Genomic DNA, 56,181 nt, shown 5'->3' on the forward strand with positions numbered 1-56,181 from the left:
GCATATCGCGGGGTTCTCGACTGGTCCTACACCGTTCGCGGTCAACCTTGCCGGTGCTGTACCATTTGCGATCATGGGCAGTGAAGACGGTCAGTTCGGCTACCGCCTACAAGTCTACACGCAGGCTGACAGCGACATAAAGACGCCTGCCGATATGAAGGGCAAGCGCATCGCGCACACGTCTCCGACGTCCAACTCGGGCAACCAGGCACCGCGCGCCCTGTTCCCCGCACTCGGTGTCGTGCCGGATCAGGATTATGAAGTCATCTATTCCGGATCCCATGACCAGTCGATGCTGGGTGTGGTTGCTGGCGACTATGACGCCGCACCGGTTGCCTCCGAAGTTGTCGATCGCATGGCGGAACGTGGCCTTTACGATCCCACGGAAGTGCGCATTGTCTGGGAAAGCGATCCGTTCCCGACAACCTCCTTCAACTACGCTCACGACCTGGATCCGACCCTCGTTGAAAAGATCAAGGAAGCGTTCTTCAGCTTCGACTTCAAGGGCAACAAACTGGGTGAGGAATTCGAGGGAGTAAGCAAGTTCGTCCCGATCACCTACAAAGATCAGTGGGCTGTCATCCGGCAGATCCAGGCCAGCAACGGTGTTGAATACACGCCGCAAGGTCTTGCCAAGTAAGGGAACTGGCTTTGACGGCCCGCTGTGAGTTTAGCTCCGGCGGGCCGGTTCAATTGGGGTAAAACATGCTAAAGATAACAAGCCTTGTAAAACGTTACGGGGGCGGGGATCCTGTGCTCAAGGATCTGGACCTTGAGGTTCCCGGCGAAGAGGTCGTTTCCGTGATCGGCTCTTCGGGTGCAGGCAAGAGTACGCTGCTTCGCTGCATCAACCGGCTGGTCGAACCGACCTCGGGCAAGGTCTTCCTCAATGGCACCGACTTCACCAGCCTGGGCAAGCGCGACCTGCGCGTCGGCCGCCGCAGGATCGGCATGGTTTTCCAGAGCTTCAATCTGGTCGACCGCCTGACCGTTATGGAAAACGTTCAGAGTGGGCGCCTCGGCTACATTTCGACCTGGGCCGCGCTTTCACGACGTTATCCGAAGGAAGACATCCGCCAGGCTTATGAGCTGATGGAGCGGGTCGGGATCGCCCATTACGCCAACAAGCGCGCGGACGAACTTTCCGGCGGCGAACGCCAGCGTGTCGGCGTGATCCGGGCCCTGATGCAACAACCGGAAATCCTTCTGGCCGACGAACCGACAGCCTCTCTCGACCCGAAGACCTCGGAACAGATCATGACGTTGCTGCGGGACCTCGCACGCGAACTGAAGCTTCCGGTGATCATCAACATTCACAACGTCAATGAAGCCAAGGAATTCAGCGACCGTATAGTCGGCATGCGCTATGGGCGGATCATCTTCGACAATCTGCCGGACGCCCTGACAAAGGACGCGATGCACGAGATCTATGCCGGTGTTCCTCACGAGGATCGGCAGATGGAAGGCGCTGCGGCATGAGTACGGCGAGGGATACCTGGCGCAAGCAGCCCTTCATCGCCAACCCGCTATTGCGCTACGGCCTTTATGTCGCAATAGCGGTCTATATCGTGACCACCTTCGCAACGCTGCCGATCGACTGGGACCGTATGATGCAAGGCCTGAGCCGTGCAGGCCGGATCTTTGGCGGGGCCTTCCCGCCCAGCTTCCAGCGTAGCGAATTGCTCATCGACGGGTTTATGGAAAGCCTGAAGATCGCGATCCTTGCAACTGTCGGCGGCATCTTGCTGTCGATCCCGATCGCCTTCATGGCGGCCAGGAACATCGCGCCGCTCCCGATCTTTTATTTTGGCCGCGCGGTCATCATCATCGCCCGCAGCTTCCATCCGGTGATCGTCGCCATCATCTTCGTGAAGGCGGTCGGTTTCGGTCCATTCGCGGGTGTCCTGACGCTCATCGTCTACTCCATCGGCTTTGTCGCCAAGCTGCTGGCTGAAAAGATCGAGGAAATCGATCCAGGGCCCGTCGAAGCCATGAAGGCAGCAGGTGCACCCTTCCTGTCGACGCTGGTTTATGCGGTATTTCCGCAGATCATGCAGCGACAGATCGGCCTCGGCATCTACCAGCTCGACAGCAATCTGAGAGCCTCCGCGGTTGTCGGTATCGTCGGTGCGGGCGGCATCGGTGCTACGCTGGCCAATGCGTTCGGGCGGTACGACTATGACTTCGCACTAGCCATCACCATGGTTATCGTCGGGGCCATCCTGATTTCCGAAGCCGTCAGCGGTGCCATAAGAAAGCGGATCGCATAATGGAACAGGTACAGCTTCAAGACTGGGCACGCTATACGCCGGCCCAACGGTTTCAGCGCTACGGTTACTTTGCTCTGACCGCTCTCGTCGTCGCCTGGGCACTGGGCAGCGTCAACATCATCTGGGCCTGGGTGTGGGATGCTCCAACCCAGATGGGCGATCTCTTCAGCCGCATGGTTCCGCCGGACCCGACCCATCTCGACCAGATCCTGAGCGCGTTGTGGGAGACGGTGAACCTTGCAACAATCGCAACAGCAATGGCGGTCGTGCTGGCATTGCCCGTGGCCTACATTGCAGCGCAAAACACCACGCCCAATGCGCTGACGCTCTGGCTTGGCCGATTCATTCTGGTCTCCTCGCGATCCGTCAACACCATCATCTGGGCCTTGCTGTTCGTGGCAATCTTCGGCCCCGGTGTTGTCGCCGGTATTGTCGCCATCATGTTCCGCTCCATCGGTTTCCTGGGCAAGCTGCTGGGCGAGGCAATCGAGGAAATCGATCCCAAACCGGTCGAGGCGCTGAAGGCGTGCGGCGCGAGCCATTTCAAGGTCGTGCTCTACGCAATCGTGCCTCAGGTCATGCCAACCTTCTTTGCGGTTGCTATCCTGCGCTGGGATATCAACCTTCGGGAATCGACGGTTCTCGGTCTGGTCGGGGCTGGGGGGATCGGGGTGATCCTGCAAGGGGCCATCGATACCTTCAACTGGCAGGAGGTCTCCACGGTGCTTCTGGCCATCATCGCGCTGGTGGTTGCCGGAGAAGTCGTGTCGTCCTTCCTGAGGCGCAAGATCCTCTGAAGGGGGCCGGAACCGGTCATAGGTTCGAAAAGGCGATTGGACAAGACAACGCTGGTGCGGCCGGGAAAGGTCTCTGCCGCAGCATTTGCCTTGTGGAAACTCTGCTTCATTTCGTCCGAAATCCATCCGAAACGAAGCTGCCTTTCTTGAACTTTTGTTCGTTTCAGGGATGATCAAGGAAAGAGACTGCACCAACCGCTGATTTGCCGCCTCCGCTCGGCTGACGAAGACACGTGTCACGCCCGGAACCTCGCACCGTATTTATAAGGTATCGGCGGGCGGCCTTCATACCATTAAGGCCCGGCCTATGACTGAATCGCTTAAGGGACTTGTCGCCGCGCTTCTCGCATTTGCCCTGTTTTCCACGCATGACGCCATCATCAAGGAACTCGGCGCAAGCTATCCGGTCTTTCAGATCATCTTCTTCACGATGCTGTTCGCCTTCGTGCCGATGTCCATGATGATGCTGGCGGACAAGGCGGTCGACAATTTCCGGCCAAGGCATCCCTTGCTGGTGCTGTCGCGGGCAGGCCTTGCCATCATCGCCATGTCTTGCGGGTTCTACGCCTTCACGGCGCTGCCGCTGGCAGAGGTCTACGCCTTGCTCTTTGCCATGCCGTTGCTGATCACCGCTTTGTCCGTGCCGCTGCTCGGCGAAACCGTACGGGCACAGCGCTGGGCTGCAGTGATTGTCGGTCTGGTTGGCGTTTTAATCGTTTTACGTCCCGGGGTGACCGAACTGACCCTCGGCCATGCCGCGGCTTTGACAGCCGCCTTTGCCAATTCGCTCTCCACAATTCTGGTGCGCAAACTTGGCGGCAAGGAACGTCCGGCGGTGTTGATCCTCTATCCGATGATTCTGTCCATGATGGCCATGTCCATGACGTTGCCGGCGTTTTATGTGCCGGTGAAGCTTGTCGACCTCGGCCTGATGGCGGCCATCGGCTTTCTGTCGGTCTGTGCCCAGTTCCTGACGATTACCGCCTACAAGGCCGCGCCGGCCGCCGTGGTGGCACCGCTGCAATACAGCCAGATCCTCTGGGCGAGCCTGTTCGGTGTGCTGTTCTTTTCCGAAACGCCGGACTTCTACGTCGGCCTCGGCTCTGCGGTCATCATCGCCTCGGGCATTTTTGTTGTCTGGCGCGAGAGCCGCGAGAATGTCTCCATGCAGACCCCGGTCCTGAAAACCGCCAATCCGCGGTTCGATACGGGCCCACAGCCGAAGTAGGGGGCGAGGAGTGACTGGCTCCCAACTGGCGATTATCCGGATTTCCCACAACACGAAAGCCTCATCCTGAGGAAGCGCGTGAGTGCTGTCTCGAAGGATGGGCCACTTGCTCCTGAGTATGCCGCCCATCCTTCGAGACGCGCAGAAATGCGCTCCTCAGGATGAGGTCGTCGGGGAGGCGGGGCGAAGGAAGCCTTGGCACCTAGCGGATGAGCGAGGTACTGGCACCGAGGCCAAACATTCCTCAATCAAGTCGTTTCTTGAAGCGGAAGGCGGCGACGATCATGCCGAGAACGAAGAACCCGCACATCCAGAGCACATCGCGGTGCAGCTCCATTAGCCCGGCATCCCGCAGCACGAAGCCACGGATCATGCGCATGAAATGCGTCGCCGGAAATGCCTCGGCAATATACTGCGCGATCACCGGCATGCCCTCGTAGGGAAACATGAAACCGGACAGCAGGATGGACGGCAGCAGGACGAAGACGGTCATCTGCGTTGCCTGCAACTGGCTCTGGGCAATGGTCGACAGCACAAGACCCAGAGACAGGCTGGCGCCGATGAAGAGCAGAGTGCCGACGAAGAGATCGGCGATCCTGGCGCCGAAGGGCACGTTGAACAACAGGTGGCCAAGCCCCAGGATGATCACGGTCTGCACCAGGCCGATGAAGATATAGGGAATGATCTTGCCGATCATCAGCTCGATCGGCCGCACCGGCGTGTTGATCAGCATTTCCATGTTGCCGCGTTCGCGTTCGCGCACGATGGCGGCTGAGGTGAACATGATCATGGTCATGGTCAGGATGATGCCGACAAGGCCGGGCACGATGTTGATGGCGGTACGCTGTTCCGGGTTGAAGAACAGGGCCACCTCGAAGGTGGGCGTCGACCGGTTCGGTGCCTGCCGGTTCAACTCGGCCAGAGGCATGTTGCGCAGGGACTTGATGGCCCCTGCGATCATGGTGTCGGAGCCGTCGACGATCCATTGGGCGACGGGCCGGCTGGTTTCCTCATCCGTGGACGGCGGGGTGCCGAGGTTGGCGGCAGGCGAGCGGGCGACCCTTTGGGATAGATCGGCAGGCAGAATGAAGGCAGCGCGCACGCGCGCGGCCTTGATGGCCGTTTCCGCTTCTTCGATGCTTGTCAGCCGTTCGGTCACCCTGACCACACGCGTGGCTTCCACCATCTGGATCAGGATGCGGCTCAGCCCGGTCTGGCTGTGATCGACAACAGCAACCGGAATATCGCGAATGTTGGTGTTGATCGCGTAGCCGAACAGGATGAGCTGGATCAAAGGAATCATGATGACCATGCCGAATGTCATCCGGTCACGGCGCAACTGGCTGAGTTCCTTGAGGAAGATGGCGGATATGCGGGAGAGTGATCTCATCATTGGCGGCCTTCTCCCGTCGCGGTCACGAAGACATCTTCCAGGGTCGGGCGCACCTTTTCGATCAGGCTCGCGCCGTTGGTTTCGTCCTTGTTCTTCAGAAACGCTTCCGGATCGGCAATATCCTCGCGCACCAGCACCCGGAGGCGGGCACCGAGCTGGGCGGCGGTAATGATGCCCTTCGTTCCCAGCAACCGACGGCGGATCTCGCGCAGGTTGGGGCCTTCGATTTCCACGACATTGGCGCCCATTGCGGCCATCAGGTCCTTGGGCGTTCCGTCAGCACGCTTCTGGCCTGCTTCCATGATCGCAATCTTGTGGCAGCGTTCCGCTTCATCCATGAAATGGGTGGTCACGACTATGGAGGTGCCACCGTCGACCAGGTCGAACAACTGCTCCCAGAAGTGGCGGCGCGATTCCGGGTCCACGGCGGAGGTCGGTTCGTCCAGAAACAGAAGCTGCGGCTCGTGAAGAACAGCGGTCGCCAGGGCAAGGCGCTGTCGCTGGCCGCCGGACATCTTGCCTGCAAAGCGGTTGCCGAGGTCAGTCAGTTCGTAGCGCTCCATAACCTCGGCGATCCGCTGTTTCTTTCGCTTCGACGGCAGGCCGTAGATCGTCGCCATGAAGGTCAGGTTCTCCAGAACCGTCAGGTCACCGTAGAGCGAAAAGGCCTGGGTCATGTAGCCGATCTTGTACTTCAGGGTCTCCGCATCCTTGGGGACGGAGAGCCCGAGCACTTCAACGGTTCCTTCCGTTGGTGTCAGAAGCCCGGTGAGCATCCGCATGGCGGTGGTCTTGCCGCTGCCGTTGGGGCCGAGAAAGCCGTAGATCATGCCGCGTTCAATGGTCAGGTCCAGTCCGTCAACCGCCCGGAACCCCTTGAAGCTCTTCACCAGGCCCTTGGCCCGGATGACGATGTCGCTACCACTTGAGCTCACGGCAGGACGACCTGGGCCGGTACACCGTTTGGCAGATCTTTGGCGCTGTCGGGCAATTGCACCTCGGCGACATACATCAGCCTGGCCCGTTCGGACTGGTTGAGGGCGTAGTAGGGCGTGAAGGAAGCTTCGGAGCTGATCCAGCGCACCGTGCCTTCAACCGGTTTGTCGAGGCCGTCTATCCGCACCTCCAGCTTGTCACCCTGTTTGACCTTGATCCGGTGCGGTTCGGGCACATAAACGCGGGCATAGGGCGCATCGCCGGCCAGCATCACCACAACCGGGCTGCCGGCGGTCACCCTTTCTCCAAGGTTCCAGGGAAGGTTATCGAGAGTGCCGTCTCGCGAGGCGGTGATGGTGAGGTCCGACAGGATCTTTTCCTGCGTGGCAAGACTGGCCTGCGCGGCTTCAAGTTCGGCCTTGGCTATGTCGAGGTCTTCCGGTCTTGTCCCCGCCACAAGCTCCTTCAATTGTTCCTGCGCACTTTTCAAGCTCGCGTCGGCTGCATCGCGCGCAGCCTTGGCGCTGTCGAGCTGTGCCTGGCTGGTGGTTCCGCGTCCAGTCAGGTCGTCGTAGCGTCCGAACGAGGCCTGCGCGTCCTCCAGTTCCGCCTTCGCACCGGCAACAGCGGCGCGGGCCTTGGCGATTTCCTCTTCGCGCGCTCCGTTTTCAAGCTTCACGAGATTGGCTTTGGCTTTCTGCACCTCCGCCTTTGCCTGGGCCACGATTGCCTGCTGTTCTGCCGGGTCCAGCTGAGCCAGCACGGTTCCCTTCTTGACGAATGTTCCTTGGGCAACGGGCAGCTCGACCAGAACCTCGTTGGCGGTCGCCGTCAGGGCGACCCGGTCGCGCTCCAGATTACCAAGGGCAACATTCTCCTCTTCGCCGTAACAGCCGGCAACAAACAGGCACAGGCTGGCTGCGAGAAAGGCGTGAGCACGGGCTGTCAACATGAATTCCTCTCAGTGGATCAACGGCATGCAGCAAGAGGGGCATTGCCTTAGGCTATGCGGCCACGCCCTTACGTCACCATAAACTGCTTCAAACGCGTGTGCCACGGCTGGCTGAGATAGAGCCGAGGGGCTCATCGTCACGTCAGGGTCCCGGATGAACTGCCGGTTCGCATGGCAGAGAAATGCGGCCTGGTTGTCTTCCACTGAAACCGAAAAAGGCTGCGATTTGACACGCAGCCTCCCAGGTAATGGCAATGATCCGCCGGGGTCAGCTCGCCCGTTTGAACACGTTGTACCAGCGCTTCTTGGGAACGGAGATTGCACGTTCCAGAATTTCCGCTGCGTAAAGCGAAGCGTTTTCCCGCGCCTTGCGGACACCTGACACCACGGTTGTGTCTAGGCCGGAGAGACCACCGCCGAATTCGAAGAGGTCGCGGAACGCGGCACGCTCCACAATCGGGGTCATCAGCACGTCGATGTTCTGGGCCGAAAGGAAATCCTGCACCGCTTTCATCGCGCGGGTCGTCACGGCGGCGTTGGTCCGGGTCAGAACCACACAATGCTTGATGTCGTGACGGACGATTTTTTCAAGCTTCTTGATCAGCGTCAGGATCTTAGCGCCCCCGCGTGCGTCCATGGAAGATCCCTGGATCGGTACCACCACCAGATCGGACACCGACAGCGCATTGGCGACAATCAGGTTTTCCGTTCCCTCAAGATCCACGATAACGTAGTCGGAGGTCTCGGCAGCAAGCGTGATCTGCTCGGTAATGGAGGCCGGCGAGATTTCGCTGATCACGTTGATGCCCGGGCTCTTGCGTGGCAGCTCGTACCACTTCGAGATCCATTTCTGCGGGTCTGCATCGAAGATGGTGACGCGTTTTCCCCGTGCCGCGACTTCTGTCGCCAGCAGCAGGGCCGCCGTGGTTTTTCCGGCGCCGCCCTTTGCGTTTGCGAAGGAAATGACTGGCATCTGGGTTCTCCTGACCTTGCCGAGCGTTGTCTGGAGCAACTTGCGTCTGCGAGTGCGTGCACACAGCAGCTCCAACACCTTTAAGCGATCTGTCAGCGGGTTTCAGTGTGTTCCGGTTTCAATCCGCTCGTGTCGCCGATGACCTTTTGCAGGCTTATCTGTCTGGCAGTCTTGGATTTTTATGGTTACCAAATCCTTAAATTCGCATTTTGCAGCTGACTTATTCAACGCGCGTTAGGATTTGTGGATAAAGACGCGTGAAATGCATTGGCACAATTTGCAGGGATCCCGGGACAGCCCTCGTTGCGTCAGTACCGGGAGCTGTCGAAGCGGTCTTGATCGTTCGGCATCGTCCTGGCCGTCCGCGCTTTGGGACGGCATGAAAGCCCGCTCGTTTTTGAACGGCCACCGATTGCATGCGCCCTGGGTGCCGCGTAGGTTGTCGATGCGGAAAGGGGGCCCTGAATCGGTTGCCTGCCGCTGGTTGACCGGTCTCATGGTGTTCCAGGCACTTGCCTGCGGTGAATTGCACGCCAGATGCTTTGGGACCAGACCTGTATTTTCGATCCGCGCCTCGAAGGACGCCATATGCTGCATCGATTTTTCAACTCCCGCCCGGCCTGCTTGATCCGGAAACTTCTGCTTTGCGGGATGTTGGCGTATGTGTGGACGGCAGGTTTCGCCCAGGCCGAGGCTCTGAAGCCTTACAAGGACAGGCTGTTCCGATACAAGAAGGTCAGCGAAACGCTCTACGATGGCGACTTCATCGTCGTCGAATACTCCAAGCAGCGGGACCTGCGTGACCGCGACGAGGTCGATGAGCGCAGGGTTTACGGAAATTACGTTTCTTACAAACCCAAGCGTGGCCGGGGCAGCGGAGAACTGAAAGCCAATGGCCGGGTTGTCGAGTTCATGGGCACCGGCAAATGGAAGGGCGGCGCCAAAGCCATCGTGATCTACATTCACGGGCAGGGCGGAAACCGCTTTCAGGGCATGAACGACGTCTCCTTCGGCGGCAATTTCAACCGCGTGCAGAACCTGATGGTCAGAAACGGCGGTGCCTATCTGACGGTCGACATAAAGAATTTCGACAAGCGCGGCACGGCGGATGTGGCAGCCTTGATCCAGTATCAAAAGCAATTGTCGCCCCAGGCCAAGGTCGTGGTTGCCTGCGGCTCCATGGGGGGCATCATCTGCTGGAACCTGGTGAAGAACGCCAATTACGCCAGCATGCTCTCCGGCATCCTGTTGCTCGGCTCGCCAAAAGACCCCAATTTCCTGTCTTCAGGGGCGCTCGGACGCAATGTGCCGATCTACATGGGGCAGGGGACGCTGGATCAGGTCTACAACTGGGAAGACCAGGCGAACTTCTTCAAGCAGATCAAGACCAAGGCACCGAATTACCCGATCAAATTCACCCTGTTCGACACCGGCACCCACGGCACCCCCATCCGCATGACGGACTGGCGCCTGATACTCAACTGGATGCTGGGGTAGGCGAGGCCTCAGTGCTGTTCAGGACCGATAGTGGTTCGGGAGAAACGATCAGTCGCGTGCCAGATGATACTTGAAGTGCTTTTCTGATTGCCCTTACGTAACTTTTGGCTTCAAACTCCCCTTGAGACACGAACGCCCGTGATCTGGAAAGAGGCTGAAAACCGCCGTCGGCGTGTCAGCCGCGATCCTTGAGATGGAGCTGTGTATCAGGGGGAAATATCATGTCGGAGTATTTTGATCTCGGCCACTATTCGCGTGTGGTGACGGCCGTACCGGCTGCGCAAGTCTGGTTTGACCGCGGTCTGATCTGGCTTTTTGCCTATAATCACGAAGAGGCGATTGTCTGTTTCGAGAAGGCGGTGGCGGCCGACCCGGCATGTGCGTTGGCTCACTGGGGCATCGCTTACGGTATCGGTCCGAATTACAACAAGGCCTGGGAAATCTTCACGCCGGAGGAAAAGGGGCCCGCGCTGGCGCGTGCTCACGCCGCGCTTGCCACTGCAAGGGCGCTGAAAGAGGCCAAGCCGGTGGAGCGAGCGCTGATCGAGGCTCTGGCGTCGCGATATCCCACAGATCCGGAAATCGAAGACTATCAGCCCTTCAACGATGGCTTCGCGGAAGCGATGAAACCCGTTTACGAAGCCAACAGGGATGATCTGGATGTCGCGTGCTTCTATGCAGAGGCCTTGATGAACCGCACCCCCTGGCAATTGTGGGACTTTCACACGGGCGTGCCGAACCCGGAAGCTTCAACAACCGAGGCGGTCGCCGTTCTGGAACAAGCTTTTGACCGGACACCGGCTGCGTGGGACCATCCGGGGCTCCTGCACATGTACATTCACCTGATGGAAATGTCGCCACACCCTGAAAGGGCGTTGCGCCATGGCGACCGGTTGAAGGATCTGGTGCCGGATGCGGGCCATCTGGTGCATATGGGAACGCATATCGATGTTCTTTGCGGCGACTACCAGAATGTGCTGTATCGCAACCTCGCCGCAGCCAAGGTTGACGACAAGTTCAAGGCTTATGCAGGCCCGGCAAATTTCTATGCGCTGTACCGGATCCACAATCTGCATTTCGCGTTTTACGGCGCAATGTTTCTTGGCAGGAAAGCCGCCGCGGTGGAGGCCGTCGAGCGGCTGCGCGACGAGGTGCCCGACGAAGTCGTTCGGTCATACCCGGATGTCTTCGAAACGTTCGTTGCCGCCGCACCGCATGTCTTCATCCGGTTCGGAATGTGGTCGGAGATCCTTGAGCTTGAGCAGCCCGCGGACAAGGAACTTTATGTCACGACCAACGCGCTGATCTATTACGCAAAGGCCATCGCTCTGGCCAATCTCGGCCGTCATGAGGAGGCCCTGGCTGCCATGGCCGATTTCACGGCGGCCTACGCGGAAGTGCCGGACACTCGCATGCTCTTCAACAACACCGCACGGGACGTGCTTGCGGTTGCCGAGGAAATGATGAAGGGCGAAGTTGCCTTCAAGGCTGGACGGCAGGAAGAAGGCCTTGCTCATCTGCGCAACGCCGTCGATCTGGACGACGGTCTTCAATACGAGGAGCCATGGTCCTGGCCACAGCCGACCCGCCATGCGTTGGGTGCACTCCTGATGGAAGCCGGCGAGTATGAGGAAGCTGAAGCAGTCTACCGTGCAGACCTTGGCCTGGACGGTAAATTGCCGCGTCCAAGCCAGCATCCGCGAAATGTGTGGGCGTTGCACGGATTGCATGAATGTCTTGTCCGGCGTTCGGAGAAGGTCGAGCTGCCCCATGTGAAGCTGCTGCTTGATCAGGCGATCGCACGTGCCGACATCCCCATTCGCGCAAGTTGCCTCTGCCGCGCCAAGGCGGCGTGAGCTGGACCAAGCGCTGATCCAGTGCTTTCCGGTCGCGGGAGAAAAGCGTCAGCTTGAGGGCTTACAGGGGCGCTACCACAGACGGCTTCACCTTCAGCAGGCCCTCGGCCAGATGATCGAACACGACGCGGATCCTGCGGCTGGTGTGGAGCTCGCGATGGGTTACCAGCCAGATCGGGAAGGAAATCGGTTCGATATCGGCGAAAGCTGGAACGATCTCGGGAAAACGTGCTGCGATTTCATCGGCCATGATGGCGAGACCGAGGCCCTGACGAACAAATTCCCAGGCGACAACCCCGTTGGGAGACCCAAGGCGGATATTGGCTTCGGTCACCTTCAACCCGAAGGCGCGCAGGTAGCCGACAAGTTCCTCGTTGTTGTCGAATCCGATGAAATCGAGATCAGAGGCGTCTTCTCTCGTCAACGGGCGGCCGAATTGCTCGACAAGCGATCTGGCTCCGAAGACGCGGGCCGGGGCGGACCGCAGCTTGCGGGCATAAAGATCAGGATGGTCCGGTTCCACATGACGAATGGCGATATCGGCCTCGCGTCGGCGCAGGTCGCTCAGGCTGTTGGTGCACAGCACCTTCACTTCCACACCCGGTGCCTTCTCGCGCAATTCACGCAAAATGCCGGGCAGAACATGAGCTGCCATGAGATCGGTTGTCGAAACGGTGACCAGCCCTTCCACCTGCTGCGACTTGCCGGATGCTGCAAGAGAAACCCTGCTGGCGGCATCCCCCATGGCGCGCACGTGATCGGCCAGTTCGATGCCCGCTTCTGTCAGGATGAGGCTCTTGGAAACCCGCTGAAACAGCGTCACGCCAAGCGTCTCTTCAAGTGCGGCCACTTGCCGGCTGAGCGTTGGCTGGGTGAGCCCGAGAGCACGGGCCGCTGCCGACAGGGAGCCTTCCTCCGCCGTCACGAGAAAGGCACGGGCCTGGTTCCAGTCGAATGTGATGGTCTGCCAGTTCATGCAAATACGTATATCAACTAGCCAGATTTCGGCAATTCTCATTCATTTCTGAAGGGCGTACATTTCTTTTCGAAAGGAGACGCCAATGAGCCCGTCATCTTTGATGATCCAATTGGCAAATATGGTTCTTTCGGTTCTGGAGTTTCTGGCTTCACCCACTGGCGGCCGCGATATCGGCCGTGACATTCTTCATGACCTCGGCCTGCGCGGCGGCCGCAAGAAGAAGAAATAGCGGGTTTCAGAAGCTTCGGACAGCCGGTGTTTCGAAGCTTCTTCGAGGCAGGTGAACATGTGTGCCGGCTGTCATCTTCGCAGTCGGTTCCGAAGTTCGTCGGCCGTTTGCATCTCCGCTAATCTGTTAGAAATGGAACATCGACCATGGCGACAACATGGACCAAGGACGTGCCGTCTTCCGCCGGCTTCTGGAGCAAGATTGCGACCAAATATGCCGCGTCTCCCATCCGCAATCAGGACGCCTATGAAAAGACGCTGGAGCGGACCAGGGCACATCTGGGGCCACAGGATGGCGTGTTGGAACTTGGCTGCGGCACCGGGACAACCGCACTCCTTCTGGCTGGAAGTGTAAGGTCCTACCTCGCCACGGATTTTGCCAGCGGCATGATCGAGATCGCGGAGGCAAAACTGCAAGATGGGCCGGATGCGAAGGATGCTCCACAAGGCTTGAGGTTTGCAGTTGCCGATGTCTTCAGTGACAGGGTCGAGCCGGGCGAAACAGGCTACGATGCCATCCTTGCCTTCAATTTCCTGCATCTGGTGGAAAATGCCGAAGATACCCTGTCGCGCATCCACCAGCTCCTGAAACCGGGCGGTCTCTACATCTCCAAAACCGCTTGCCTGAAAAGACGGGCCTGGCTGTTCGCTCCCCTCATCAAGGTGATGCAACTTGTCGGCAAGGCGCCGTTTGTCCGTATCCTTTCCTTCGAAACGCTGGAAGACAGTATCCGGTCTGCCGGTTTCGAAATCATCGAGACTGGAACCTATCCCGCTCCCTTCAGCCGGTTCGTCGTCGCACGGAAACTCTGAAGCGGGAGAACGCTCGAAAAGAGTTTCAGGTGTTGATTTTAATCGATTGAATTGGCGGGCGGCGGCAACTTGCGGAGCGGGAGTGCCAGTGCTAGGTGTGATTTACCTCGTCACGAAATCTCCCTTGAAAGCTGAAAATGCTCGTCCGCGACCGCGCCTTTTTCGCGTCCATGTTCCTCACGGTCCTGGCCGATCAGATTCTGCTCTTTCTTGTGCCGCTGGTTATTTTCCAGATCACCGGTGATGTTGGCTGGTCCGGCCTGGCCTTCTTTTTTGAAACCTTGCCGCGCTACCTGACCTTTCCCGTCGCGGGCATATTGAGCGACCGGTTTTCGCCCATCCTGCTGCTGCGCATCAGCCGCATACTGCGGGCTGTGGCCTGCGTCTCCGGCATTGCCGGTCAGCTTGCGTTCGGTGGCGTCTGGTGGCTGATCGGGCTTTCCGCCGTGGTCGGCGTTTTCACGACGCAAGGCATGCTAGCGCTGGAAATGGTGCTGGTGCGTGCCTTTTCCGATCAACGGTTTGAGAAGGTGGCAAGTTATGGCCAGCTCGCTTCGCAAATGGGCGTCGTGCTGGGGCCGCTCGTGGCGGCCTACCTGATGGCGTTCTGGCCCTGGCAGGCGGTGGTCGTGCTGGCAACGGTCCTGTTCGTTCTGGCCGACCTTGCCTTCCACTTCTGGCCGGGACAGGCGCGCATGGAAGCGGCCCCCGCCACACGCGTGTCCCGTCATCCGGTCGCGGACCTCAGACATGCGCTCATGCTGGTCTGGACACTGCCCGGTCTGACGCGCGCAATCCTGCAGGCGGCCGGGGTCAATCTGATCATCGGGGCCACGCTGGCAACGGCAGCTGCCATGATGACCGGGTTTTTCAGCCAGAGCGAGCAGGTCTACGCCTGGCTCCAGGTCGGTGGAGCGCTTGCGACGCTCGCCGTGCTGACCTTGACGGCTCACGTTGCGCTCGGCCTGAAGACGCTTGGTGGCACGGCCTACGGCTTGATTTGCGCCGGGGCCGTGCTGACGGGCCTCGGGGCTCATCCGCTGATCTATGCGGCTGGTTTCCTGCTGATTGCCGGGTTCGACAAGATGTTCAACATCTATGTGCGCACCCTTCGCAAGGAGATCATACCGCCGGAGGAATTCGGCAAGACAACCGGCGTAATCATCTGCCTCAACAATCTGTCACAGCCGCTGGCAGGTCTGATCGTTGCCCTGTTCGCAGCCGGAGATGACGCGAGAGCCGTTCTGCTTGGCCTTGCCGCCGCCATGGCGTTACTGGGGGGGATGACGTTTCGGCGCGCCGCTACGCAGTCGTGAGACTTTTTGAGGTGCGGGCTGGCGACAGATCAACTGATGGCCGGCTGCTCCCGTAGAGCCGTCAATCCTTCGGCTGACCGCCTGACGATCTCCGCGATTTCCGCGAGCTGGCCCGCCAAAGGGCTTCTTCGCCGCCAGACCATGCCGATGGTCCGGGTCGGTTCGGGGGCTTCAAACCGTGAAATGGCCACCGATGCGGAGCGGGTTTCCACGGGAACGGCCATTTCCGGGATCAAGGTCACGCCCATGCCCGCGCTCACCATCTGAACAAGCGTCGAAAGTGAACTTGCGTCGAGTACTTCGCGCGGCGGGCCGGATTGCAGATTGCAGAAGGAGAGGGCCTGATCACGGAAGCAATGGCCTTCCTCCAGCAACAGAAGGCGCATTTCGCGCAGGCTGTCGGCGTTCGGCAGCGGCGCATTTGCCTCGCGCGCCGAACGCACGAGGACGAAGCGCTCGCTGAAAAGGGCGGTCTCGGCGAGGGTGGCTTCGGAAACCGGCAAAGCCACGATTGCCGTGTCGAGGCGGCCATCGTCCAATTCGTCGATCAGCTTTGGCGTGACGGTCTCGCGCACATGAATGTCCAGCTCCGGATAGCTTTTGGTCAGGGCGCCGACGACGCTCGGCAGGAGATAGGGCGCGATCGTCGGAATGACGCCGATCCGAAGCCGCCCCACAAGCCTGTCGCGCGATGCCCTGGCAAGGTCGCCCAATTCCTCGGCCGACCGCAGGATGTCGCGGGCACGGTCGGCGGCGATCTCTCCAAAATGCGTCAGCCGGATTTGACGGCCCCCGCGTTCGAACAAGGTGGCGCCGAGCACTTCCTCCATTTCCTTGATCTGCATGGACAGCGCGGGCTGCGAAATGGCGCAGGCTTCGGCTGCCTTGCCGAAGTGACCGTGACGGGCAAGCGCCTCGAAATAGCGCAGCTGTTTGAGGGTAATATTGATCATAAGGTGAGCTTATCGAACTTATCAGAAAATTCAACTTCCTCTGATAGATTGGCTTTGCTAGCGTCAGGGGGCTCAACAGGATCTGGCGGCAAGCAAACACCCCCCTTGCTCCGCCGGACTTCTGCCGAGCGCGAAAATTTTGGGAGATTTGAGGAAACCGATCTGTCCCGGGCTCGTTAGAGTCTGCGGACATCACGGGCGTCTCACGCCGCCCGAATAATCGAACGTTTCAGATGACAGTGGAGAGAGTTATGGACGCTAAGGTGGAAAAGACAGGCGGTTGTCCTGTAATGCACGGCGGCAATACGTCGATGGACAAGCCGGTGACGAAATGGTGGCCGAATGCGTTGAACCTCGACATCCTGCACCAGCGCGGTGCACGCACCAACCCGATGGACCCCGATTTCGACTATCGTGAAGCGGTCAAGGGTCTGGATCACGAAGCAGTCAAGGCCGATGTCCGCGCACTCCTGACCGACAGCCAGGACTGGTGGCCGGCTGACTGGGGTCACTACGGCGGACTGATGATCCGTCTGGCATGGCATTCCGCCGGCTCCTACCGCATGCAGGACGGCCGCGGTGGCGCGGGCTCCGGTAACATCCGCTTTGCCCCGTTGAACTCCTGGCCGGACAATGCCAGCCTCGACAAGGCGCGCCGTCTGTTGTGGCCGGTGAAGAAGAAATACGGCAACGCGCTGTCCTGGGCCGACCTGATCGTTCTGGCCGGCAGCATGGCTTACGAATCCATGGGTTTGAAAATCTTCGGCTTCGGTTTCGGCCGTGAAGATATCTGGGGCCCGGAAACCGATGTCTACTGGGGTTCTGAGAAGGAATGGCTCGCGCCGGTCGAGAACCGTTTCGAGAACGCCGACGATGCGACCTCCCTGGAGAACCCGCTTGCGGCGATCCACATGGGGCTGATCTACGTCAACCCGGAAGGCGTCAACGGGCAGCCGGATCCGGTCAGGACCGCAGCCCATGTGCGTGAGACCTTCAAGCGCATGGCGATGAACGACGAGGAAACCGCAGCATTGACCTGTGGCGGTCACACCGTCGGCAAGGCCCATGGTAACCACACTGCTGAAGGTATCGGCGTTGAGCCGGAAGCTGCTGACGTTGAGTCTCAGGGTTTAGGCTGGTCAAATCCGGATCAGAACGGCAAGGCCGCCAACGCCTTCACCTCCGGCATCGAAGGTGCATGGACGCAATTCCCGATCCAGTTCGACATGGGCTACTTCGACTACCTGTTCAACTACGACTGGGAACTGCGCAAGTCCCCGGCGGGTGCATGGCAGTGGGAACCGGTCAACATGCCGGAAGACAAGAAGCCGGTTGATGCCTCCAACCCGTCGGTTCGCCGCAATCCGATGATGACCGACGCGGACATGGGCATGAAGATGGACCCTGTCTACAACGAGATCTGCCGGAAGTTCATGGCTGATGAAGCCTATTTCCGCGATTGCTTTGCTCGCGCCTGGTTCAAGCTGACCCACCGCGACATGGGCCCGAAGGTCAACTACCTCGGCCCGGATGTTCCGGCTGAAGACCTGATCTGGCAGGACCCGATCCCGGCAGGCTCCACCTCCTACGATGTGGACGCCGTGAAAGCCAAGATTGCCGACAGTGGTCTGTCCGCTGCAGAGATGATTGCAACCGCATGGGACAGCGCCCGGACCTTCCGAGGGTCCGACAAGCGCGGCGGCGCCAACGGCGCGCGTATCCGTCTTGCCCCGCAGAAGGACTGGGAAGGCAATGAGCCGGACCGTCTGGAAAAGGTTCTGGCCAAGCTCGAGCCGATTGCAAAAGAGACCGGCGCATCCATCGCCGATGTCATCGTTCTGGCCGGGAACGTCGGTCTGGAACAGGCCATCAAGGCAGGTGGCTTCAACGTCTCTGTTCCTTTCGCTCCGGGCCGCGGCGATGCGACCGACGAGCAGACGGATGGGGAGTCCTTTGACGTTCTTGAGCCGCTCGCAGACGGCTTCCGCAACTGGCAGAAGAAAAAATATGCTGTCAGCCCGGAAGAGATGATGCTCGACCGTGCGCAGCTGCTGGGTCTGACCGCGTCTGAAATGACTGTCCTGGTGGGCGGCCTGCGCGTGCTGGGAACCAACCATGGCGGCACCAAGCATGGTGTCTTCACCGATCGTGAAGGCGCTCTGACCACGGACTTCTTCGTGAACCTGACCGACATGGACAACAGCTGGCATCCGGCTGCCGACGGCACCTACGAAGTGCGTGACCGGCAGTTGGGCACGTTGAAGTGGACCGCAACCAGCGCGGACCTCGTCTTCGGCTCCAATTCCATTCTGCGGGCTTATGCGGAAGTCTACGCTCAGGACGACAACAGCGAGAAGTTCGTGAAGGACTTTGTTGCAGCCTGGACCAAGGTGATGAACGCAGACCGGTTCGATCTGCGCTAACAAAGGCCAAGGCACTTCAGAACATTTGGCGGCGCCCCGGGTTTTCCGGGGCGCCGTTTTCTTTTTCGGTCCTTCGTCCAGGGTTCTTTTTTGCGTCGCAGCAGAAGAATTGCATCCGCAGTAACCCCTACAACCTTGAAAAGGTCATTGTTCCGTCACAAGGTTTATGTTGCACTGCGAAGCAGTTTCAGGTTGCGCTTGAAACAGCGAAGTGTGGTGACCGGCCTGTTTTCTTCAATCCTGCCGGTTCTGAGTTTCGGGAATAGTGCGCACATGTTTGATTTGACGGGTCACAAGGCCCTGGTTGTCGGCGTCGCCAACGAACAGTCCATCGCGTATGGCTGCGCAAAGGCGTTCCGCGCGCAGGGGGCCGATCTGGCGATCACTTATCTGAATGAGCGCGCCGAAGCCTACGTGAGGCCACTTGCCGAACAGCTGAATGCCGAAATCATCGCACCCCTGGACGTGAGCGACGCGGAGCAGATGGAGGCGCTGTTTGCCGAGATCGAAGCCCGGTGGGGCCGTCTCGATACATTGCTCCATTCCATTGCCTTTTCCAAAAAGGAAGACCTGCATGGCCGCGTGATCGACTGTTCGTCGGATGGTTTTTCACTGGCCATGGATGTGTCGGTCCACTCTTTCCTGCGGCTGATCAGGAGAGCCGAGCCTCTGATGCCTCATGGTGGAACCTGCATGACGGTCTCCTTCATGGGCGCGCAGAGGGTGGTTGAAAATTACGGCGTCATGGGGCCGGTCAAGGCTGCGCTGGAAGCGGCAACCCGCTATGCGGCAGCCGAACTCGGTCCGAAGGGGATCTCGGTTCATGCGCTGTCGCCCGGTCCTCTCAAGACCCGGGCCGCATCCGGCATTGCCGAATTCGACGCGCTGCTGAACGACGCGGCAGAACGCGCGCCCACACATCATCTGGCCACGATCGACGATGTCGGGGCCTACGCCGCCTTTCTTGCCAGCCGGGAGGCTTTCAACGTCACCGGCACCGTGCATCCGATTGACGGTGGCTACAGCATTCTTTGATAGGAGGTCCTGATGAAGGACATTTTTGACGCGCTCGAAAAAGGCCAGAACGAATTTCTGGAGTCGCTGCACGATGCGACCGCATGGGGGCCTTCGGAGCGGTTTACGGCTCTGCAGGCGCAGGCGACGGAACTGTCTAACCTGGCGGAGTTGATGGGCAGGGGGCTGAGCAAGCACCTGACCAGGATTTCCGACGATCACAAGAGCCGTTGGCAGGAGAGCGTCTCCGAGTTCGGAAAAGCCATGAAGGCCTTGGGGGGCGCGCAGGAAACCGGCTCTCTTTTCAAGGCATGGGAGGAATACTGGCAGGACGCCGCCCAGCGCACGGTTCTCACCATGGATACGCTGCGCCAGCGCGGCGATAACTTCATGGATCACGAAGAAGCCGGATGTCCGCCTGTTCTGATTTATGATTATGAGTTGGTGCTGGACGGGGCCGATCTGCCTCGCCCCAGCTGCTACATGCTGCTGAAAATCATCCCGCCTGCGGATCTGCCCTGCCGGGATCCCAAGCCCTGGAAACGGCCCTACATCATCATCGATCCGCGCGCGGGGCATGGCGCGGGTATCGGCGGCTTCAAGCCTGACAGCCAGGTGGGTGTCGCCCTGCATGACGGGCACCCGGTTTACTTCGTGGCCTTCAAACGCATGCCGGAAAAGGGCCAGACGCTGGCAGACGTGACCCATGCCGAAGCGGCCTTCGTCCGCAAGGTCATGGAACTGCACCCGGAGGCGCCAAATCCGGTGGTCACCGGCAATTGCCAGGGCGGCTGGGCAACCATGCTGCTGGCCGCAACAAACCCGGACCTGACCGGGCCGGTCATCCTCAACGGCGCACCTGTGTCCACATGGTCCGGCCGTGTTGGCGAAAACCCGATGCGCTATAACGCCGGAGTTCTGGGTGGCACATGGAACGCCATGTATTATTCCGACCTCGGCCACGGCATCTTCGATGGTGCCGACATCGTGCAGAATTTCGAGCTGCTCAATCCGGCCCGGAACTACTTTGGCAAGTATTACGATCTTTACGCCAAGGTCGACACCGAGCCGAAGCGCTTCCTGGAGTTCGAACGCTGGTGGGGCGGGTATTTCCTGCTCAACGAAGCGGAGATGAAATGGATTGTCGAGCAACTCTTCGTCGGCAACCGTCTTTCCAAGAACGAGGCGCAGCTTGAGCCCGGCCGCAACGTCGACATCAAGCACATTCGGGCGCCGATCATCGTGTTCGCCAGTTACGGCGATAACATCACCCCGCCGCAACAGGCGCTCAACTGGATCATCGACACCTACACGGACGAGCGGGAAATCGCCATTCGCGGGCAGCGGATCATCTACATGATCCATGAACAGGTAGGGCACCTCGGTATTTTCGTGTCCTCGAAGATCGCCAAAAAGGAGCACACGGAAGTCACCTCGACGCTGAAGACAATCGAGGCGCTGGCGCCGGGGCTCTATGAAATGACCATCGATGACTATGAAGGCCCGCTGCTTGAACGGGAATTCACCGTCAGCTTCCACGAGCGCAAGATGGAAGACCTGACGAAGATCGATGACGGTCGGGACGATGAAATTCCCTTCGCTGCCGTCTCCCGTGCCTCGGAACAGCAAGCGGAATTCTACGATGTGTGCGTGCGTCCCTTCGTCCAGGCTTTCGTGACAGAGCAGAGTGCGGACCTGCGCCGCAAGAGCCACCCGCTCAGAATGCAGCGCGCGCTCTTCTCCAGCCTCAATCCGGCTCTCGGCTGGTTGCCGGGCATTGCCGAGAGGGCCAGAAACGAAAGGTCACCGGCATCTGCGGGCAATCCGTTTGTGGAGTTGGAAAAGGTCAATGCTGCCCTGATCGAGCAATCCATGGATCTCTATCGGGATCTTCGGGACACCGCCTATGAAAACCTGTTCTATTCGATCTGGGGAACACCCTACATGCGCTGGTTCGGCCGCAGCAAGCAACCGGGCCGGACATTGAAGCGCAAGGACGAACTGCGCAGCCTGCCGCCGGTTCAAGCGGCCCTGATGCATATCGAGGAAGGTGGTTTCTGCGAAGCGGTCATCCGGATGCTGATCCTGCTCGCCGACAGCCGGGGCAATGTCCGCCGCGACCGTCTGGAAAGGTCTGCCCGTGTTCTGACGCAGGATGAGCCGTTCAAGTCGCTGACAGCGGACGAACGCAGTTTCATTCTTCAGGAACAAACGATGATCGTCGAATTTGCACCGGAACTGGCCATCGAAACCTTGCCCAAGTTGCTGAAAAGCCCGGAAGAACGAGCACTCGCCGCAAAGGTTGTGCGCTTCGTCCCCGGCGCGATAGACGAAATGACACCGCATACGCTGGAAATCCTGCAACAGTTCCACGAGGTGCTGGGTTTGCCGCAGGTGTCGGAAGATATCTTGGAAGATCCGCTGGCGGTGCCGGATGTGCCGGTCGAGCCCGGCAAGGAAGACGCAAGGGCTGCCCTGAAAGAGGCGGAGAGCAAGACCCCATCGCAGGCCTCACCAGCAAGGGCAGCCTCCGCTGAGGTGATCCCCAGCAAATCCTCTCCTCGCAAGCCTGCAACACGCAAGCCTGCAACACGCAAGGCGCCTGCGCGCAAGACAGCCGCTTCACGCAAGCCCCGCAGCACTGCGAAGAAACCGCAAGAACCTGCTGAATGAGAAGAGGGGGCGTCCGGGCCTCTCGGACGCCCCCCAACAGAGCCCCCCTGGAATTGTTTTTGGAGTTTGGCTCTGATCTGAAACGATGCTTCGCTTGGCAGGCGAAGGCGGTCCGTCACGGTTGTCCGCCGAATTCCAACCGCCGATTTCGTCCGGTGAGCATAGCAAGATCGGGCCTGCTCACAAGCGTCGGAGCGCTGCCTGCGCCTCAGATTTCGACAGGAAATTTTCGAACGCTGTTTTCATTGGATTTTTGCTACGCTTAGGCGCGGGAGCAAAGCCTGAACTTTCTATTCGCTTCCCGAATGCCTACTTCTGGTCTGAAACACATTGTCTCGTAGTCCGGATGTCCGGCTGATACCGGCGCTTTCCTGTCCGGTATGTTCGGCGCCTCCGGCAAGAGACGTCTTTGCTGCGACGAGACAATGAAAAGACAACTGGCGGAGCCGCATGTTCGACTGGGCCTATAAGAAGCGCTTGAAGGACGACCTGGAACTTTGGGTCGAGAGGGGCTGGGTGAGCTCCGCCGGCGCAATGGCCATATTGAAGGAGCAGGATCAGGACGACGGCCGGTCGCGCCTGCCCATGGCCCTTGCCGGAATAGGCATGGTCTGTGTGGCCCTGGCGCTGCTCGCATTCATTGCGGCAAACTGGGGCGCGATCCCCAAGTCAGTGAAACTTGTCGGCATTGCGCTGCTTGTCGTGGCAAGCAACGGTCTGGCTGCCTTTGCCGCTTCAAGAGGGCGCAAGGGCATTGCCGATCTTGCAACAGGTTTTGCGACATTGGTCTTCCTCGGAGGCATGGCGCTGATCGGACAGATCTTTCACCTGCCGACCGACTGGCCCGGTGGTGCCTTCCTTGTCTGCCTCGGTGCGCTGGCCGCTGCCTGGCTGACAGGTTCGAAGACATCGCTGATCGTCGCGGCAGGTGCTGCCATCACCTGGCAGGTCACGCGCTCCGATTTCGGAGCGGCGCCGCTCATGGAAGATCTGATAGGGCTTCTCCTCCTGGCAGCGGTGTTCGCCCATCCGGTCGTTCATCCAGCACGGATTTCGCGCTGGGCAGCAATTTCGTTGCTCTGGGTGACCTATGGCCGCTGGTTCGGTGAAACTGCGGATCTGCTGAATTCCGGCGACGACATCGTCGTCGCCATGTTCCTGGCTGGAACAGGCGGAATGGCAGCGGCGATGATGTTTATCGATCCCGTTGCCGATCTCTTCGTGAAGTGGTCCAGCGATCAGCCGATGCGCCGTCATGGGCATTGGCTGATGGCAAGATCGCTTCAGGATGTCGGCATTCTTGTTCTGTCCGTGCTGATCGTTCTGGCTCTGGTCCTCGTTCCCGAGGTTTCGGACGACCCAGACTTGAAAGCCCTTGCGACCCTGCCGGCTCTGGTGCCGCTGGCTGTTGCCATGGTTCTGCTGGTGACCGGTTTGCTGCTCTCTTACAAGACCGCCAAATCGGGCGCGCTATTCGGAGCAACCGGTCTCGCACTGGGGGCTGTGCTGATGCCGCTCCTGACGGCAAACATCCTCCTGCTGGCGGCGTTCGTTCTGGCGGCGCTGATCGGCCTTTGCGCGCTGGGCACCTGGTACAACAACAGGTTCTGGATGCTTTGCGCCTATCTGGGCCTGACTGCGGTCGCACTCTGGCTTCTCCAGGTCACCATCGGCAGTCTTTTGGGGCAGTCGCTGTTCTTCCTTGTCGCAGGTCTCGTGCTGCTCGGGATGGCGCTCTGGCTGGCGCGCCTGATGCGGCGGAGCGGTCGAGCGCCGGTTCAGGAAAACGCCACGGAGGAGATGCAGGGATGAGCTCGTCAGCCGCAACATCTTCCTCACAATCGCAGTCCCGCAAACAATGGTTGCGCTGGGCGCTTCTCGCGCTCATCCAGCTAAGCCTCCTATCGATCCCGTTGTTCGACAGGCTCAGCGTTCAACACAGCGGAACCGCTGTACCGCTTGCCGTGGTGCCGGTCGATCCGAGAGATCTCTTGCGGGGCGACTATGTGGTGATCAATCTGGCAATCGGCACCATCTCCAGGATGGTGCCAGGGGCTGACAAGTTCCGGTCGGGAGATCGTGTCTTTGTCGGTCTGAAGTCCGAAGGATCAGGTGCCGCCGTACCGGTTCTCATTGCGCGGGAAAGAGTAGAGGCCGGCGATCTGGCCATTGCCGGCACCGTTCGCTCCGTGCTCGAGGACGAGATACGGGTCGACTACGGCATCGACGCCTTTTTCCTGCCAGAGGGCGAAGGGCTTGAAATCGAGCGCATGGACCGGTCACGCATCCTGCTGGAAGTTGCTGTTACCGAAGACGGCCGCTCACTGCCGGTGAACCTTCTGGTGGATGGAAAGGCCTTCCGGTCCGATGCGATCTTTTGACGTCTGGCCATTCTGGCGGTATGAGCGCGTCAGCTGAAACCCGTCTGAAAGACCTCCATGTCCGATCCCGCGCTCGATACCCTTCTCTTGCCTCTTGAAACCGGGGCCATAGAGCTTGCCGAAAAGAGCCGCGTCCTGTTCCTGCGCGCCAGGGCTGGGCGTTCGCTGGCAGCGCTTGCGGACGCGGATCTGGTTTGCGAACAGAGCTTTGCACCAGACCGGAACGCGCTGCAAAAGGCTGGGCTGAAGGCCGAAGCGGAAACGCAGGAGGACGGCTTTGACGCTGTTTTCGTTCTGCCCGGTCGTCAGCGGCAGGAAGCAAGAGCACAGCTTGCCCGTGCGGTTTCCAAGACACGTCCCGGCGGCCTCGTTATTGCCTGCGCGCCCAACACCGAAGGTGCGAAGACGCTGGAAAGCGATCTTCAGGATCTTCTGGGCAGCGCTGAAAAAATGACCAAGAACAAGTGCCGCGTCGTCTGGTGTGAATTGTCCGATGGCAGCCAGAACAGTGCACTTCTCGCCGAATGGCAGGCGCTCGATGCGCCGCGGCCCGTGCTGGACGGTGCTTTCGTCAGCCGGCCGGGCATTTTCGCCTGGGACCGGATCGACCCGGCTTCCAGACTTCTGGCCGAGCAACTGCCGGCAACGCTCAAGGGCAGGGGTGCGGATCTTGGAGCGGGCTTCGGGTATCTGACCCGTGCCGTCTTCGAGAAAGCCCCCAAGGTCACGTCGATGGATCTGTACGAAGCGGAAAAGCGTGCGCTGGATCTTGCCGAAAAGAACCTGGCTGCCTTCAAGGGCCTCAGAACGATGAACGGCATCTGGTCGGATGTGACCCAGGGCATCGAAGGGCCTTACGACTTCATCGTTTCCAATCCACCGTTCCACCAGGCCGGCAAGGCTGATCGCGCTGATGTCGGTCAGGGCTTCATCCGCGCCGCTGCCCGCGGACTTCGGCCGGGCGGTGAATTCTTCATGGTGGCCAATCGGCATCTTCCCTACGAGCATACGCTGGGCGAAGTCTTCGCTGACGTGAAACAGCTCGCCGACGAGGGCGGTTACAAGGTAATCCGTGCCGTCAAGGGCAAGGGAGCACGATAAGATGCGTCTTGTGAAACTGCTCGCCAATCTCGGCTATGGCAGCCGGAAGGAAATGCAGGTCGCCATCCGCAACGGTTGGGTCACCGACCGTGAGGGCAACAGGCTGAAGGCCGATGCCAAGACCGCTCACGAGGACATTCTCTTCGACGATGAGCCGCTCGACCCCGCCCATGGTGTGGTCATCCTGATGAACAAGCCGCTTGGCTACACCTGTTCCATCAAGGATCAGGGGCGGCTGGTTTACGATCTGTTGCCGGGCCGGTTCCGCATGCGCAAGCCTGTGCTGTCCACCATTGGCCGGCTCGACAAGGAAACATCCGGCGCGCTGCTGTTTACCGATGACGGAACGTTCCTACACCGCGTCATCTCGCCCAAGTCTGAAGTTCCCAAGGTTTACGAGGTGACGCTCGACCGTCCGATGAAGGGCGACGAAGCGGCGCTGTTCGCCTCCGGCGACATGATGCTGGAAAGCGAGGACAAGCCGCTGAAGCCGGCGGACCTTCAGGTGGTTGACGAGACCCATGCCCGGCTCACCCTGCATGAAGGCCGGTATCATCAGATTCGCCGCATGTTCGCCGCGACGGGCAACCATGTCACCGATCTGACCCGCAGCCACATCGGCGGTCTTGGTCTAGACGGTGTTGAAGAGGGGCAGTGGAAAGTGCTGTCCGAAGAGGAAAAGACGCGCATCTTCGAAGGCGAATGAGGTCACGGACGCGCGTTTTCGTGGACTGCATAAGGAATTCTTGAGTCCGGATTGTCACTCTTAAGATATTTAAAACCAGATACTTACAGGTGATCTGATCGCTGACCGCTGAAAATTCTCTAAAAAAGATTTTTCCTGCTGCATCCAAAATTCGATCTGCCGTGTTCCCGGAATGTGAGGCCAATTCGATGCCTCCTGCCTTTGAAAGACGGAGATCTGAAATGCCCCTTCTTGCACGTACGCTTCTGAGCGCATCCGCCCTTGTTTTGGCCGCTGGCGCTGCTCATGCGACCCCTGCGATCGGTCTTGCCGGTGAAAAGACCCTGGTGGTCATCGACAGCAATTCCGGAAAAATCACCGACACGATGGAAGTCTCCGGTGTCGACAGCCTGCTCGGCATTGATCTGCGGCCTGCAACGGGACAGCTGATTGGTGTCAGCGCCGCACACGAAATTGTCGAGATTGATCCCAAGACCGGCGCGGCAACGGTCATTTCCAAAATGGACAAGATGCTGCCGCTGAAGGACGGGCAGCCGGTCGTCGTCGATTTCAATCCCAAGGCCAACAAACTGCGTTTCATGACCGGGCTGACCAACCACCGCGTCGACATCGAAAGCGGCAAGGTGACCGTCGACGGCAGCCTGGCCTTTGAGGAAAAGGACATGCATGCCGGTGAGGCGCCGAACATCGTTGCTGCCGCCTACATCAATTCCTATGGCCAGCCGGAAACGACGGCGATGTATGACATCGACGCAACCATCGGCGCGGTTATCCGGCAGACGTCGCCGAACGACGGCACGCTTGCGGCTGTCGGCAAGCTGGGTGTTGATCCTGCTGAAACCTACGCTTTCGATGTCGCCACAGATGCGGAAGGCAACAACAAGGCCTGGCTCGCAACCGGCACGTGGTTGCACACCGTTTCGCTGGAAACGGGCAAGGTCACAGGAAGCTGGGAACTGGTTGGTCTGGAATGGCCGCTGCGCGACATCACCTTCATGACGGCGATGTAACGCCTGTCTGAAAACAAGCTAACGGAGCATCTTCAACCCGAACAATAAAGCAAGATGCTCTCGGCCTTGCAGACCCACCCCACCTGGGTCGCAAGGCCATTTGCCGGAGCAGCCTGGACCACCCACCCCGGGCTGCTCCGGTCCTTTTACGGCATATGGTCCGGCAACGCTGTTGATGCGTAGCAGTCAGGAGACCGATGAGATTGAACAAGTGAGATCAACGTGCTGGACATGCCGGAAAGCGCAAGCGAAGTGAACCATGCGGCCCTTCTGTCCGCCTGTGCACGCAAGGACCGGAAGGCCCTGCGGCAAATCCTGGAACTGGAAGGCCCCAAGATGCTGGGCATTGCCAAGCGCATGCTGCGCCGACAGGACCTTGCCGAAGACGCGCTTCAGGATGCGTTGGTTCTGATCTGGCGCAAGGCTTCCCAGTTTGATCCTGCCAAGGGATCCGGTCGTGCCTGGATCTATGCGGTTCTGCGAAACAGGACCTTGAACATGCTCCGGGACGGAGCCCGGGAAACAGCAACCGATGACGACAAGCTGGAACGCCAGATCGATGGCAGCGACCTGAACGACGCCTGGGAAATGCTGGGCCATGACAGCGAGTTGCGCCGGTGTCTTGGGCGGCTGGAAACCGAAAAGCGCAGTGCGGTGCTGATGTCCTATATCTGGGGCTACACCCACGGCGAGATTGCCGGGCGGCTGTCGGCTCCTCTGGGAACCGTAAAGGCGTGGGTGCGCCGTGGTCTGTCATCCCTGCGGGAGTGCATGTCATGAAAACATCCCGCCGAGACCTTGCCGAACTTGCCGACGAATTCGTCATTGGCCTGTGCGATCCGGAAGAACAGCGCGAAGTGGAAGAGCGCCTGATGAAGGAGCCGGAATTGGCCGTTCTCGTGGAACTTGCCCGTCAGCGGTTCGCCGCCTTGGACGCAGCGACGCCCCGTGAAGCCGTGCCCGACAGCCTTTGGCACCGCGTTGAAAAGCGTCTTGATGCCGTGGAAGAGAGCCTTGTCGCGCCCGAGGTGAAAGAGAGCCCTGCCGATGCACCGGTGGATCTTAAGGCCGAGAGAGAAAAACGCAGCAGATCCCTCGTGTGGACCGCGGCAGCCAGCCTCGCGGCAAGTCTGGTTTTGGCCATTGCGCTCGTCTGGAACCTGATGACGACGATCGAACCGCAAGTGATCGCCGTTCTCGTCAACGACGCCGGTCAGCCGGTTGCGATGATCGAGGGGGCCGAGAACAATGCGACCGAGGTCACGCTGCTGGGCGAGACCGATGTTCCGGCAGGCACGATCCTGCAACTCTGGACCAAACCGGACCCGGATGGACCACCCGTTTCTCTCGGCATCTTCGACGAACCGAAACAAACGATCCTGCAAGCTGCAGGTTTGCCGGTGCCGAAGCCTGACCAGCTTTATGAGATCACCTTCGAACAGCCCGGTGGGTCTCCAACCGGCTTGCCCACAGGTCCGATCCTCGGCAAGGGCCTTGCTAGAGAGCCAAGGTGATCTTCGGCCCGTAAGGGGCAGGGGGTGGCATGTGCTGGGGCATAGGCTTTATCGACGAGTGCCCGGTCCCTGACGTGACCTTACAAAAACACCCGGCAAATGGGTTTTGCCGGGTGTCGATTGTTTGCGAAAATTGCAAAGTCAGGATTTGGAAGCCTTTGCCGCAAGGGCGATGGCGATGTAGCTCCAGCCGTTGAGCATCACCGAAATGCCTGCCAGCAGTCCAAGCGCCCAGGCCGCGGAACTCGGCAGCTCCAGCCAGATCATGACGCCCGCAGCAAGGGACACCAGCCCGGCGATCAGCACCCAGACCCAGCCTTCATGCGGCTTCAGTTTGAACGCCAGCAGAATCTGGCTGATACCCTGTGCCACGAAGATCGCCGCGATGACCACTGTCAGCGCGAGCGTTCCCGCCAGCGGGTTCACGTAAATCACGATGCCACCGACCACAGCGATGATGCCGGTGATCAGGTTCCAGAGGAAACTGGCCGTGCCGTGCGTCTTGAAGGCATGGTAGATCTGAACCAGGCCGCCGATGAAAAGCACAGCTGCAATCAGAATCGTGACGGCAACCGAGGTTGCCAAAGGCGCGGCGATCAGGATCACGCCACCTATGACCAGCGCAATGCCAAGCGCCAGAAACCAGCCCCAGTTGTCCTGGATCTTTCTTTTTATGTTCTCTACAGCCTGAACCGTATCTGTCATTTTGACCTCCTCACGCTCCGGTTGCCTTTGCCGACCGTAACCCCTTTGCAAATAAACGCAATATCCTGATCGCAAATTGCGCCCGAGGGGGACATCGGGACTGTGACTTGACTTTTAATGTGTATATGCACACATAGCGCGAATGGAAGAGGATGACTTCTCACTCTGCGTCTTGGACAACGCCCGCAAGGCTGCGCGCGCTGTCAGCCGGCATTACGACAAGCTGGCACGGCAGGTCGACATGACACCCGGCCAGTTTTCCGTGCTTGTGTCGGTCCACAAATACGAAGGCGCGACGACGGCGGAACTGGCGGAGCAACTGTCCATGGAGCGGACAACGCTGGTTCGCAACGTGGCACTTGTTGAGCGCAAGGGACTGGTCGCATCGCAACTCGTCCCTGACGGCCGCAGCAAACAATACCGGCTGACGCCAAAAGGCGTAGACCTGTTGAACAGGATTCTGCCGCTGTGGCGGCGGGCGCAGGCCGACGTGAAGGATCATCTGGGGAGTGATGAGTTTCTGCGCGCCATCAACACCCTGAAACGGCTGTCAGAGCTTTAGCCGGACGGCACGGGCTTCCAATTCGGGCGGACTGGCACACCGCCTCTACACATCTTAACTGCCGGGGCGGGGGCGCTGGCAAAACAATATGAGGTAAGACATGCGGCGTGTGGTCGTAACGGGACTGGGGATCGTTTCCCCGCTGGGCACCGGGGTGGACGCTTTCTGGAACCGGGTGACGAAAGGGGAAAACGGCATCCGCAGGATCACTCACTTCGATGCAGGCGATCTGGCCTGCCAGATCGCGGGCGAGGTTCCCTCCAAGGCAGAAGACGAACACGGCTTTGATGTCGACGCGGTGATGGATCCGCGCGAACAGCGCCGCTCGGATCGGTTCATCCACTTCGCCATGGGGGCGGTTCAGGAAGCGCTTGCCCATGCCGGTTGGGAGCCGAAGTCCGACAAGGACAAGGAACGTACCGGTACGATCATCGCGACTGGGGTCGGCGGGTTTCCGGCCATGACTGCCGGAACGCGGCTGGTGGACGAAAAAGGCCCGCGCCGCGCCTCACCCTTTCTGGTGCCTTCATTCCTGGCGAACCTTGCCGCAGGGCAGGTCTCTATCCGTCACGGCCTCAAAGGTCCGATTGGCGCGCCGGTGACAGCCTGCGCCGCCTCCTTGCAGGCCCTTGGCGATGCCGCCCGCATCATCCGTTCGGGAGAAGCCGACGTGATGGTGGCCGGCGGGTCCGAAGCCTGTATCGACAGGGTGTCTTATGCCGGTTTCTGTGCCGCAAAGGCCATGTCGTCCAAACGCAACGACGATCCCGCCCATGCGTCCAGGCCGTTTGACCAGGACCGCGACGGTTTCATCATGGGGGAGGGCGCCGGCGCGCTGATCCTGGAAGAGTACGACCATGCGAAGGCTCGTGGTGCGACGATCCTGGCCGAGCTGGCCGGTTATGGCACCAGCGCTGACGCCTATCATGTCACCGCGTCTTCGCCGGACGGTGAGGGGGGGCTTCGGGCCATGCGGCAGGCCTTGTCGACGGCCAATCTCTCGGCCGGTGAAATCGGCTACGTCAATGCACACTCCACGTCGACACCTGTCGGCGATGCCGCCGAGATCGCAGCCCTGACAACCCTGTTCGAAAATCGTGGCAAGGACCTGGCGGTGTCGTCATCCAAGTCGATGTTCGGGCACTTGCTGGGAGCCGCTGGTGCCGTAGAAGCGATTGCCTGCGTGAAGGCGCTGATGAGCGGCCTGCTGCCGCCGTCCCGTAATCTGGAAGCTGCCGACGAGGCCATGAGCCGGTTCGAAATGATCCCCGGCAAGGCCATTGCTCGCGACGTCAACCACATCCTCACCAACGGGTTTGGATTCGGCGGTGTGAATGCAAGCGCGGTGTTCTCCAGAGTGTAGGCTTGGTCAAGGGGCATTTTGATACGGAAACCGAACTTGTCGCCTGAGCGGCAAGGCAGGACTTTCGAACATCGGCATGCCCCTGGTCGAATGGACCGCTCGTTTTTTGAGCTTTGAAAAATCCCAAATCCCATATATGAGAAAATTCTCGTTTATGGGATTTGTGGTGATGAACCTTGATAAAGAACTGGCTAGGCGGCTGACCGAGCTGCGCCGGTCCAGAAACTGGCCGCTGGAAGAGCTGGCCGAACGCACCGGCATCAGCCGGGCGACCCTGTCGCGGATCGAGCGCGGCGATACCAGCCCGACAGCAAGTGTGCTTGGCAAGCTTGCCGCCGCATTCGGGCTCTCCATGGCCGAACTCTTCGGCCCGGCTTCCTCAACAGTCGAACGCCTTGTCCCCCGGGAAGCCCAGGCCATCTGGACGGATCCGGAGACAGGTTACACCCGGCGCACGCTGACACCCGCCGCCAGTGGTTACCTCGGGGCGATGATCGAAGGCTGCATTCCTCCCGGTGCCACCGTTGCCTATGCCGCGCCACCGGTGCCGGATCTGGAGCACCAACTTGTGCTTCTGGAGGGCAGTCTGCGGCTTGTCATTGGTCCCGACACTTATGATCTGGACCCCGGCGACGCGCTCCGGTTTCGCCTCAATTCTCCCAACAGCTATCATGCGTCCGGCAAGGTGCCGGCACGCTATTTCCTGACGGTGATCACGCCATGACGCTTCCCGTAACGACTTCAACGCAGCCTCAGCCCTTCGAACCCGAAGCCCCGGTCTTTCTGATGTCTGCGGGCGAAGTTCGCAGGTCCCTTTCTGCTCTGGGGCAACTCCTGAAAGCCTGTGTCGAAGATGGCGCGGGCATCGGCTTTATACTGCCGATGTCACTGGAAAAGGCCGAAGCGTTCTGGACCAGTAAGCTGCCTGCCATCGAGAGCGGCGAGGCCTTTCTGCTCGTTGCCCGTCAGGGCCCGGAGGTTGCCGGAGTCGTGATGCTGGTGAAGGTCGGGGCAGACAATCAGCCCCATCGGGCGGATGTCGCCAAACTGATGGTTCATCCGGACCACCGCCGCAAGGGTTTTGCCAGAAAGCTGATGGCTGCCGTCGATGGGCTCGCCTTGTCGGTGAACCGCTGGATGCTGGTGCTGGATACGGTTACCGGAGACAGGGCGGAAAAGCTTTATCCCACCTGCGGATACCAAAAGGCAGGCGTCATTCCCGATTACGCCTACAACAGCCATGGCCATCTGGACGCAACGACTGTCTTCTACAAGGATTTGCGGTAAGGCGGCGTTTCCGTCTGTGGCGCAAATGCCCGCCGGATGACAGCCTTTGAAAAACAGCAAAGACCCGGGCTCGGTGAGCCCGGGTCTCCTTTTAGGTACTCTCAAGCTGACCGCAGTGACGGCGGATCAGCCGAGGACCTATGTGACAGTCCTGCTTACTCGCTGAACTCCACCGAATTGGGTTTGACACCCATGTTCTCGAGGACGTCCTGAACAGCTTCCATCATGGGCGGCGGTCCGCACAGGTAGAAGTGACGGTCGAGATCCGGCACCAGGTCTTTGATCATGCTGGCATCAACCATGCCATGGTGACTGCCTGCGGTATCTTCATCCGACAGGATGTGCTCCACCTTCAGGCCTTCCATCGCCTCCAGTTCCTGACGATAGATGATGTCGTCCGAGGTCTTGTTGGCGAAGATAAGCTGGTTGCCGTCCAGCTTGCCCTTCTTTTCCAGATCCCGGAAAATCGCAAGGAACGGTGTGATGCCGGCGCCGCCGGCAATGAACACGCCGGGCTCGTCGTAGCGGAATGTCTCGAACGGCTGAGCGATCAGTACGGTGTCGCCTTCCTTCAAATTGTGAAGGCGCTCTGTGACACCGTCACGATCGGGGTAGCCCTTGATGGTGAACTCAAGCGTGCGCTCTTCCGGCAGCGAGGTCATGGTGAAGGGCCGTGTCTCTTCCCGCCAGCCGTCTTCATCGACGGCAATCTCTGTGGCGTCACCGGCCTTGAAGTCGAATCCGTCTGGCTCGACAAGACGGAAGCGTTTCACGTCGTGCGTGACCTGTTCGATTTTGAGAATGGTCGCCTTGTGCATTTGTGCGTCTCCTTCTTGTTCATGGAGGAAACGCGACAAGGGGGCGGTGGGTTCCGTCCGGAACAGACTGCCTCATCATCCGCGCCGGCCGTTCGAGGGCGCATGCGGCAGACGGCCGATCACTCGCTTTCATCTCTCTGAAGCGGCGGTTCGCTTCCGCTTCAGCCCAGGTGAGAACTTGAATCAATTTCTGAAGATGAGCGGCTAACCTGTCTGGCTAGCTTGCCTCGTTCAGCATTTCCAGCTCCAGCCACTGCTCTTCCGCAGAGTCTTTTTCCTCTGTGAGATCAGTGATTTGTTGGGAGATCTTGGCAAACTTGTCAGGGTTCTTCACATAAAGCTGCGGGTCGTTCATTTCCGCCTGAAGCTTTTCGAGACGCGCTTCAAGTTTCTCGATCGTGTCCGGCAGGGTTTTCAGGAGGTGCTGCTGGGTGAAGCTCAGTTTCGATTTTGCCTGAGGCTTCTGCGACGAAACCTCTGTACCGGAAGGTTTTTCCTTCTTTGCCGGTGCGGCCTTGTCGACCTTGCGGGCCGTCACACCTTCGCCCCGCTGGGCCAGCATGTCGGTATAGCCACCGGCGTATTCCCGCCACAGGCCTTCGCCTTCCGAAACGATCACGGACGTCGCCACCCGGTCAAGGAAGTCGCGGTCGTGCGAGACGATCAGTGCGGTGCCGGGATAGTCGGCCAGCAGCTCCTGCAGCAGGTCGAGCGTTTCCAGGTCGAGATCGTTGGTCGGTTCGTCGAGCACCATCAGGTTCGACTTGTTGGCCAATGCGCGGGCGAGCATGGCGCGAGCGCGCTCACCGCCCGACAGCACACCCACCGGCGTGCGCGCCTGTTCCGGCGAAAACAGGAAGTCCTTCATGTAGGACATGACATGTTTGGTCTCGTCGCCGATCACCACGGTATCGCCGCGACCGCCAGTCAGCACGGAAGACAGCGTGTCGTTGAGATTGAGGTTCTCGCGCTTCTGGTCGAGCGTGACCATTTCCAGGTTGGTGCCGAGACGCGTCGTGCCCGTGTCCGGGACCAGCTCGCCGGTCAGCATCTTCAAAAGTGTCGTCTTGCCCGCGCCATTCGGGCCAACAAAGCCTACCCGGTCGCCGCGCTGGATGCGGGTGGAGAAGTCATTGACGATGGCGCGCTCGCCATAAGTCTTGGAGATGCCCTTGGCCTCAATCACCAGTTTGCCCGAGACTTCGGCATCCGCTGCCGCGAGCTTGGCAGTGCCCTGGGGGCCGCGATGCTCGCGCTTCTGCTTGCGCAGGTCCGCCAGCTCGCGCACCCGGCGCATGTTGCGCTTGCGCCGGGCCGTGACGCCGTAGGTCATCCAGTGTTCTTCGCGCTTGATCTTCTGCGCCAGCTTCTGCTGGTCAACCTCTTCCTGCTCGAACACCTCGTCGCGCCAGGCCTCGAAGTGGGCGAACCCCTTGTCGAGCCGACGTGCGACGCCGCGATCGATCCAGACAGTGGTGCGCGACAGGTTCTCCAGGAAGCGACGGTCGTGGGAAATCAGCACCAGAGCGGACTTGAGGCTCTTCAGCTCTTGTTCCAGCCATTCAATGGCGGGAAGGTCCAGGTGGTTGGTCGGTTCGTCGAGCAGCAGGATATCGGGCTCCGGCGCAAGTGTCCGGGCGAGGGCGGCCCTGCGGGCTTCGCCGCCTGAAAGGGACTTTGGATCTTCAGAGCCTGTAAGGCCGAGAACTTCCAGAAGATAGGCGCCGCGATAGGGATCGTCGCCCTCCGTCAACCCCTCGTTGACGTAGTCCAGCGTGGACGCATAGGCGGACAGGTCCGGGTCCTGCGGCAGATAGCGCACGGTGCGCCCGGGCTGGAAGAAACGCTCGCCCTTGTCCATCTCCACCATGCCGGCGGCGATCTTCAACAGGGTCGACTTGCCCGAGCCGTTGCGGCCGACCAGGCACATGCGTTCCCCTTCGGAAACGGAAAGCTCTGCGCCGGTCAGCAGAGGTGTGCCGCCAAAGGTCAGATGAACGTCGCGAAGTGTCAGCAGCGGTGGAGCCATGAGGGTTTTGTTTTCCCGGTCGGAATGTCGGATCGGCGCCCGGTTTACTGGCCACGCGTTTGCCGCGCAAGCGGCCCGGAAAGAACGTCCTGTATTTTTGATCGGGATCAGAGAGATTTCACTGCGAAAATGGGGTATTCTTGCTGGCACGTGGACAGGGGCGACCAACAGGCGCAAGACGTGCGCCGACAGGAGAGAGCATCATGTCTGACCTGAAACCGGCGAACCGTGAACGCAGCAGCAATGTGCGCAAGTGGTTCCTGACCTGTGTCACAGCCGCCGCAATCTGTGCGGCAGGGGCATTCGGCAGCCTGAGCGGTGCAACGTCTGCACAGGCCGACGGCATTTATTTCAATGGCGTTGGCATCGGCTTCGGTTTTGGAAATCGCGGGTATCGCGGCGGTGCTTTCTATGCACCTTATGGTCGCTACGGCCCGCCCTATCGCCCTTACGGCGCCCCTTATTATTACCACCCCTATGACATGAGAGCCTATCCTTACCGGTCACGGGTTTATGTGAACCCACCGCGCTACCGCGGACAGCCGCAGCGTGTCCCCTATACCAAGACCGGTCTGGCTCCGTTTACCCCGGACTGGACCGCCTACTGCGCGCGGAAATTCAAGTCCTTCAACCCCAATACGGGCATGTATCTGGCGCATAGCGGAAAATACCGATTTTGCCGATAGGCACGAAATAATGTTGCGCGTGATGAGGTTGATATATTTGATTGCGCAGTAAAAACGGGAAAAAATATTCCGCCCAAGTTCGAAAATCTGCAAAAACATCGCCTTTTTGTCGCTGTGATTGGAATGTGCCGTTGGGGTACGCTTGATTGCGCGCAAAGGGCGTGGAATCGTGTTCCCTATCGTTCCATTTGTTTCAACTATAACCCAAGAGGGGAGAGCGATATGTTCAAGTCCATGCGCGTAACAGCGCTTGCGGCTGCCTTGATGGCTGCTACATCATTCACTGCGGTTGCAGAGGTGGTTTACCACCGCGGCAACACTGCCGATCCGGAAACCCTGGACCAGCACAAGACCTCCACAACCTACGAAGCCCATATCCTGCGCGATCTCTACGAAGGTCTGGTCGCCTATGGCGCCGACGGCAAGATCATTCCGGGCGTAGCGTCCGAGTGGGAGGTTTCCGACGACGGCAAGACCTACACCTTCACCCTGCGCGACGATGCCAAGTGGTCCAATGGCGATCCGGTCGTTGCCGGTGATTTCGTCTATTCGCTTCAGCGCATCATGAACCCGGAAACGGGCGCGAAATATGCCAACGTCCTGTATCCGATCCTGAATGCGGAAAAGGTCAACAAGGGCGAAGCCAAGCCGGAAGATCTTGGCGTGAAGGCGCTTGACGATCACACGCTCGAGATTTCTCTGGAGTCTCCGACACCGTATTTCATTGATCTTCTGGGCCACCAGACCGGCCTTCCGGTCCATCCGGCCTCTGTCGAGAAATTCGGCTCCGATTTCGTGAAGGCCGAAAACATCGTCACCAACGGCCCCTTCACTCTGGCCGAGTTCGTCCCGAACGCCCATGTGAAAGCGGTCAAGAACCCTTATTTCCATGACGCTGATCAGGTCAAGATCGACACCGTCTTCTTCTATCCGACGGAAGACCGTGGCGCGGCTCTGCGTCGGTTCCAGGCCGGTGAACTGGATACCAACAACGATGCACCGACCGAGCAGGTTGCCTTCATGCGTGAGAACCTGGGCGACCAGTTCCACGTGGCTCCATATCTCGGCACCTACTACTATGCTCTCAACCACGAAGACGAAGTCCTGAAGAACCCGGACGTTCGCCAGGCTCTGTCCATGGCGATCGACCGGGAGTTCTTGGCCGATGAAATCTGGGGCTCCACGATGGTTGCCGGCTATTCCTTCGTGCCGCCGGGCATCGGCAACTATGGTGAGCCGGCCTATGCGGACTACAAGGACATGTCCCAGATCGACCGCGAGGAAAAAGCGATCGAGCTGCTGACGAAAGCCGGGTACGGTCCGGACAATCCGGTCGAACTGACAATCAACTACAACACGTCGGAAAACCACAAGAACACGGCCGTCGCCGTCGCCGACATGTGGAAGCCTCTTGGCGTCAACGTGAAGCTGATCAACACCGATACCAAGACGCATTACGCCATGCTGCGTGACCGTCAGGACTTTGACGTCGCCCGCGCCGGCTGGATCGGCGACTACTCCGACCCGCAGAACTTCCTGTTCATGGTCGAGAGCGACAACGACGGCTTCAACTATGCCCGCTACAACAATCCAGAGTACGACGCGCTCATGGATGAAGCGGCCGTCACGGTGGATCTGGAGAAGCGCGCGGACATCCTGAAGCAGGCCGAAGAGATCTTCATGCGGGATCTGCCGTTCATCCCGATGATGTACTACGGGTCCATGAACCTGGTCTCCGACAAGGTGGCAGGATTTGAGGATAACCTCCTCAACATCCATCCGTCTCGCTGGATGAGCATCTCCGAGTAACCTGGCAACATCGAGACCGGCAGGGATTCCCTGCCGGTTCTTGCAAGGCGGCATCAATCAATCAAGATTGACCGAAAGACCGCCGTTTAACGACAGAGGCAAGGCCCATGCTCCGCTATGTCCTCGGACGATTGCTCGGCGCAATCCCGACGCTATTTCTGATTGTCACGATTTCGTTTTTCCTGATCCGCATTGCTCCGGGGGGACCGTTCGATCTGGAACGCCCGCTGGAAGCAAAGGTGATGGAGAACCTCAACAAGATCTACCATCTCAACGAGCCCCTGTGGAACCAGTACCTGTTGTACCTGCAGAGCGTGGCCCGTCTGGACTTCGGTCCAAGCTTCTATTTCCGTGATTTCACGATCAACGAGTTGTTCGCGGAAAGTCTTCCCATCTCCATCCAGCTGGGCTTGTCCGCGCTGTGCCTGGCGTTGATCGTTGGCGGCATTCTTGGCGTGTCGGCGGCGCTCCGCCAGAACAAGCCGGCGGACTATTCGATTATGGCGGCGGCAACGCTGGGTGTGACGATCCCCAACTTCGTCGTGGCGCCCATCCTGACGCTGCTTCTCGGCGTCTGGCTTGGCTGGTTGCCGGTCGGCGGATGGAACGGCGGGGCTTTCGTCAACCGCGTCCTGCCGGTGGTCACCCTGGCCTTGCCGCAGATCGCCGTTGTGGCGCGTCTCACGCGCGGTTCGATGATCGAAGCTCTTCGGTCCAACCATGTCCGAACGGCTCGTGCCTATGGGCTGACCTCCTACATGATCGTCGTGGTGCACGCGCTCAGAGGGGCGATCCTGCCAGTGGTTTCCTATCTTGGCCCGGCCGCCGCGGCGCTGCTCACCGGGTCGGTCGTGATCGAAACCATCTTTGGTATCCCGGGCATTGGCCGCTACTTCGTGCAAGGCGCTCTAAACCGCGATTACACGCTCGTCATGGGCACGGTTGTTGTCGTTGCCTGCTTTGTCATCCTGTTCAACCTCCTCGTGGATCTGCTCTATGCACTGCTTGATCCGCGTGTGCGCTACGATTGAGGAGGAGACGACTGTGACCCTCACTGCCACATCATCCACCGGAGCGCCTGCAAAGGGGCGTTCCCTTTGGGACGACGCACGCGACCGGTTGCTCGCCAACCGCGCGGCGGTCGCCTCCATCATCGTGCTCGTGACGATCGCCCTGATCTCTGTCTTCGGTCCGATCCTGTCTGCCCACCACTACGACACCGTCTATCGTGACTACGTGAAGGTGCCGGCCAGCCTAGAGGCCTATCCGAAGGCCGAGCAGGTCGAACCCGGTTTCATGTCGTCCGCCAGACGGGCGCGGCTGACGGTGGAGACCTTCGAGCGCGAAGGCGACACGGTTGTCGCGAAGGTGACGTCCAAACGGGATATCGATCCCCGGTCGGTTCTCTATTTCGACCGCAGCGACCTGTTCAAGAACACGGAGCTTTCGGACATGTCGGCCGACAACAAGTCGGCAACCGTCAAGGCCGACATCAACTTCATGCATTTCTACTTCGGCACCGACGCCAATGGCCGCGATATGATGACACGGACCTTCATAGCAGGGCGCGTGTCTTTGACCATCGGCCTTCTGGCAACCGTCGTCGCGATCTCCATCGGCGTTCTTTACGGAGCAACTTCCGGATATCTTGGCGGACGCATTGACCAGATGATGATGCGTGTTGTCGACATCCTCTATTCGCTGCCCTTCATCTTCTTCGTGATCATGCTGGTCGTGTTCTTCGGCCGGAACTTCATCTTGATGTTCATCGCCGTTGGCGCGGTGGAATGGCTCGACATGGCCCGTATCGTGCGCGGTCAGACCCTGACCATCAAGCGGCAGGAATACGTGCAGGCGGCCGAAGCGCTTGGTGTCGCCGACGGCGGTATCGTGCGTCGGCACATCATTCCGAACACGCTCGGTCCCGTCGTGGTCTACATGACACTCCTGGTGCCGAAGGTCATCCTGCTGGAAAGCTTCCTGTCCTTCCTGGGGCTCGGTATTCAGGAGCCGATGACCAGTTGGGGCGTGCTGATTTCCGAAGGTGCACGTAACCTGCAAGGGGCACCCTGGATGCTGGTTTTCCCGTCCATCTTCCTGACATCGACCCTGTTCGCGCTGAACTTCATCGGCGACGGCCTGCGCGATGCCCTGGACCCGAAGGACCGGTAAGGAGAAGACCATGACCAGTGAAACCAAGAAAACGGTCCTCTCCATCAAGGATCTGAAAGTCGACTTCGAAACCGCGACCGGCACCATCAACGCGGTGCAGGGGGTCGATATTCATGTCCAGGCGGGAGAAACCGTCGCCATCGTGGGGGAGAGTGGCTCCGGCAAGAGCCAGACCATGATGGCCGCCATGGGCCTTTTGGCATCCAACGGGCATACGCGCGGCGAGGTAATCTACGAAGGCCGGAATATTCTCGGCTTGCAGGCGGGCAAGCTCAACAAGATCCGCGGCGCCAAGATCACCATGATCTTTCAGGAGCCGATGACCTCGCTAGACCCGCTTTACACCATCGGCCGGCAACTGGCCGAACCTATGGTGGTGCATGGCGGATTGTCCTGGAAGGCGGCCAAGGCAAAGGCTCTGGACCTGTTGAAGCTCGTCAACATTCCCGAGCCGGAACGCAAGATCAATGCCTACCCATACGAGATGTCGGGTGGCCAGCGTCAGCGCGTGATGATCGCCATGTCGCTTGCCAATGATCCTGACGTCCTGATTGCCGACGAACCGACAACCGCGCTCGACGTCACCACACAGGCGCAGATCCTGGATCTTCTGGCGGATCTGCAAAAACGGCTCGGCATGGCGGTTATCTTCATCACCCACGATCTGGGCATCGTCCGGCGCATTGCTGACCGGGTGTACGTCATGAAGACCGGTGAGGTGGTGGAAAGCGGAGAAACCGGGCAGATCTTCAATCAGCCCGCACATGCCTACACCAGAATGCTGCTGGATGCGGAACCGACCGGGCACAAGCTGCCGGTGCCGGACAGCACGCCCGTTCTTCTGGAAGCGCAGAAGGTCTCGGTTGAATTTGAACTCGATTCCGGATTCCTGAAACCGAGCCATGTTCTGCGGGCCGTCGACAACATCAGTTTCTCGCTGCGCAAGGGGCAGACACTGGGCATCGTCGGCGAAAGCGGCTCGGGCAAGTCCACCCTGGGCCGTGCCGTGCTGAACCTTCTGCCGGCAGGTGGCCGGGTGGTTTTCCACGGACAGCAGATCACCGGCAAGAGCCGCGCGGAGATGCGTGCCCTGCGCAAGGACATGCAGCTTATTTTCCAGGATCCATTCGGTTCGCTGTCACCGCGCATGACCGTCGGGCAGATCATTTCCGAAGGGCTGATGGTGCATGAGCCTGCGCTCAACGGCCGCCAGCGCGACGAGCGCGCCTGCCAGGCACTTGAGGAAGTGTCTCTCGACCCAGCGATGCGCAATCGGTATCCACACGAGTTTTCGGGTGGACAGCGTCAGCGCATTGCAATCGCCCGCACAATGGTTCTGAAGCCTGAACTTGTCGTTCTGGACGAGCCGACCTCGGCTCTCGACCGGACAATCCAGAAGCAGGTGGTGGAACTTCTGCGCGATTTGCAGAAAGCTCACGGCTTGACCTATCTGTTCATCAGCCATGACCTTGCGGTGGTGCGCGCGCTCTCCGACACGGTGATGGTCATGCAGCGGGGCAAGGTGGTTGAGGCGGGAACGGTTGATGCGATCTTCGAGGCGCCAAAGTCCGACTATACGAAAGAGCTGATAGGCGCCGCGCTGCTGCCGCAGCAGCAGATGATGGAAACCGCCTGACCGGCGGTTTCCGAACACCAGGAAAGACGATTAGCCAAGTGAACGTTCAATCGAAAGCGATTGAACGTTCACGGACATACGAATATGTCGCTTTCTTCTCAGCGCCCCTGAAGGCCGGGTGCCTGGACGGGCAGAGCTTTGACCTGGTCATGCAATTGCGAGATATCCGCGCCGTAAATGTGGGGGGCCAGGTAGACGGCACTCGACAGGATATGACATCTCAGCGCCTTCACCGTCGCGTCGACATCATGCGCGCCCAATGCTTCGACGATGGTCCTGTGCTGGGTCACATTGCGTTCCGCCCACGACTCTTCGGACCGCGTTACTGAGAACATGACCCGCTGCAGGATCATGAAGGTCCTGATCAGCATTGGCTCCAGGACCGGCATTCGGGCGATTCTGAAAAGTTTCAGGTGCAAGGTGCGGTCGATCTCGGCACAGCCGAACACGTCCCGTTTGGCGTGGCAGGCCTCGAACTGATCATCAAGCTCCAGAAGCTCGCTTAGCTGCTCCGTGGTGACATATTTGACCGCTTCCACGATACCGGTCGTTTCAATATCGATGCGAATCTTCAGCATCAGGCGGGCTTCAAGCGGGCTTGGGTCGGTGACGAAAGTGCCCTGATAGCCGCGGCGCACGACAAGACCGCATTCCTGGAGAAGCATGAGGGCTTCACGGATTGTGCTCTGCGAGCAACCATAGTCCTGGGCCAGGGATTGTTCGGTTATCGGGCTCTCGGAGGTCATTTCGCCGGTAAGGATCTGTCGCTTCAGATCCTGGTAGACCGCATCGGACTTGCGTGCCCGTTTGCCTCTGTTCTCTCCGCGAACTGCCGAACGCCGGTCCACGGTAAGTAATACATTCACGTTGTTGCCCCCGTCGGCATCGCGTCTGAATGACAACACAAAGAAGGACTGCAGCCGGTCTCCTCACCAGCGGCAATCTTGTGTTTCTCTTTCCAGCCGATCATCCGCTTGTGCGAAGGAACGGTCAATGGGACGTGCCAGTTACGCGCAATCGCCTGAATACAAGTACCTGTTTGCATCTTTTCCCACCTGTGAAAGCGGGCTCTGGGTGTGCAATTCAGGTGCTGTTCCGGACCTGATATTCAGACGGTTGCCAAAATAACAATAAATGCATTGTTTCTCCGCAGGCCTCCAAAAGCAATCGATAAGTCTTTACGCTTGGTAACAAATTTGCGAGGCGGCGGCGCAAAGACAGATCGAATGCGGGAGGCGTCGATCAGGCAGAGGCTTTCTCCAGAGCCGAAATCCAGTTCTTCCACGCGATCTTTTCCAGAACCTGCGTATTGAACCCGCGAGCGTCGAACTCTTCCATCAACCGTGCCAGGCCAGTGACGTCGCCGATGTCGCGTGGCAGGACGCAGCCGTCAAAGTCCGAGCCGAGGGCGACGCTGTCCTCCCCCAGGCGGTCGACAAGATAGGCTGCATGGTCGGCAATAACCGAAAGGGGCGTATCGCGTGAATGTCCGCCGTCCTTTCGAAGGAAGGCAACGTGGAAGTTGATGCCGACGAGACCGCCGCTTTCCTTGATGGCGTCAAGTTGCTTGTCTGTCAGGTTGCGGCTGCTTTCACAGATCGCATGGACGTTGGAGTGGCTGGCCACGATTGGCAGATCGGTGATGCGTGCAAGGTCCCAGAAGCCTTTTTCGTTGAGGTGCGACACGTCGAGCAGGACGCCGAGCTGGTTGCAGGCGCGCACGAGGTCTCGGCCCGCACCGGTCAATCCCGGACCTATGTCAGGAGAGGCCGGATACGCCATCGGAACGCCGTATCCGAAGTCGTTCTCACGGCTCCAAACCAGGCCGAGCGAGCGCAAACCCCGGCCATATAGCTCTTCTAGCGCATATAGGTTTGTATCGATGGCTTCGGCGCCTTCGATATGAAGGCTGATGGCGATCTTGCCGGCTTCGACGGCGGTACGGTTCTCGTCCGGCGTCCGGCAAATGACGACATTGCCTTCCGACTGCGCTTCGATCTGTTCTGCGCGTTCCAGCATCCGTCTGGTGAAATCATATGCGTTCTTTTGGGGAACTGGCTGATAGTTCGCCGGATCCTTGGGATTGAAGGGCCGGGTAAAGTCCTGTTCCGGGTTGGAAGGCACGAACATGGCGAAAAGCCCACCGGCAAATCCGGCTTCCTGCGCGCGCACCATGTCGATATGGCCAGTCGTTGATCTGTCGAAAAAGCTGCGCTCGGTGCCTTTCATGGCATCGATTTCGAGTTTCAGAAGCGTGTCGTTGTGACCATCGAACACGGGAAAGGGCGACTTTGAAACGTTTGTCTGCACGGAAGGACCTTGGGTGAGGGGTGAGCCGAAGACTGTCGGCAGGGATTTAATCTAAGGATTCATCTGAAGAATGTAAGGCAGTTCGGAGAATGTGACTTGCAACTGTTGAAAACCTGTCTCAAGAAGGAGCCAGAATTTCTGGAGGTCTCATGAAGCGTTCCAATTTGCCGTTAGACGTTGACCGCGCGCCAGTAACCGGCGTGATCAACCGGCGCGGCTTTCTTGCTGCCGGATTGCTGTTGACGGCAACCGGCCTTGCCGGGTGCCAATCCGCAGGGCTTGTCGGTCTGCCGGACCAGGCCGATCTGCCGGACGAGCAATTCGACTATGCGGCTGCCTATGCAGCGTTGCCCGATGGTGATTTCACCTGGCCGGCGATCAATTACAAGAATTTCGACCAGAAATACTGGCGGCAGATCGTGGAGTACAAGACCCGCGAACGGCCGGGAACGATCATTGTCGATCCCTATAACAACTTCCTTTACTGGACGCTCGGCAACGGCAAGGCGCTGCGCTACGGCATCGGCGTTGGCAAGGCTGGGTTTGCCTGGTCGGGCGAAGCGAAGATCCGCGTCAAGCGTCCGCACCCGATCTGGCGCCCTCCACGCGAAATGATCGCACGCAAACCGTCGCTGGAGCGCTATTGGGAAAAGGGCTACCCGCCCGGGCTGAAGAACCCGCTCGGCGCGCGCGCCATGGATCTGTGGCAGGGCTCCACGGACACGCTCTACCGTATTCACGGAACCAACAAGCCGAACTCCATCGGCAAAAGCGTGTCTTCAGGCTGTATCCGCATGTGGCAGCAGGACGTGATCGATCTGTTCAGCCGGGTGCCGCTTCAGACGAAAGTGATTGTCCTTAGCAAGGATCCGAACGCAGACGCCTAAGCGCTTCGAATGTTTTGAAAAGAAAAAGGCGATGCCACTCGGTGCCGCCTTTTTTGTTGCCGGGCGTCAGGCTGCCTTGGCCAGTGCCACGTCGTGAAAGACGGCGGTGAAATGACAGACGGCAGCGGCCAGCACGAAGGCGTGCCAGATCGCATTCTGGAACGGCAGACGCTTCCAGGCATAAAACGCCGTTCCGATCGTATAGAGAAGCCCGCCAGCCAGGATCATGTAGAATCCGAAGGCCGACGCTTTTTCGATCAGCGGATTGATTGCAAAAACGACGACCCAGCCGAGCGCGAGGTAAATGGGAACGGTGAGGCGGTCCAGTCCGGTCAGATGCGCCAGTTTCACGATGGCTCCCGCAAGTGCGCCGGTCCATACCACCGCCAGCAGCACGCCGCCCGTCCAGCCACCGATAATCATCGCCGCCAGGGGCGTATAGGTGCCCGCGATCATGAGGAAGATGGCCGTATGGTCGAGCCGCCTCAAGATCCCGGTCTTGTTGTCTCTCGCCAGCATATTGTAGAGCGCGGAGCAGATCAGCATCGCCATCAGACAGGCGGCATAGATCATGACAGTGACTTGCCGCGCCGGATCACCTGCATTCCAGAGTGTGGCCGCCAGGATGACGGTTGCCGTCAGCCCCAGGCAGATGCCGATCACATGAACGGCGCCGTCGGCGATGAATTCGGCAAAGGTCTGTGGTCTGAGCGTCGGCATCAAGCTTACCTCTGAGGATTAGAACGAAGCTTTCTTGACCAGCACCGTCTCAAATGAAGGTGCAGATAATTTGACAAAGCAAATGTCCCGCAAGCGAGAGCATGGTGCAAAACACTTTTGAAAGCTTGAGGTAAATTACCCGCATTTCACCGGACTTGCTCAAAATTCTCAGACTTGCTTTAAAATTGAGCAGCTCTGGTATCAAATACCTCCTTCCTGTCTGTCCGCTATTTCGGAACGCTGCGATGATGAACCATCTCTTTGACGCCCTGACCGCTTACATTCCAGACCGGTCCAAGGTCTTTCTCGAAACGGTCGATGGCGGGCAGGTGACCTATGCAGACATGCTGGCACGGTCGGCGCAATATGCCGGCGCGCTGCAGAAACTCGGGGTCAAGCCGGGTGACCGTGTTGCCGTTCAGGTGGAAAAGACACCGGAGGCCCTGATGCTTTATCTGGGAACCATCCGGGCGGGCGGCGTGTTCCTGCCACTGAACACGGCCTATACGCCCGCCGAGATCAGCTATTTTGTCGGCGATGCGGAGCCGGCTGTCTTTGTTTGTGACCCGTCAAGAGCAGATGTGCTGGCCGGAACGGCGCAAAAGGCGGGAGCCAAACTGCAGACGCTCGACCAGAACGGGGAGGGCAGCCTCGGTGACCTGGCAGACGGGATGCCGAAGGACTACGAAACCCGTCCGCGCGAAGACGATGATCTGGCCGCCATTCTCTACACGTCCGGCACCACCGGGCGCTCCAAGGGTGCGATGCTCACGCACGCAAATCTGGCGTCGAATTCGCAGACCATGGTGAAATACTGGCAGTTCACGGAAGACGACGTGCTGTTGCACGCCCTGCCGATTTTTCACACGCACGGGCTTTTCGTCGCCACCAACTGCTTGATGATGGCAGGCGGGTCGATGCTGTTTCTGCCGAAGTTCGACCTGGATCAGGTTCTTGCGGCCCTGCCAAGGGCAACGTCCATGATGGGCGTTCCGACATTCTACACGCGCCTGCTTGCATCCGATCGGTTCACCCGGGAGGTGGCCGCCCACATGCGGCTTTTCATTTCCGGGTCGGCTCCGCTGTCGGCGGAAGTGCACAGGGAGTTTTGCGAGCGAACGGGACACGCGATCCTGGAGCGCTACGGCATGACCGAAACCAACATGAACACCTCCAATCCTTATGACGGCGACCGTCGGCCGGGGACTGTCGGGTTTCCATTGCCCGGTGTCGGACTGCGAGTGGTGGACGCCAGAACCGGCCGGGCGCTTCCTGACGGGGAGGTTGGCATCATCGAAATCAAGGGGCCCAACGTTTTCTTGGGGTATTGGCGAATGCAAGAGAAGACAGCACAGGAATTTCGGGCGGACGGCTATTTCATCACGGGCGACATGGGGCGCATCGACGAAGACGGCTATGTCTCCATCGTTGGCCGGTCCAAGGATCTGATCATCAGCGGCGGTTTCAACGTTTATCCGGCGGAGGTCGAGGCGCTGCTGGACGAACTGCCGGGTGTTGCCGAAAGCGCGGTGATCGGCGTGCCGCATCCTGATTTTGGTGAAGCGGTTGTCGCGGTCCTGGCGCCGAAGCAGGGCGCAGACCTGGCGCAGGAGGCCGTTCAGGCCTCATTGAACGATCGTCTGGCAAAGTTCAAGCAGCCCAAGAAGGTCCATATTCTGGAAGCCTTGCCACGCAACACCATGGGCAAAATCCAGAAAAACGTGCTTCGGGAACAGTTCAGCGGCGATTTCGGCTGATCACACCGTCTTGCACTCGTCCGCCTGTCCGCTTTTCTCCAGCATGACCAGCCCGCCGAGCATACCCATGGCGAGAACGAGACCACGCTTGCGGTTTGCTTCTGAAAGGTCTGCCATCGCCCGTCCTCCTCAGGTTGACGGATCACCATACCGTGCCAGCAAAGTTTCCCTATCGGAAGTTTAGGTGGTTTCAGCAAGGGCCAAACTGTTTTTGTTGGTCCGGATCAGGCGCCGGGTGCGGTTCCCCCGAAGGCGAGCGTCGACAAGGCCCGGTCGGACAGCTGGCTCCAGGCGGTTAGCACCGACGAGAGACGGGCTGCCGGACTGTCCGGCGGGTCGGAGGCGCGCCGAACACACCACCAGTCCTGAGAAATGCCGCCTTCGGCAATCGGACGGGAAACCAGCGTTCCATCAGCCAGCTCCGGCTCGATGGCCCACTTGCTGAAGATGGCAACGCCAAATTTTGCGCGCACCAGATCGATCACGGCTTCCGGTGTCGGCATCTGGGTCAATCGCCGAAAGGGCTGGGATGGTGTGCCGAGAAGGGTGGTCCAGTCATTCCCGGGTTCGGCCGTCAGCGGATAAACGAAGAAACGTTCATCCCCCATGTTCTCGCTGTTGACGACCGGCTCGGCCGCCAGCGGATGGTTTCGGGCGAGTACCGCGACAATCGGATCGGTGCCAAGCTTGACCGCACGCAGCGACGCAAGCGCCGGTTCCCGGCCAAAGACCAGAGAAACGTCCACGGAACCATCAATGAGCGAGGTCAGCGGGTGCGCCGTTGCACGCGACGACAGGTCGACCGTCAGGTTCGGGTCGGCCTGATCCAGATACTTCAGGAACGCGGGAAACCAGTGGTAGCGGCTGTAGGTGGCCTGGCCGAGACGCACAAGGGTTTTGGCATCCCGCGCCGATGCCTGGAGGTCCTGTTCCAGGCGGAACAGCTCTCCCAGAAAGGTCTCGCCCAGATGGCGCAGACGTTCGCCTTCGGACGTCAGTTCGATCCGGTGTTCCGCCCGCCGCGCCAGAACCACACCCAGCCGCCTTTCAGCCTCTCGCAATCTGTGCGATGCGGCCGACTGCGTAACGCCGAGACGTGCCGCGGACGCGGTCATGCTGCCGGTTTCGCCAAGTGCGGACAGAAGGGTCAGGTGATGGAGGGCAAGTCGCGGGATCATGAAGGCATGAAAGCATTTCATGAACTAGATGAAAACTAGGAATTTTGTTTATTTATCGATGCGCGTTATCGACAGATATGAGCAACACTATTTCTTCAAGGATCAGCCTTGGTTCCACAGGCGCCACGCTTGTCATAGCAGCGTCCGCGGTCTGCTTCGGCCTTGTCCCCATCTTCGTGCGGGGGCTTCAGGACACGGGCGCCGGCCCGGCCACGATCGCGCTCTATCGCTATGGCTTTTCCGTCCTGTTCCTGATCCCCTTTTTGCCATTCGAGAAACGCAAACGCGGCGGGGCTCTTTTGGTGATGGGGGCCGGGCTCGTGCTGGGGCTCAGCCTGATCGGTCATTTTGAGGCGATCCGTGTCGCGCCTGTTGCTGCCGCCGGTGTGGTCTATATGTCCTATCCGGTTTTTGCGGCGCTTTTTGCCTGGGTTTTGCTGAAACAGGCGCTCACCTGGCGCTCGTTTGCCTCCGCCGGTTTTGTGGTTCTGGCCGCCGGTTTGTTGCTCGATCCCTCGTTGCTGTCGCCCGAAGCGATGAAGGCCCTGCTATGGGCCATTCCAGCCCCAGTCGCATTCGGCTTTCTGATCGTCGTCCTCAGCGGACTGGCTGGGGAACTCAATGCACTGGAGCGTACGGCTTGCGGGCTGTTGGGCTCTGTGGTGGGATTGTTGCCGCTTGCGCTCCAGGAGGGGCACGGGTCCGTTCTGCCGTCGACTGCCGGTCAATGGGGCCTTGTCGTCGCCATGGGGCTTGGAACGGCCCTCATTCCGCAGATCCTTTACACTGTGGCCTGCCAGAAGGTCGGCCCGGTGCGCACCGCGGCCGCGGGCAGTTTCGAACTGCCGGCCATGTTTCTGGTCGGTTGGCAGGTCTTTGGTGAAACGATAGGCGTGCGGGAAGTGCTTTCGGCTGCGCTCGTGCTGTCGGCGATCCTGATCGCGCCGTCAATCGGCTTGGCGGACAGACCAAACCGTGGTGTCGCGACAGCACCTTAAAAAATTATGAGAATATATATCTTGATATCAAGATAATGAGCGACTATCTCCGGATCAACCTGACGGATAGATGCCTTTTGGCCCAGATCCAACACTGGAGATAATGTTCATGACTGCCCGTACGCCCGCTCATCCGATTGAAAACCTGTTCATCGACCGCTGGTCACCGCGCGCCTTCGACCGCTCGACGATTGAGGAAGCGGATCTAAAAACCATTCTTGAAGCTGCGCGCTGGTCACCCTCCGCTTTCAATGTCCAGCCGTGGCGTTTTGTCTATGCCCGCAGAGGCGATGCCAACTGGCAGGCTCTGGTCGATCTGCTCAACCCGTTCAACCGTGACTGGGCGCAACACGCTTCCGCACTGGTTTATCTGTTTTCCGATACGGAAGTGGACGGCAAGGACGGCAAACCGAACCGGGCAAACGGCACGCATGCATTCGACGCCGGGGCCGCCTGGGCACATGCCGCTCTGCAGGCGACCGCGCTTGGCTACCATGCCCACGGAATGGCCGGTATTCTGAAAGACGAGATCCATCAGAAACTCGGTGTCCCAGAGCGCTTTCAGCCGCAGATCGCCATCGCAATCGGCCGCCGGGGAGAGGTTTCCGAGCTTCCTGAGAGCCTGCGCGAACGTGAAGCGCCGAGCAGCCGCAAGCCGCTTGAGGAAATCGCGTTTGCTGGTGCCTGGGGCTGACAAGCACCATTGCTGAAGGCAAATTCGTCTCGAAAGGCAGCGGAATGGTTCTGCTGCCTTTCCCTGCGTCAATCTGCAAGGCGTCTTCCGATCCTGGCCGGTATAGAGTGGCCATGTCGCACCTTGTGGGGAGACCGAACGCATGACCAGAAGAGACAAACTGCCGGAAGATAGTCTCCTGAATGCCTATCACGCGGCCGATGATTTTCTCGACACCTATTCAATCCCCATCCGCGGGCAGGAAGACCTGCTTACTGCTGATATGCGTGTGCTTGCCGAGCGCATTCTGACCGCGGAAATCGGTTGGGTCACGGCTCTGATGTCGCTCCGCGACAACTTGGTGGGCGTCATTGGCATGAAGACCACTCGTGACCTGGCAAACGAGCAGACGGCCGAGGCTGCGACCTGCAAGGGCGTTGGCGACCGGATCGGTTTCTTCAAGATCTATTCGGTCTTGGAAAATGAGATCATCCTGGGTGAAAACGACTGGCATCAGGACTTTCGGTTGTCCCTTTACCGGAAAAGGGAAAATGGAGCCCGGATCTATGCCTCAACCTGCTGCAAGCGGCACAATCTTGCCGGTCATGCCTATCTTGCGTTGATCCTGCCGTTTCACAAGATGATCGTCAAAACCATGCTGGCCAGAGGTACGGCCACACCCTAGAGCGCAAGGTGACCTGTCTTGCGCCAGACGCGGGCACCCTGTGTCGTGGTGATTTCCTGCCGCGTTCCAGCAGGCAGGCGTATCCATGTGCCTTGATCGTGGCGGCCGGTCTGATCCTCGAAGCTGCCTTCGATCACAAAATACTCCGCTCCACCGGGAAAGGTCTGTGGGCTCAGCCGGGCGCCCTTTTCCCAGTGGAGCATCACCACTTCCTCGTCCGGTCGAACAAACAGTGGCAAAATGCTCTCTCCGGGCCTGCCGGCCTGCCAGCCACCGGGATCAAGCGTGTTCACCCGCACATAGGCATCGTCGTCGGGCTGCATCTGACGCAGCTTTACCAGAATCACAGCTCCCGGCTCGCTTGAGGGGACGTGGCTGGAGCCCGGAGGGTTGCGGACATACATGCCTTTTGGGAAATCCCCGCTTTCGTCCGAAAACACTCCGTCGAGGACCAGAAATTCTTCCCCCATGTCATGCTTATGGGCGGAAAAGGCGGATCCGGGGGCGTATCTGACGAGGCTTGTGGCTCGTGCGACTTCCGCACCATCGCGCTCAAGCATTCGCCGCTCGACACCGGCCATGGGGGAGGGCACCCAGTCGAGTGTGGCGCTGTCGACGATTGCAGGCTGCGTCAGGTCTGCGTGAATTTTCATCCGGTCCATCCCATTATGTTCTTTGTTATGCTCACATGGGGCAGGATATGCGCAATTGGAAGGGTCGGGTATGAACTCGTCGTGAATCCCTGAGACCTTCCACAGGGTGCAGAAAAGTCGACTGTCCGGATAGCTGAAGCCAGCGTGTTGTTCAAAGGTCAGGATGGGCTGGGGTCTGAGCCGCCATTTTCCTTCTTGTCGGGCCACAAAAGACGTTCGTACTCACCGGTTTCACGCAGTTTTTTCAAACCACGATTGAACCGGGTACAGAGATCCTCGCCGTTTTCGATTTTTTTCGAGACAATCACGCGATAGTCCCAGAGTACGGTTACATCTTCCAGCGCCTTGAAACGCTTTGCCTCCTGACCGGGAAACGCAACGGCCAGGGCATCCGCAGCAACCTTTTCATTGCCCATGACAACATCGACGCGCCCTACGTCAAGCATCTTGAAAAGGTCTTCCAACGTGCTTTGGCGGAAGACCGTAATCTGCCCGGACGACACCAGTTTCTGCAGGTCTTCTCCAAAAGCGGCACCATCCAGGGAACCGAGGCTTAACCCGGCAAGGTCGTGCAGGCTGTGCGCCTCAACGGGCCGGGCGGTTGCGTAGAAGAATTGCTCCCGTTCGACCAGAACGGCGTCGCAGAAATGGAAGAACGGTTCCCGGTCCTTGGTCTTGCCCCAACCGGCGGAAGCCTGCCAGCTGCCGGATTGCGTTTGCAGCAAGGCCCGCTTCCATGGAAAGAAGCCGTACTGCACCTCAACGCCCTCCAGTTCGAAGGCTCTTGTGACCACCTGGGCATAGGTGCCGTATCCTTCGGCATCCTCGGAAAAATAGGGGTGCCATTCGCCAACGGCGATCGTCACGGTGTCGGTTGTTGCAGAACTTGCGGTAAGGGAAAGCATCAGCAAAACGGCGCCGGAAAGCGGCGCTTTGATCTGTTTGAAAATCTGCCGGCACCAAGAACCAGCCAATCGCTTGACTGTCACAGCGATTTCCCTGAAAAAGCTCCCGTTCCCTCCACCTTACCACAGAAACCCGTGTGGCGTCGGGTTCGGCTGAAATTAAGTCTATGTGGTTCCAGGTCTGACGTTTGTGTCTCCAGTCCAGCCTGTCGTCCGGGGTGGTCTCCATTCGGTGGAATTCTGGGAAAACCCGGCTTTCCTGGCTGGCCGGCTTTGCAAGCGGCACGGAATCGTGCTGACTACCGCACTGCATGAAATTCAGGAAACGGAGAAGCCGCAGCGCTGCCGAGGCTGCAAGAAAAGTGGTCGCATGACGGTACAAATCGATATCGGTGAAATGACAGGTGGCGCGCGCGCCGGCCTGGATCTGGAAGAACTGCTGGCAACGCGCCTTCTGGTGCAGGGCAATTCCGGCTCGGGAAAATCGCATCTGCTGCGCCGGCTTCTCGAGCAGTCCGCCAAGTGGGTTCAACAGGCCATTATCGATCCTGAAGGCGATTTCGTGTCGCTGGCAGAAAAGTACGGCCATGTCGTTGTCGATGCCGTTGGCACCGAAAAGGACCTCCAGATGATTGCCGCCCGGGTGCGCCAGCACCGTGTGTCGGTGGTGCTCAATCTTGAAGGTCTGGATGCTGACCGGCAGATGAAGGCCGCGGCAACCTTTCTCGACGGCCTCTTCGATGCTGACCGCGATCTCTGGTATCCGATGCTGGTCATCGTCGATGAAGCCCAGCTTTTCGCACCGGCTGCTGCCGGCGAGGTGACCGAAGAGGCCCGGCGCCGGTCACTGGGCGCCATGACCAACCTGATGTGTCGTGGCCGCAAACGCGGACTTGCCGGTGTCATTGCCACCCAGCGCCTGGCCAAGTTGGCCAAGAACGTTGCCGCAGAAGCGTCCAACTTCCTGATGGGGCGGACCTTTCTGGATATCGACATGGCCCGCGCGGCCGATCTTCTGGGCATGGAACGGCGCCAGGCAGAAAGCTTCAGAAACCTCGACAGGGGCCATTTCATCGCCCTCGGTCCCGCCATGTCGCGCCGTCCGGTTCCGGTCAAGATCGGTCCGGTGGAAACGATGGGCCGCGGCGGCAGCCCCAAGCTGATGCCGTTGCCCGAGCAGCCCAAGGAAGACGCCAAGGACCTGATCTTCACGCCGGGCGCCGACGAGGTTCAGCCGGTGCGCCATCGCTTCGTTGAGCCTGTGGTTTCCACGGGCGATGTACTCGACCAGTTGAGCAGTGCGGAGCGTGCCAGCGCCGAGGACGTGCCGCAGGCCGAAAGTCTGCTCGACTTTGGCGAGCGCGAACAGAAAATCGCCGAAATTATCGCAGGTATCCTGGAAGACGAGGACGCTGCGTTCCAGCCCATCGCAACGCTCTATCAGGACTTTCAGGTCCGTTGCCGCATTTCAAAACTGGCGGGTGGTGCACCGGACCTGCAGACTTTCCGTGAAAAGCTTTCCGTTGCCCGTGCCGGTGTCGAAAAAGGCGAAATGGACGACGGCGCCTGGGCCCAGGCGGAGCTGATTGCCTCGGAGTTGCCGGAAGACATGCGCGGCGTCTATCTGCTCTTGGCGAAGGCGGCGATAGGGAAAGCGCCATGCCCCGGCAACATCGAAATCGCCACCGCCTATGGCACACGCTCCCCAGGTAGGGCGCGCTGGCTGTTGAGCCACATGGAAGAGCGCGGATTTCTCGTGTGTGCCACGGATTTGCGCGGCAACCGCATCGTGACGCTGACCGACCTCGGTTGGCAGACGGCCCCAGGCGATGAAGCCGCGGCCTGACGTTATCGTTTCAGTGTCCTGACTGGCGCCCTCGCGAACTTTCGCGCATGCTTCCTCAGAAGACTGCTAGGGAGGCGGGAATGACGCTGGAAGAAACCATCGACATCTATTGCGCGGCCTGGTCTGAAAGGGACCCGTCCCGCCGGCAAGACCTGCTAGGCAGATCCGTGACAGACGGCATCAGATACACGGATCCCGGAACGGATGTGACGGGCATTGCAGCCCTTGTCGATCACATTTCGGGCGTTCTGTCCAAGAGTGCAGGTGCGAAGATCGTACGCACCAGCGGCATCGACACGCATCACGGAGCCGCACGGTTTGCCTGGCAGATGGTCAAGGCGGATGGAACGACGCTTCCTGAGGGCCTCGATGTCGTCTGGATCGACGAAGAAACCGGAAAACTCAAGACAGTCCTCGGGTTCTTCGGCGCGTTGCGGCAGGAGTAAGCACATCGATCTGGCTGGTTGATTTTCCGGGCAGCAAGGCTTCGAATCCGATCAGATTGCAGGGCGCATCCGCATCGTGGAGGCATTGCGCGACGGATCGACGGGCTTTGATGCCAGAAGGTAGTCGAGCTGTGAAAGCTCAAGCGAAATGCCGTCTATGGTGCGCGTCAGCACGCTTTCCAGGTAACTGCCACCAGGAGATCTGTCGCGGATCGCGATGGCCCGCTCCCGGGCCTTGCGAAGGTACAGCATCATCGTGCGGACCTCACCAGGAGTGACGGACGTAAGCTGGTCCGCGTCCGGCGCCGACGCAGAAGCGGAGGAAACAGCGCAGGAGTGCGCAACAGCAGTGTCGGCGAGCCGCATCGATCTTCTCCAATGTTCCTATTTTGTTCTTTTTACGCCAGCTTGCAATTTCGTTCAAGCGCGGAATCGAAAAACAGCCATTTCCACGTCCATCGGACTTGACCGGTTTGGCCTTCCTCGGCGTTGCGATAGCTTGAAAACGAACCACATTTCCTGGGCTTTCACGCCTTGCCGAAAAGCAATTCGGCTCAAACCATTTCATCTTCATGTAAGAGGCCATACCTCTCGGGAGAGGCGCGTAAAACAAAATTACGTCACCAGGTTTTCCCGATTTCGCGCCAGAAAATCGGCAGTGGCCGCAAAAGAATCGACATGCCGCTTGATCCGTGAGATCAGAATGGTTACATATGCAACTAAATTCATCTCCGAACCGGGAGGACGTCATGGATCAGAGAACCGACAGCAGCCAAAATCTTGCTGGAAACGGCCGAAACGCGGCGGGTCTGGAATATATGCCGGGCTTCGGCAATGATTTTGAAACCGAGGCTCTGCCCGGCGCTCTGCCCCAGGGCATGAACAGCCCGCAGAAATGTGCCTACGGGCTTTACGGTGAGCAGCTTTCAGGCACAGCCTTTACCGCCCCGAGTCACCAGAACGAACGCACCTGGTGTTACCGTATCCGTCCTTCGGTCAAGCATACCAGCCGGTTCAGGAAGATCGATCTGCCGTACTGGAAG

Annotated in this window: 53 protein-coding genes (2 of these 53 cut by a window edge); 37 read left to right on the top strand and 16 right to left on the bottom strand. The window is 59.4% G+C overall.

All coding sequences use genetic code 11. The features are described from left to right. The 5 genes from phnD to AC2A6O_RS18790 all read left to right on the top strand — a co-directional run. Window positions 1-640, top strand: the 3' portion of a protein-coding gene (gene phnD / locus AC2A6O_RS18770; RefSeq protein WP_498929470.1) for a phosphate/phosphite/phosphonate ABC transporter substrate-binding protein. The gene continues 329 nt to the left of window position 1, outside the view; the window shows 640 of its 969 coding nt (coding positions 330-969); its start codon lies beyond the left edge, outside the window; its stop codon occupies window positions 638-640. Window positions 641-705: 65 nt separating this feature from the next. After that, window positions 706-1,479: a phosphonate ABC transporter ATP-binding protein gene (gene phnC, locus AC2A6O_RS18775; protein WP_498929343.1), complete on the top strand. Its 774-nt coding sequence runs from the start codon at window positions 706-708 to the stop codon at window positions 1,477-1,479. Beyond that, entirely contained in the window at window positions 1,476-2,270 is a 795-nt protein-coding gene (gene phnE / locus AC2A6O_RS18780; RefSeq protein WP_498929345.1) for a phosphonate ABC transporter, permease protein PhnE, read from the top strand. Before phnC ends, phnE (AC2A6O_RS18780) begins: the two co-directional genes overlap by 4 nt. Then, window positions 2,270-3,067: a phosphonate ABC transporter, permease protein PhnE gene (gene phnE, locus AC2A6O_RS18785; RefSeq protein WP_498929347.1), complete on the top strand. Its 798-nt coding sequence runs from the start codon at window positions 2,270-2,272 to the stop codon at window positions 3,065-3,067. The genes phnE (AC2A6O_RS18780) and phnE (AC2A6O_RS18785) overlap by 1 nt, the downstream gene beginning before the upstream one ends. A gap of 307 nt (window positions 3,068-3,374) precedes the next feature. Next, window positions 3,375-4,295 (top strand): DMT family transporter, encoded by a 921-nt coding sequence (locus tag AC2A6O_RS18790; RefSeq protein ID WP_148584661.1) that lies wholly within the window; start codon window positions 3,375-3,377, stop codon window positions 4,293-4,295. Between the two features lie 244 nt (window positions 4,296-4,539). Here AC2A6O_RS18790 and AC2A6O_RS18795 read toward each other — a convergent pair whose 3' ends face one another. The 4 genes from AC2A6O_RS18795 to AC2A6O_RS18810 all read right to left on the bottom strand — a co-directional run bounded on the left by AC2A6O_RS18795 (window position 4,540) and on the right by AC2A6O_RS18810 (window position 8,549). Next, on the bottom strand, window positions 4,540-5,688 hold the full coding sequence (locus tag AC2A6O_RS18795; RefSeq protein ID WP_148584660.1) for an ABC transporter permease: 1,149 nt from the start codon (window positions 5,686-5,688) through the stop codon (window positions 4,540-4,542). After that, complete coding sequence (locus tag AC2A6O_RS18800) at window positions 5,685-6,623, bottom strand: ABC transporter ATP-binding protein (protein ID WP_148584659.1); 939 nt, start codon at window positions 6,621-6,623, stop codon at window positions 5,685-5,687. Before AC2A6O_RS18800 ends, AC2A6O_RS18795 begins: the two co-directional genes overlap by 4 nt. After that, window positions 6,620-7,576: an HlyD family secretion protein gene (locus AC2A6O_RS18805; protein ID WP_148584658.1), complete on the bottom strand. Its 957-nt coding sequence runs from the start codon at window positions 7,574-7,576 to the stop codon at window positions 6,620-6,622. The genes AC2A6O_RS18800 and AC2A6O_RS18805 overlap by 4 nt, the downstream gene beginning before the upstream one ends. Before the next feature lie 268 nt (window positions 7,577-7,844). After that, window positions 7,845-8,549, bottom strand: coding sequence for an AAA family ATPase (locus AC2A6O_RS18810; RefSeq protein ID WP_353619221.1), 705 nt, complete (start codon window positions 8,547-8,549; stop codon window positions 7,845-7,847). A 588-nt stretch (window positions 8,550-9,137) separates the two neighbouring features. On the opposite strand from AC2A6O_RS18810, the gene AC2A6O_RS18815 reads away from it, so the two are divergent. Continuing rightward, entirely contained in the window at window positions 9,138-10,046 is a 909-nt protein-coding gene (locus AC2A6O_RS18815; RefSeq protein WP_148584656.1) for an alpha/beta hydrolase, read from the top strand. A 221-nt stretch (window positions 10,047-10,267) separates the two neighbouring features. Further along, window positions 10,268-11,902, top strand: coding sequence for a hypothetical protein (locus AC2A6O_RS18820; RefSeq protein WP_498929349.1), 1,635 nt, complete (start codon window positions 10,268-10,270; stop codon window positions 11,900-11,902). 61 nt (window positions 11,903-11,963) lie between these two features. Here AC2A6O_RS18820 and AC2A6O_RS18825 read toward each other — a convergent pair whose 3' ends face one another. Then, window positions 11,964-12,878 carry a LysR family transcriptional regulator gene (locus tag AC2A6O_RS18825; protein ID WP_498929350.1) on the bottom strand — a complete coding sequence of 305 codons (915 nt, stop codon included), beginning with the start codon at window positions 12,876-12,878 and terminating at the stop codon, window positions 11,964-11,966. Between the two features lie 85 nt (window positions 12,879-12,963). Between AC2A6O_RS18825 and AC2A6O_RS18830 the strand changes: the two genes are divergently transcribed. From AC2A6O_RS18830 to AC2A6O_RS18840, 3 genes are all read left to right on the top strand, one after another. Then, window positions 12,964-13,110, top strand: coding sequence for a hypothetical protein (locus AC2A6O_RS18830; RefSeq protein WP_498929351.1), 147 nt, complete (start codon window positions 12,964-12,966; stop codon window positions 13,108-13,110). A gap of 146 nt (window positions 13,111-13,256) precedes the next feature. After that, window positions 13,257-13,922, top strand: a complete 666-nt coding sequence (locus tag AC2A6O_RS18835; protein WP_498929353.1) for a class I SAM-dependent methyltransferase — start codon at window positions 13,257-13,259, stop codon at window positions 13,920-13,922. A 137-nt stretch (window positions 13,923-14,059) separates the two neighbouring features. After that, the gene (locus tag AC2A6O_RS18840; protein ID WP_498929355.1) at window positions 14,060-15,238 is read left to right on the top strand and encodes an MFS transporter; all 1,179 of its coding nucleotides are present in this window, start codon (window positions 14,060-14,062) and stop codon (window positions 15,236-15,238) included. 29 nt (window positions 15,239-15,267) lie between these two features. Here the strand turns inward: AC2A6O_RS18840 and AC2A6O_RS18845 are convergent, their stop codons facing one another. Beyond that, a complete protein-coding gene (locus AC2A6O_RS18845; RefSeq protein ID WP_148584651.1) occupies window positions 15,268-16,191 on the bottom strand; it encodes a hydrogen peroxide-inducible genes activator in 924 nt (307 codons plus the stop codon). Window positions 16,192-16,442: 251 nt separating this feature from the next. On the opposite strand from AC2A6O_RS18845, the gene katG reads away from it, so the two are divergent. From katG to AC2A6O_RS18895, 10 genes are all read left to right on the top strand, one after another. Continuing rightward, window positions 16,443-18,614, top strand: a complete 2,172-nt coding sequence (katG, locus tag AC2A6O_RS18850; RefSeq protein WP_148584650.1) for a catalase/peroxidase HPI — start codon at window positions 16,443-16,445, stop codon at window positions 18,612-18,614. 273 nt (window positions 18,615-18,887) lie between these two features. Then, window positions 18,888-19,649: an enoyl-ACP reductase FabI gene (gene fabI / locus AC2A6O_RS18855; RefSeq protein ID WP_498929358.1), complete on the top strand. Its 762-nt coding sequence runs from the start codon at window positions 18,888-18,890 to the stop codon at window positions 19,647-19,649. A 12-nt stretch (window positions 19,650-19,661) separates the two neighbouring features. Then, a complete protein-coding gene (locus AC2A6O_RS18860; RefSeq protein ID WP_498929360.1) occupies window positions 19,662-22,301 on the top strand; it encodes a DUF3141 domain-containing protein in 2,640 nt (879 codons plus the stop codon). Between the two features lie 450 nt (window positions 22,302-22,751). Further along, window positions 22,752-24,113, top strand: coding sequence for a DUF2157 domain-containing protein (locus AC2A6O_RS18865; RefSeq protein WP_498929362.1), 1,362 nt, complete (start codon window positions 22,752-22,754; stop codon window positions 24,111-24,113). Beyond that, window positions 24,110-24,682, top strand: a complete 573-nt coding sequence (locus tag AC2A6O_RS18870) for a GDYXXLXY domain-containing protein (protein WP_498929364.1) — start codon at window positions 24,110-24,112, stop codon at window positions 24,680-24,682. The genes AC2A6O_RS18865 and AC2A6O_RS18870 overlap by 4 nt, the downstream gene beginning before the upstream one ends. 57 nt (window positions 24,683-24,739) lie before the next feature. Beyond that, window positions 24,740-25,783 carry a class I SAM-dependent methyltransferase gene (locus AC2A6O_RS18875; RefSeq protein ID WP_498929366.1) on the top strand — a complete coding sequence of 348 codons (1,044 nt, stop codon included), beginning with the start codon at window positions 24,740-24,742 and terminating at the stop codon, window positions 25,781-25,783. A gap of 1 nt (window position 25,784) precedes the next feature. Then, window positions 25,785-26,489 (top strand): pseudouridine synthase, encoded by a 705-nt coding sequence (locus tag AC2A6O_RS18880; RefSeq protein ID WP_498929368.1) that lies wholly within the window; start codon window positions 25,785-25,787, stop codon window positions 26,487-26,489. Between the two features lie 221 nt (window positions 26,490-26,710). Then, window positions 26,711-27,499 carry a DUF4394 domain-containing protein gene (locus AC2A6O_RS18885; protein WP_148584645.1) on the top strand — a complete coding sequence of 263 codons (789 nt, stop codon included), beginning with the start codon at window positions 26,711-26,713 and terminating at the stop codon, window positions 27,497-27,499. Window positions 27,500-27,730: 231 nt separating this feature from the next. Further along, window positions 27,731-28,279: a sigma-70 family RNA polymerase sigma factor gene (locus tag AC2A6O_RS18890; protein WP_498929472.1), complete on the top strand. Its 549-nt coding sequence runs from the start codon at window positions 27,731-27,733 to the stop codon at window positions 28,277-28,279. Beyond that, window positions 28,276-29,013, top strand: coding sequence for an anti-sigma factor (locus AC2A6O_RS18895; RefSeq protein ID WP_498929370.1), 738 nt, complete (start codon window positions 28,276-28,278; stop codon window positions 29,011-29,013). The genes AC2A6O_RS18890 and AC2A6O_RS18895 overlap by 4 nt, the downstream gene beginning before the upstream one ends. A 141-nt stretch (window positions 29,014-29,154) precedes the next feature. Here the strand turns inward: AC2A6O_RS18895 and AC2A6O_RS18900 are convergent, their stop codons facing one another. Beyond that, window positions 29,155-29,718: an HdeD family acid-resistance protein gene (locus AC2A6O_RS18900; protein ID WP_498929372.1), complete on the bottom strand. Its 564-nt coding sequence runs from the start codon at window positions 29,716-29,718 to the stop codon at window positions 29,155-29,157. A 142-nt stretch (window positions 29,719-29,860) separates the two neighbouring features. On the opposite strand from AC2A6O_RS18900, the gene AC2A6O_RS18905 reads away from it, so the two are divergent. From AC2A6O_RS18905 to AC2A6O_RS18920, 4 genes are all read left to right on the top strand, one after another. Next, window positions 29,861-30,280 (top strand): MarR family winged helix-turn-helix transcriptional regulator, encoded by a 420-nt coding sequence (locus tag AC2A6O_RS18905; protein WP_498929374.1) that lies wholly within the window; start codon window positions 29,861-29,863, stop codon window positions 30,278-30,280. A 100-nt stretch (window positions 30,281-30,380) separates the two neighbouring features. Continuing rightward, window positions 30,381-31,643, top strand: a complete 1,263-nt coding sequence (fabF, locus tag AC2A6O_RS18910; RefSeq protein ID WP_498929376.1) for a beta-ketoacyl-ACP synthase II — start codon at window positions 30,381-30,383, stop codon at window positions 31,641-31,643. A gap of 169 nt (window positions 31,644-31,812) precedes the next feature. Then, window positions 31,813-32,367, top strand: coding sequence for a helix-turn-helix domain-containing protein (locus AC2A6O_RS18915; RefSeq protein WP_498929378.1), 555 nt, complete (start codon window positions 31,813-31,815; stop codon window positions 32,365-32,367). After that, window positions 32,364-32,930 carry a GNAT family N-acetyltransferase gene (locus tag AC2A6O_RS18920; protein ID WP_498929380.1) on the top strand — a complete coding sequence of 189 codons (567 nt, stop codon included), beginning with the start codon at window positions 32,364-32,366 and terminating at the stop codon, window positions 32,928-32,930. The genes AC2A6O_RS18915 and AC2A6O_RS18920 overlap by 4 nt, the downstream gene beginning before the upstream one ends. Window positions 32,931-33,085: 155 nt before the next feature. On the opposite strand, the gene AC2A6O_RS18925 is transcribed toward AC2A6O_RS18920, so the two are convergent. Next, window positions 33,086-33,748, bottom strand: a complete 663-nt coding sequence (locus tag AC2A6O_RS18925; RefSeq protein ID WP_148584639.1) for an FAD-binding oxidoreductase — start codon at window positions 33,746-33,748, stop codon at window positions 33,086-33,088. A gap of 217 nt (window positions 33,749-33,965) precedes the next feature. After that, window positions 33,966-35,777, bottom strand: a complete 1,812-nt coding sequence (locus tag AC2A6O_RS18930) for an ABC-F family ATP-binding cassette domain-containing protein (RefSeq protein ID WP_498929382.1) — start codon at window positions 35,775-35,777, stop codon at window positions 33,966-33,968. A gap of 203 nt (window positions 35,778-35,980) precedes the next feature. Between AC2A6O_RS18930 and AC2A6O_RS18935 the strand changes: the two genes are divergently transcribed. From AC2A6O_RS18935 to AC2A6O_RS18955, 5 genes are all read left to right on the top strand, one after another. After that, on the top strand, window positions 35,981-36,463 hold the full coding sequence (locus AC2A6O_RS18935; RefSeq protein ID WP_498929384.1) for a BA14K family protein: 483 nt from the start codon (window positions 35,981-35,983) through the stop codon (window positions 36,461-36,463). A gap of 222 nt (window positions 36,464-36,685) precedes the next feature. After that, the gene (locus AC2A6O_RS18940; protein WP_148584636.1) at window positions 36,686-38,272 is read left to right on the top strand and encodes a peptide ABC transporter substrate-binding protein; all 1,587 of its coding nucleotides are present in this window, start codon (window positions 36,686-36,688) and stop codon (window positions 38,270-38,272) included. A gap of 107 nt (window positions 38,273-38,379) precedes the next feature. Next, window positions 38,380-39,303 carry an oligopeptide ABC transporter permease OppB gene (gene oppB / locus AC2A6O_RS18945; protein ID WP_148584635.1) on the top strand — a complete coding sequence of 308 codons (924 nt, stop codon included), beginning with the start codon at window positions 38,380-38,382 and terminating at the stop codon, window positions 39,301-39,303. Next, window positions 39,269-40,444 carry an ABC transporter permease subunit gene (locus AC2A6O_RS18950; protein ID WP_162855032.1) on the top strand — a complete coding sequence of 392 codons (1,176 nt, stop codon included), beginning with the start codon at window positions 39,269-39,271 and terminating at the stop codon, window positions 40,442-40,444. The genes oppB and AC2A6O_RS18950 overlap by 35 nt, the downstream gene beginning before the upstream one ends. A 10-nt stretch (window positions 40,445-40,454) precedes the next feature. After that, on the top strand, window positions 40,455-42,080 hold the full coding sequence (locus AC2A6O_RS18955) for an ABC transporter ATP-binding protein (RefSeq protein WP_498929387.1): 1,626 nt from the start codon (window positions 40,455-40,457) through the stop codon (window positions 42,078-42,080). 98 nt (window positions 42,081-42,178) lie between these two features. On the opposite strand, the gene AC2A6O_RS18960 is transcribed toward AC2A6O_RS18955, so the two are convergent. Beyond that, on the bottom strand, window positions 42,179-42,946 hold the full coding sequence (locus AC2A6O_RS18960; protein WP_498929389.1) for a GntR family transcriptional regulator: 768 nt from the start codon (window positions 42,944-42,946) through the stop codon (window positions 42,179-42,181). Window positions 42,947-43,322: 376 nt separating this feature from the next. Continuing rightward, window positions 43,323-44,390, bottom strand: a complete 1,068-nt coding sequence (locus tag AC2A6O_RS18965; RefSeq protein ID WP_498929391.1) for a dipeptidase — start codon at window positions 44,388-44,390, stop codon at window positions 43,323-43,325. A gap of 149 nt (window positions 44,391-44,539) precedes the next feature. On the opposite strand from AC2A6O_RS18965, the gene AC2A6O_RS18970 reads away from it, so the two are divergent. After that, on the top strand, window positions 44,540-45,277 hold the full coding sequence (locus tag AC2A6O_RS18970) for a L,D-transpeptidase (protein WP_498929393.1): 738 nt from the start codon (window positions 44,540-44,542) through the stop codon (window positions 45,275-45,277). A gap of 66 nt (window positions 45,278-45,343) precedes the next feature. Here AC2A6O_RS18970 and trhA read toward each other — a convergent pair whose 3' ends face one another. After that, window positions 45,344-45,997 carry a PAQR family membrane homeostasis protein TrhA gene (gene trhA, locus AC2A6O_RS18975; RefSeq protein WP_498929395.1) on the bottom strand — a complete coding sequence of 218 codons (654 nt, stop codon included), beginning with the start codon at window positions 45,995-45,997 and terminating at the stop codon, window positions 45,344-45,346. A gap of 245 nt (window positions 45,998-46,242) precedes the next feature. On the opposite strand from trhA, the gene AC2A6O_RS18980 reads away from it, so the two are divergent. Next, window positions 46,243-47,754 (top strand): malonate--CoA ligase, encoded by a 1,512-nt coding sequence (locus AC2A6O_RS18980; RefSeq protein WP_498929397.1) that lies wholly within the window; start codon window positions 46,243-46,245, stop codon window positions 47,752-47,754. 224 nt (window positions 47,755-47,978) lie between these two features. Here AC2A6O_RS18980 and AC2A6O_RS18985 read toward each other — a convergent pair whose 3' ends face one another. Further along, entirely contained in the window at window positions 47,979-48,953 is a 975-nt protein-coding gene (locus tag AC2A6O_RS18985) for a LysR family transcriptional regulator (protein ID WP_498929399.1), read from the bottom strand. A 56-nt stretch (window positions 48,954-49,009) separates the two neighbouring features. Between AC2A6O_RS18985 and AC2A6O_RS18990 the strand changes: the two genes are divergently transcribed. From AC2A6O_RS18990 to AC2A6O_RS19000, 3 genes are all read left to right on the top strand, one after another. Beyond that, window positions 49,010-49,930 (top strand): DMT family transporter, encoded by a 921-nt coding sequence (locus tag AC2A6O_RS18990; protein WP_498929401.1) that lies wholly within the window; start codon window positions 49,010-49,012, stop codon window positions 49,928-49,930. A gap of 109 nt (window positions 49,931-50,039) precedes the next feature. After that, window positions 50,040-50,624 carry a nitroreductase family protein gene (locus tag AC2A6O_RS18995; protein WP_498929403.1) on the top strand — a complete coding sequence of 195 codons (585 nt, stop codon included), beginning with the start codon at window positions 50,040-50,042 and terminating at the stop codon, window positions 50,622-50,624. A gap of 142 nt (window positions 50,625-50,766) precedes the next feature. Next, complete coding sequence (locus tag AC2A6O_RS19000) at window positions 50,767-51,288, top strand: DUF2867 domain-containing protein (RefSeq protein ID WP_498929405.1); 522 nt, start codon at window positions 50,767-50,769, stop codon at window positions 51,286-51,288. Here AC2A6O_RS19000 and AC2A6O_RS19005 read toward each other — a convergent pair. Then, window positions 51,285-51,941 carry a cupin domain-containing protein gene (locus AC2A6O_RS19005; RefSeq protein ID WP_148584624.1) on the bottom strand — a complete coding sequence of 219 codons (657 nt, stop codon included), beginning with the start codon at window positions 51,939-51,941 and terminating at the stop codon, window positions 51,285-51,287. The two genes, AC2A6O_RS19000 and AC2A6O_RS19005, sit on opposite strands and share 4 nt — an antisense overlap. A 158-nt stretch (window positions 51,942-52,099) precedes the next feature. Then, complete coding sequence (locus AC2A6O_RS19010) at window positions 52,100-52,846, bottom strand: substrate-binding periplasmic protein (protein ID WP_498929407.1); 747 nt, start codon at window positions 52,844-52,846, stop codon at window positions 52,100-52,102. 370 nt (window positions 52,847-53,216) lie between these two features. Here AC2A6O_RS19010 and AC2A6O_RS19015 point away from each other — a divergent pair, with 370 nt between their 5' ends. Further along, on the top strand, window positions 53,217-54,692 hold the full coding sequence (locus AC2A6O_RS19015; protein WP_148584622.1) for a helicase HerA domain-containing protein: 1,476 nt from the start codon (window positions 53,217-53,219) through the stop codon (window positions 54,690-54,692). 80 nt (window positions 54,693-54,772) lie between these two features. Continuing rightward, the gene (locus AC2A6O_RS19020; RefSeq protein WP_498929409.1) at window positions 54,773-55,138 is read left to right on the top strand and encodes a hypothetical protein; all 366 of its coding nucleotides are present in this window, start codon (window positions 54,773-54,775) and stop codon (window positions 55,136-55,138) included. Between the two features lie 51 nt (window positions 55,139-55,189). On the opposite strand, the gene AC2A6O_RS19025 is transcribed toward AC2A6O_RS19020, so the two are convergent. Beyond that, window positions 55,190-55,504: a hypothetical protein gene (locus tag AC2A6O_RS19025; protein ID WP_148584620.1), complete on the bottom strand. Its 315-nt coding sequence runs from the start codon at window positions 55,502-55,504 to the stop codon at window positions 55,190-55,192. Window positions 55,505-55,887: 383 nt separating this feature from the next. Here AC2A6O_RS19025 and hmgA point away from each other — a divergent pair, with 383 nt between their 5' ends. Beyond that, on the top strand, window positions 55,888-56,181 hold the 5' end (the start) of the coding sequence (gene hmgA, locus AC2A6O_RS19030; RefSeq protein ID WP_498929412.1) for a homogentisate 1,2-dioxygenase. Its footprint extends 1,077 nt past the window's final position; the window shows 294 of its 1,371 coding nt (coding positions 1-294); the start codon lies at window positions 55,888-55,890; its stop codon lies beyond the right edge, outside the window.

The sequence above is a fragment of the Labrenzia sp. ATLA3 genome, assembly GCF_057180185.1.

Coding starts and splice junctions, on each gene's coding strand:
- phnC (WP_498929343.1), top strand. CDS start 706: ATGCTAAAGATAACAAGCCTTGTAAAACGTTACGGGGGCGGGGATCCT.
- phnE (WP_498929345.1), top strand. CDS start 1,476: ATGAGTACGGCGAGGGATACCTGGCGCAAGCAGCCCTTCATCGCCAAC.
- phnE (WP_498929347.1), top strand. CDS start 2,270: ATGGAACAGGTACAGCTTCAAGACTGGGCACGCTATACGCCGGCCCAA.
- AC2A6O_RS18790 (WP_148584661.1), top strand. CDS start 3,375: ATGACTGAATCGCTTAAGGGACTTGTCGCCGCGCTTCTCGCATTTGCC.
- AC2A6O_RS18795 (WP_148584660.1), bottom strand. CDS start 5,688: ATGATGAGATCACTCTCCCGCATATCCGCCATCTTCCTCAAGGAACTC.
- AC2A6O_RS18805 (WP_148584658.1), bottom strand. CDS start 7,576: ATGTTGACAGCCCGTGCTCACGCCTTTCTCGCAGCCAGCCTGTGCCTG.
- AC2A6O_RS18810 (WP_353619221.1), bottom strand. CDS start 8,549: ATGCCAGTCATTTCCTTCGCAAACGCAAAGGGCGGCGCCGGAAAAACC.
- AC2A6O_RS18815 (WP_148584656.1), top strand. CDS start 9,138: ATGCTGCATCGATTTTTCAACTCCCGCCCGGCCTGCTTGATCCGGAAA.
- AC2A6O_RS18820 (WP_498929349.1), top strand. CDS start 10,268: ATGTCGGAGTATTTTGATCTCGGCCACTATTCGCGTGTGGTGACGGCC.
- AC2A6O_RS18825 (WP_498929350.1), bottom strand. CDS start 12,878: ATGAACTGGCAGACCATCACATTCGACTGGAACCAGGCCCGTGCCTTT.
- AC2A6O_RS18830 (WP_498929351.1), top strand. CDS start 12,964: ATGAGCCCGTCATCTTTGATGATCCAATTGGCAAATATGGTTCTTTCG.
- AC2A6O_RS18835 (WP_498929353.1), top strand. CDS start 13,257: ATGGCGACAACATGGACCAAGGACGTGCCGTCTTCCGCCGGCTTCTGG.
- AC2A6O_RS18840 (WP_498929355.1), top strand. CDS start 14,060: ATGCTCGTCCGCGACCGCGCCTTTTTCGCGTCCATGTTCCTCACGGTC.
- AC2A6O_RS18845 (WP_148584651.1), bottom strand. CDS start 16,191: ATGATCAATATTACCCTCAAACAGCTGCGCTATTTCGAGGCGCTTGCC.
- katG (WP_148584650.1), top strand. CDS start 16,443: ATGGACGCTAAGGTGGAAAAGACAGGCGGTTGTCCTGTAATGCACGGC.
- fabI (WP_498929358.1), top strand. CDS start 18,888: ATGTTTGATTTGACGGGTCACAAGGCCCTGGTTGTCGGCGTCGCCAAC.
- AC2A6O_RS18860 (WP_498929360.1), top strand. CDS start 19,662: ATGAAGGACATTTTTGACGCGCTCGAAAAAGGCCAGAACGAATTTCTG.
- AC2A6O_RS18865 (WP_498929362.1), top strand. CDS start 22,752: ATGTTCGACTGGGCCTATAAGAAGCGCTTGAAGGACGACCTGGAACTT.
- AC2A6O_RS18870 (WP_498929364.1), top strand. CDS start 24,110: ATGAGCTCGTCAGCCGCAACATCTTCCTCACAATCGCAGTCCCGCAAA.
- AC2A6O_RS18875 (WP_498929366.1), top strand. CDS start 24,740: ATGTCCGATCCCGCGCTCGATACCCTTCTCTTGCCTCTTGAAACCGGG.
- AC2A6O_RS18880 (WP_498929368.1), top strand. CDS start 25,785: ATGCGTCTTGTGAAACTGCTCGCCAATCTCGGCTATGGCAGCCGGAAG.
- AC2A6O_RS18885 (WP_148584645.1), top strand. CDS start 26,711: ATGCCCCTTCTTGCACGTACGCTTCTGAGCGCATCCGCCCTTGTTTTG.
- AC2A6O_RS18890 (WP_498929472.1), top strand. CDS start 27,731: ATGCCGGAAAGCGCAAGCGAAGTGAACCATGCGGCCCTTCTGTCCGCC.
- AC2A6O_RS18895 (WP_498929370.1), top strand. CDS start 28,276: ATGAAAACATCCCGCCGAGACCTTGCCGAACTTGCCGACGAATTCGTC.
- AC2A6O_RS18900 (WP_498929372.1), bottom strand. CDS start 29,718: ATGACAGATACGGTTCAGGCTGTAGAGAACATAAAAAGAAAGATCCAG.
- AC2A6O_RS18905 (WP_498929374.1), top strand. CDS start 29,861: ATGGAAGAGGATGACTTCTCACTCTGCGTCTTGGACAACGCCCGCAAG.
- fabF (WP_498929376.1), top strand. CDS start 30,381: ATGCGGCGTGTGGTCGTAACGGGACTGGGGATCGTTTCCCCGCTGGGC.
- AC2A6O_RS18915 (WP_498929378.1), top strand. CDS start 31,813: ATGAACCTTGATAAAGAACTGGCTAGGCGGCTGACCGAGCTGCGCCGG.
- AC2A6O_RS18920 (WP_498929380.1), top strand. CDS start 32,364: ATGACGCTTCCCGTAACGACTTCAACGCAGCCTCAGCCCTTCGAACCC.
- AC2A6O_RS18925 (WP_148584639.1), bottom strand. CDS start 33,748: ATGCACAAGGCGACCATTCTCAAAATCGAACAGGTCACGCACGACGTG.
- AC2A6O_RS18930 (WP_498929382.1), bottom strand. CDS start 35,777: ATGGCTCCACCGCTGCTGACACTTCGCGACGTTCATCTGACCTTTGGC.
- AC2A6O_RS18935 (WP_498929384.1), top strand. CDS start 35,981: ATGTCTGACCTGAAACCGGCGAACCGTGAACGCAGCAGCAATGTGCGC.
- AC2A6O_RS18940 (WP_148584636.1), top strand. CDS start 36,686: ATGTTCAAGTCCATGCGCGTAACAGCGCTTGCGGCTGCCTTGATGGCT.
- oppB (WP_148584635.1), top strand. CDS start 38,380: ATGCTCCGCTATGTCCTCGGACGATTGCTCGGCGCAATCCCGACGCTA.
- AC2A6O_RS18950 (WP_162855032.1), top strand. CDS start 39,269: ATGCACTGCTTGATCCGCGTGTGCGCTACGATTGAGGAGGAGACGACT.
- AC2A6O_RS18955 (WP_498929387.1), top strand. CDS start 40,455: ATGACCAGTGAAACCAAGAAAACGGTCCTCTCCATCAAGGATCTGAAA.
- AC2A6O_RS18970 (WP_498929393.1), top strand. CDS start 44,540: ATGAAGCGTTCCAATTTGCCGTTAGACGTTGACCGCGCGCCAGTAACC.
- trhA (WP_498929395.1), bottom strand. CDS start 45,997: ATGCCGACGCTCAGACCACAGACCTTTGCCGAATTCATCGCCGACGGC.
- AC2A6O_RS18980 (WP_498929397.1), top strand. CDS start 46,243: ATGATGAACCATCTCTTTGACGCCCTGACCGCTTACATTCCAGACCGG.
- AC2A6O_RS18985 (WP_498929399.1), bottom strand. CDS start 48,953: ATGAAATGCTTTCATGCCTTCATGATCCCGCGACTTGCCCTCCATCAC.
- AC2A6O_RS18990 (WP_498929401.1), top strand. CDS start 49,010: ATGAGCAACACTATTTCTTCAAGGATCAGCCTTGGTTCCACAGGCGCC.
- AC2A6O_RS18995 (WP_498929403.1), top strand. CDS start 50,040: ATGACTGCCCGTACGCCCGCTCATCCGATTGAAAACCTGTTCATCGAC.
- AC2A6O_RS19000 (WP_498929405.1), top strand. CDS start 50,767: ATGACCAGAAGAGACAAACTGCCGGAAGATAGTCTCCTGAATGCCTAT.
- AC2A6O_RS19005 (WP_148584624.1), bottom strand. CDS start 51,941: ATGAAAATTCACGCAGACCTGACGCAGCCTGCAATCGTCGACAGCGCC.
- AC2A6O_RS19010 (WP_498929407.1), bottom strand. CDS start 52,846: ATGCTTTCCCTTACCGCAAGTTCTGCAACAACCGACACCGTGACGATC.
- AC2A6O_RS19015 (WP_148584622.1), top strand. CDS start 53,217: ATGACGGTACAAATCGATATCGGTGAAATGACAGGTGGCGCGCGCGCC.
- AC2A6O_RS19020 (WP_498929409.1), top strand. CDS start 54,773: ATGACGCTGGAAGAAACCATCGACATCTATTGCGCGGCCTGGTCTGAA.
- AC2A6O_RS19025 (WP_148584620.1), bottom strand. CDS start 55,504: ATGCGGCTCGCCGACACTGCTGTTGCGCACTCCTGCGCTGTTTCCTCC.